This window comes from Litorisediminicola beolgyonensis (assembly GCF_042679605.1).
Taxonomy (GTDB): domain Bacteria; phylum Pseudomonadota; class Alphaproteobacteria; order Rhodobacterales; family Rhodobacteraceae; genus Litorisediminicola; species Litorisediminicola beolgyonensis.
This window is the reverse complement of sequence record NZ_JBHTMU010000029.1, coordinates 1-56942: the sequence shown is the minus strand read 5'-3', so window position 1 is coordinate 56942 and position 56942 is coordinate 1. Positions and strand designations below refer to the sequence as shown.

At 64.8% G+C, this 56942-nt stretch carries 40 protein-coding genes and 3 pseudogenes; 13 read left to right on the top strand and 30 right to left on the bottom strand.

Features of this window, described 5'->3' with window-relative positions:
- Positions 1 to 559 precede the first annotated feature (559 nt).
- Complete coding sequence (locus ACFQ4E_RS14885) at positions 560 to 997, top strand: DUF6484 domain-containing protein (RefSeq protein WP_386804898.1); 438 nt, start codon at positions 560 to 562, stop codon at positions 995 to 997.
- Between the two features lie 3 nt (positions 998 to 1000).
- Complete coding sequence (locus ACFQ4E_RS14880; protein WP_386804896.1) at positions 1001 to 1351, top strand: hypothetical protein; 351 nt, start codon at positions 1001 to 1003, stop codon at positions 1349 to 1351.
- Positions 1352 to 1357: 6 nt separating this feature from the next.
- Here the strand turns inward: ACFQ4E_RS14880 and ACFQ4E_RS14875 are convergent, their stop codons facing one another.
- Genes ACFQ4E_RS14875 through tssH form a run of 5 tightly spaced genes read right to left on the bottom strand, consistent with a single transcriptional unit; the run spans position 1358 to position 8301 of the window.
- Positions 1358 to 2281 (bottom strand): hypothetical protein, encoded by a 924-nt coding sequence (locus ACFQ4E_RS14875; protein ID WP_386804895.1) that lies wholly within the window; start codon positions 2279 to 2281, stop codon positions 1358 to 1360.
- A 16-nt stretch (positions 2282 to 2297) separates the two neighbouring features.
- Positions 2298 to 3413, bottom strand: coding sequence for a DUF4150 domain-containing protein (locus ACFQ4E_RS14870; RefSeq protein WP_386804893.1), 1116 nt, complete (start codon positions 3411 to 3413; stop codon positions 2298 to 2300).
- Entirely contained in the window at positions 3413 to 4459 is a 1047-nt protein-coding gene (locus tag ACFQ4E_RS14865) for a beta-ketoacyl synthase N-terminal-like domain-containing protein (RefSeq protein WP_386804891.1), read from the bottom strand. Before ACFQ4E_RS14865 ends, ACFQ4E_RS14870 begins: the two co-directional genes overlap by 1 nt.
- Entirely contained in the window at positions 4459 to 5553 is a 1095-nt protein-coding gene (locus ACFQ4E_RS14860; RefSeq protein WP_386804889.1) for a DUF2169 family type VI secretion system accessory protein, read from the bottom strand. The genes ACFQ4E_RS14865 and ACFQ4E_RS14860 overlap by 1 nt, the downstream gene beginning before the upstream one ends.
- Before the next feature lie 9 nt (positions 5554 to 5562).
- Positions 5563 to 8301, bottom strand: coding sequence for a type VI secretion system ATPase TssH (gene tssH / locus ACFQ4E_RS14855; RefSeq protein WP_386804887.1), 2739 nt, complete (start codon positions 8299 to 8301; stop codon positions 5563 to 5565).
- A 136-nt stretch (positions 8302 to 8437) separates the two neighbouring features.
- Here tssH and ACFQ4E_RS14850 point away from each other — a divergent pair, with 136 nt between their 5' ends.
- Both ACFQ4E_RS14850 and ACFQ4E_RS14845 read left to right on the top strand, forming a co-directional pair.
- On the top strand, positions 8438 to 10531 hold the full coding sequence (locus ACFQ4E_RS14850; RefSeq protein ID WP_386804885.1) for a serine/threonine-protein kinase: 2094 nt from the start codon (positions 8438 to 8440) through the stop codon (positions 10529 to 10531).
- 286 nt (positions 10532 to 10817) lie between these two features.
- Positions 10818 to 11935, top strand: a pseudogene (locus ACFQ4E_RS14845) (IS3 family transposase); the annotation flags it as partial.
- 78 nt (positions 11936 to 12013) lie between these two features.
- Here ACFQ4E_RS14845 and ACFQ4E_RS14840 read toward each other — a convergent pair.
- The 5 genes from ACFQ4E_RS14840 to ACFQ4E_RS14820 form a co-directional block, all read right to left on the bottom strand.
- Entirely contained in the window at positions 12014 to 16279 is a 4266-nt protein-coding gene (locus ACFQ4E_RS14840) for an Ig-like domain-containing protein (RefSeq protein ID WP_386804884.1), read from the bottom strand.
- Between the two features lie 26 nt (positions 16280 to 16305).
- A complete protein-coding gene (locus ACFQ4E_RS14835; protein WP_386804882.1) occupies positions 16306 to 18621 on the bottom strand; it encodes a caspase family protein in 2316 nt (771 codons plus the stop codon).
- A gap of 68 nt (positions 18622 to 18689) precedes the next feature.
- Positions 18690 to 19202: a peptidoglycan-binding protein gene (locus tag ACFQ4E_RS14830; RefSeq protein WP_386804880.1), complete on the bottom strand. Its 513-nt coding sequence runs from the start codon at positions 19200 to 19202 to the stop codon at positions 18690 to 18692.
- A gap of 176 nt (positions 19203 to 19378) precedes the next feature.
- On the bottom strand, positions 19379 to 19522 hold the full coding sequence (locus ACFQ4E_RS14825; protein WP_386804878.1) for a hypothetical protein: 144 nt from the start codon (positions 19520 to 19522) through the stop codon (positions 19379 to 19381).
- A gap of 493 nt (positions 19523 to 20015) precedes the next feature.
- Positions 20016 to 20225, bottom strand: coding sequence for a hypothetical protein (locus ACFQ4E_RS14820; RefSeq protein WP_386804876.1), 210 nt, complete (start codon positions 20223 to 20225; stop codon positions 20016 to 20018).
- 325 nt (positions 20226 to 20550) lie between these two features.
- On the opposite strand from ACFQ4E_RS14820, the gene ACFQ4E_RS14815 reads away from it, so the two are divergent.
- On the top strand, positions 20551 to 20763 hold the full coding sequence (locus ACFQ4E_RS14815; protein ID WP_386804874.1) for a LysR family transcriptional regulator: 213 nt from the start codon (positions 20551 to 20553) through the stop codon (positions 20761 to 20763).
- 480 nt (positions 20764 to 21243) lie between these two features.
- Here the strand turns inward: ACFQ4E_RS14815 and ACFQ4E_RS14810 are convergent, their stop codons facing one another.
- Positions 21244 to 21384: a DUF2322 family protein gene (locus tag ACFQ4E_RS14810; RefSeq protein WP_386804872.1), complete on the bottom strand. Its 141-nt coding sequence runs from the start codon at positions 21382 to 21384 to the stop codon at positions 21244 to 21246.
- Positions 21384 to 21572: a DUF2322 family protein gene (locus ACFQ4E_RS14805; protein WP_386804870.1), complete on the bottom strand. Its 189-nt coding sequence runs from the start codon at positions 21570 to 21572 to the stop codon at positions 21384 to 21386. Before ACFQ4E_RS14805 ends, ACFQ4E_RS14810 begins: the two co-directional genes overlap by 1 nt.
- A gap of 316 nt (positions 21573 to 21888) precedes the next feature.
- On the opposite strand from ACFQ4E_RS14805, the gene ACFQ4E_RS14800 reads away from it, so the two are divergent.
- From ACFQ4E_RS14800 to ACFQ4E_RS14785, 4 genes and pseudogenes are all read left to right on the top strand, one after another.
- Positions 21889 to 22191 (top strand): multicopper oxidase domain-containing protein, encoded by a 303-nt coding sequence (locus ACFQ4E_RS14800; RefSeq protein ID WP_386804869.1) that lies wholly within the window; start codon positions 21889 to 21891, stop codon positions 22189 to 22191.
- Positions 22121 to 22276 (top strand): annotated as a pseudogene (locus tag ACFQ4E_RS14795) (hypothetical protein); the annotation flags it as partial. The gene ACFQ4E_RS14800 and the pseudogene ACFQ4E_RS14795, both read left to right, overlap by 71 nt.
- A gap of 15 nt (positions 22277 to 22291) precedes the next feature.
- Positions 22292 to 22729: a hypothetical protein gene (locus tag ACFQ4E_RS14790; RefSeq protein ID WP_386804901.1), complete on the top strand. Its 438-nt coding sequence runs from the start codon at positions 22292 to 22294 to the stop codon at positions 22727 to 22729.
- Between the two features lie 7 nt (positions 22730 to 22736).
- Positions 22737 to 23198: pseudogene (locus ACFQ4E_RS14785) on the top strand (multicopper oxidase domain-containing protein); the annotation flags it as partial.
- A 99-nt stretch (positions 23199 to 23297) separates the two neighbouring features.
- On the opposite strand, the gene ACFQ4E_RS14780 reads toward ACFQ4E_RS14785, so the two are convergent.
- From ACFQ4E_RS14780 to ACFQ4E_RS14765, 4 genes are all read right to left on the bottom strand, one after another.
- Positions 23298 to 25226, bottom strand: coding sequence for a caspase family protein (locus ACFQ4E_RS14780; RefSeq protein ID WP_386804868.1), 1929 nt, complete (start codon positions 25224 to 25226; stop codon positions 23298 to 23300).
- A gap of 3 nt (positions 25227 to 25229) precedes the next feature.
- Positions 25230 to 30677 (bottom strand): MBG domain-containing protein, encoded by a 5448-nt coding sequence (locus ACFQ4E_RS14775; protein ID WP_386804900.1) that lies wholly within the window; start codon positions 30675 to 30677, stop codon positions 25230 to 25232.
- 52 nt (positions 30678 to 30729) lie between these two features.
- Entirely contained in the window at positions 30730 to 32463 is a 1734-nt protein-coding gene (locus ACFQ4E_RS14770; protein ID WP_386804866.1) for a ShlB/FhaC/HecB family hemolysin secretion/activation protein, read from the bottom strand.
- Positions 32464 to 32591: 128 nt separating this feature from the next.
- Positions 32592 to 33254 (bottom strand): OmpA family protein, encoded by a 663-nt coding sequence (locus ACFQ4E_RS14765; protein ID WP_386804864.1) that lies wholly within the window; start codon positions 33252 to 33254, stop codon positions 32592 to 32594.
- A gap of 231 nt (positions 33255 to 33485) precedes the next feature.
- Between ACFQ4E_RS14765 and ACFQ4E_RS14760 the strand changes: the two genes are divergently transcribed.
- The 4 genes from ACFQ4E_RS14760 to ACFQ4E_RS14745 all read left to right on the top strand — a co-directional run bounded on the left by ACFQ4E_RS14760 (position 33486) and on the right by ACFQ4E_RS14745 (position 39957).
- Positions 33486 to 34163: a PP2C family protein-serine/threonine phosphatase gene (locus ACFQ4E_RS14760; protein WP_386804862.1), complete on the top strand. Its 678-nt coding sequence runs from the start codon at positions 33486 to 33488 to the stop codon at positions 34161 to 34163.
- Positions 34160 to 35044 (top strand): M15 family metallopeptidase, encoded by an 885-nt coding sequence (locus tag ACFQ4E_RS14755; RefSeq protein WP_386804860.1) that lies wholly within the window; start codon positions 34160 to 34162, stop codon positions 35042 to 35044. The genes ACFQ4E_RS14760 and ACFQ4E_RS14755 overlap by 4 nt, the downstream gene beginning before the upstream one ends.
- A 3-nt stretch (positions 35045 to 35047) precedes the next feature.
- On the top strand, positions 35048 to 37489 hold the full coding sequence (locus tag ACFQ4E_RS14750; protein WP_386804858.1) for an ImcF-related family protein: 2442 nt from the start codon (positions 35048 to 35050) through the stop codon (positions 37487 to 37489).
- A gap of 95 nt (positions 37490 to 37584) precedes the next feature.
- Positions 37585 to 39957 (top strand): type VI secretion system Vgr family protein, encoded by a 2373-nt coding sequence (locus tag ACFQ4E_RS14745; RefSeq protein WP_386804857.1) that lies wholly within the window; start codon positions 37585 to 37587, stop codon positions 39955 to 39957.
- A gap of 115 nt (positions 39958 to 40072) precedes the next feature.
- Here the strand turns inward: ACFQ4E_RS14745 and tagF are convergent, their stop codons facing one another.
- From tagF to ACFQ4E_RS14675, 14 genes are all read right to left on the bottom strand, one after another.
- On the bottom strand, positions 40073 to 40549 hold the full coding sequence (tagF, locus tag ACFQ4E_RS14740) for a type VI secretion system-associated protein TagF (RefSeq protein WP_386804855.1): 477 nt from the start codon (positions 40547 to 40549) through the stop codon (positions 40073 to 40075).
- 4 nt (positions 40550 to 40553) lie between these two features.
- Positions 40554 to 44096, bottom strand: coding sequence for a type VI secretion system membrane subunit TssM (gene tssM / locus ACFQ4E_RS14735; RefSeq protein ID WP_386804853.1), 3543 nt, complete (start codon positions 44094 to 44096; stop codon positions 40554 to 40556).
- 3 nt (positions 44097 to 44099) lie between these two features.
- Positions 44100 to 45443, bottom strand: coding sequence for a type IVB secretion system protein IcmH/DotU (gene icmH / locus ACFQ4E_RS14730; protein WP_386804851.1), 1344 nt, complete (start codon positions 45441 to 45443; stop codon positions 44100 to 44102).
- A gap of 7 nt (positions 45444 to 45450) precedes the next feature.
- Positions 45451 to 46785: a type VI secretion system baseplate subunit TssK gene (gene tssK, locus ACFQ4E_RS14725; RefSeq protein WP_386804849.1), complete on the bottom strand. Its 1335-nt coding sequence runs from the start codon at positions 46783 to 46785 to the stop codon at positions 45451 to 45453.
- Positions 46786 to 46807: 22 nt separating this feature from the next.
- Positions 46808 to 47263 carry a type VI secretion system lipoprotein TssJ gene (gene tssJ, locus ACFQ4E_RS14720; RefSeq protein WP_386804847.1) on the bottom strand — a complete coding sequence of 152 codons (456 nt, stop codon included), beginning with the start codon at positions 47261 to 47263 and terminating at the stop codon, positions 46808 to 46810.
- Positions 47264 to 47270: 7 nt separating this feature from the next.
- Positions 47271 to 48707, bottom strand: coding sequence for a type VI secretion system-associated FHA domain protein TagH (gene tagH, locus ACFQ4E_RS14715; protein ID WP_386804845.1), 1437 nt, complete (start codon positions 48705 to 48707; stop codon positions 47271 to 47273).
- Positions 48704 to 49753, bottom strand: coding sequence for a type VI secretion system baseplate subunit TssG (gene tssG / locus ACFQ4E_RS14710; protein ID WP_386804844.1), 1050 nt, complete (start codon positions 49751 to 49753; stop codon positions 48704 to 48706). Before tssG ends, tagH begins: the two co-directional genes overlap by 4 nt.
- A complete protein-coding gene (gene tssF / locus ACFQ4E_RS14705) occupies positions 49717 to 51600 on the bottom strand; it encodes a type VI secretion system baseplate subunit TssF (protein ID WP_386804842.1) in 1884 nt (627 codons plus the stop codon). The genes tssG and tssF overlap by 37 nt, the downstream gene beginning before the upstream one ends.
- Positions 51600 to 52322, bottom strand: coding sequence for a type VI secretion system baseplate subunit TssE (tssE, locus tag ACFQ4E_RS14700; protein WP_386804840.1), 723 nt, complete (start codon positions 52320 to 52322; stop codon positions 51600 to 51602). Before tssE ends, tssF begins: the two co-directional genes overlap by 1 nt.
- Positions 52323 to 52343: 21 nt before the next feature.
- Complete coding sequence (locus tag ACFQ4E_RS14695; RefSeq protein ID WP_386804838.1) at positions 52344 to 52832, bottom strand: Hcp family type VI secretion system effector; 489 nt, start codon at positions 52830 to 52832, stop codon at positions 52344 to 52346.
- Between the two features lie 28 nt (positions 52833 to 52860).
- Positions 52861 to 54366, bottom strand: coding sequence for a type VI secretion system contractile sheath large subunit (tssC, locus tag ACFQ4E_RS14690; protein ID WP_386804836.1), 1506 nt, complete (start codon positions 54364 to 54366; stop codon positions 52861 to 52863).
- Between the two features lie 2 nt (positions 54367 to 54368).
- Positions 54369 to 54908: a type VI secretion system contractile sheath small subunit gene (gene tssB, locus ACFQ4E_RS14685; RefSeq protein WP_386804834.1), complete on the bottom strand. Its 540-nt coding sequence runs from the start codon at positions 54906 to 54908 to the stop codon at positions 54369 to 54371.
- Between the two features lie 21 nt (positions 54909 to 54929).
- Positions 54930 to 56069 (bottom strand): type VI secretion system protein TssA, encoded by a 1140-nt coding sequence (gene tssA, locus ACFQ4E_RS14680; RefSeq protein WP_386804832.1) that lies wholly within the window; start codon positions 56067 to 56069, stop codon positions 54930 to 54932.
- 390 nt (positions 56070 to 56459) lie between these two features.
- On the bottom strand, positions 56460 to 56900 hold the full coding sequence (locus ACFQ4E_RS14675; RefSeq protein ID WP_386804830.1) for a hypothetical protein: 441 nt from the start codon (positions 56898 to 56900) through the stop codon (positions 56460 to 56462).
- Between the last annotated feature and the right edge of the window lie 42 nt (positions 56901 to 56942).

The window sequence follows — 56942 nt, the reverse complement described above, 5'->3', positions numbered from 1 at the left end:
ATTCGTTACCATCCCGGCGTACTGTCGCCTCCAGCGGCCTTACGTCTGCTCCGTTATGCGCACCTCGCGGATCGCATCCACTCGCGCAATGCCTTTCCCGACAAGCACGTCAACTTGCCGTAGCTTCCTGCCAATCTCCTCGAGCTGGTGTCGCTTGTTCGCAATTCCTGATCCTACGTTTGCTAACCAGAGCGCTGGACCAATTCAGTTGGGGAGGCTCATTCAAGTCCGGCATAGGCGATGACGTTGCGTTCAGGAGTGAATGTTGAGCCATCTTGCGAGGTCATTTCAGGAATTGATGAGCAACCTGCCAACAGCACCGCAGCCATTCCCATTCAAAGCATTTTGAACCTTAGCATCACATAACGCTAGCACATATGCAGACCCGAAGGTTCACGAAATAAGGGACAGCTTCGTCCCGCACACGCGACTTTCCCGACCGCTATCAGACGCCCTAGCGGCCGGCAGCCCCGAACCCCTCCCTATCACGGGCCTTGGTCTATCCGGCGCCGCGTGGAATACTGTACGCATTGAGATCAAACCGATTGCGAGGCAGGTCATGCAAGTGAAGGATCACGTGGACGGCGTGGCTATCGGGCTGCTAATCGGGTTCCGCGATAGGGCGCCTTTGGTGGTTTTTCCCGGCAACCCCTCGGACACCGCCATCCCCGCCCGCAGCCTGACGCAGTTGTCGCCCGACGATACCGGCGGCGAACTCGCGCTTCTGTTCGAGGATGGCGACCCGTCCCGTCCGCTGGTGATCGGCCGCATTGTGGAACCCGTGCGAACCGATCCTCCCAAGGCGCCCGACACGCCCACTGTCATCCGCGACGGCGAAACCGTCCGCATCACCGCCGAGGACCGGATCGAACTGCGCGTCGGCAAGTCGGTCATCATAATGGAGAAGGACGGCCACATCACCATACGCGGCAAGCACCTTGTCAGCCATGCCAGCGGATCGAACCGTATTCGCGGCGGATCCGTGAACCTGAACTGACCCATGTCCGACGCGATCCCCGTCCTGAAAGACATCGTGCGCCAGCACGCCGAACAGGCCGCGTTCCTCTGGACGATCTACGACGACGCGCTGCTGAACCCCGACGAAGAGCGCAACGAGAACATGGACGACACCCGCATCGCCCGCGTCCGCGACCAGCTTGAGGCCCATATCGACGGGCTCCGGATTGCCGGAAAAACCGGCCGCACCATCGCCCAGGAACGCTACAACGAATTCCCCGAGGCCGGAGAGCTCTTCGTGCTGCGCATGCTCCACCCGGGCGCCGAGCGGCTGACCATCGCAACCCTCGATCTCGACGGTGTCAGGCGCTATCTCGACCATCACCTGGCGTGACCGTCTTCAGACCAGCGAAAACACGCCGTCAGCATAATTCAGGCGCAGGGCTTTCCAGTCGTCTCCATCAAACCGCCAGGCCATGTCCGTTCCAACGCTGTAGAGAAAATTCTCGTCGCATCGGAAATCATAGGCCATGCCGCTTTCGTGGAACTCTTCCAGGTCGGTACCTCGCTGGCGATAAACCCCGTGCCAGCTATCGCCCCAATAGACCTCTTCCCGCCATTCCCTGACCGTGAAGAAGTAACTGCCCGGAGCCGTTATCGGCACGATTTCTGTCTGGTTCCTGACCTCGAGGCAAACGCCATTGTCGCCACAGACCCGAAGCAACTCGGGGCGCGTCGCATCGACACCGCGCAATCGCTGGTTCGAATATAAATCGATCCTCTCCCAGCCATCGCCGTCAAGACGAAGCAGGGTTCCGGACGCACCGACGCAATAAATGTGATCCGATCTCAAGCCATGAATATCGAAAAGCAAAGCATCCGCCGCCGGTTTGATCGGCGTGTAAGTCGTTCCGTCAAACCGGCTGGCCTGTCCGTGCGCACCGATCAGGAAGGTGGTCGCCGGATCGAAACACCAGACCTGATTGTTGAACCAGTCCGCCGCCTGCGTGCGCGCCCAGTTATCCGGACCTCCCCGCCAGATGTCGCGCCCGACCTCGAGCGCAGAAAGGTCCTCCATCGACGTTGCGGACAGCGAATACATCCACAGATCGGTCACCATTATCGGACGGGCCTTCGCGGGGTCGAAGCCTTCCACATCGAATATCACGCAGACGCGGATTTCATGATCCGGATCTGATATTTCAAACAGGATTGCGCAGCGATCCGGGCCGGTTATCGCGATCTGAGTGCACTCGAACGAATAGTTCGGATCGGCCTGGATATAGTCCATGGCCTCGACGATCTGATCGCGTTCAAGTATCACCTCTTATCCCTTCGCATCAGCACCGGCCCGCCGCGCGAGCATCCGACATCCGGCCCGACTCGGCCGAGGACATAGCATCACTCGGCGACTTGCCATTCGCCGCGCGCACGTCGCACCCGCCACCGGCATCATGGCATTGCGCCCGTCCCTGGGACTTCTTCTCGAAGTCCTCCTTGTTTTCGTCGTCAAGCTGTTCCTTGATCGCTTCCTTGTTTGCGTTCTTCAAACAAGCCCCCACCTTTTCCCGTTCGGGATCACCCTCTGCAAGATGCTGCGTCTTCTCGTGGCAAGTCAGCGTCGCGTCCACACAGGTGTCCATGAACTGATCCAGAGATTGGCAGGGCGTATGATAAAGTGAATCCGCGCACATCGCCGATTTGATCTTGTGGTCGGATCCTTTTCGGGAACGCACCTGATCGCCCCGCATCCAAGTGCGCTTCGGGGAATCCGCCTGGCTTTTCTTGCCGTTCGGGTAAATCGTGTGCATACAGATACACTTGCCGTTCTCGTCGGCATAGCTTTTCCACTTCTTGCAGGTCGATCCGCCTTTCGTCAGGTGCCGCATCCCCCGGCAGGCAAAGAACTGGTTTTCGACTGTATGCTCTTTCCAGTAACCTTCATCGCATTTCAGCTTGTCATAGTCTTGCGGCAGCATCTCGTATTTCAGAAGCAAAGCCTCACAATCTGCCATTGACATGTTCAGCTTGGCGATATGCGGAAACGGCGGGGCGTTGCCGGGGTCTGACGCGTGGTTGTTGGTGGTCAGGTCGGTCATGCGGACGACCGGCTCGGTTTCGAACTTCACGTTCGGGGACCATGACTTGAAGAAACTCTTGCCGGTGTTCTTCGACGTCACCACGCCCTTCTTGGCCGCCGCCCCGGCCTCGTCGCCCGATGTCTTTGACATGTCGGACTTGTTCTTGAGGTTGGCCTCCTTGCCCTTGACCAGCACCTTGCCAGTGCCCTTTTCGGTGTCGCCCGCCATGGCGAAGTTCGGGTAGGGCACGGGCACGCCCGGGGGGGTGGCGGGGTTTTCGGGCGGGGTCATGCAGACGTCGGGGAATTCCGCGATGGTCTTGGCCCCGACGGCCTTGCCCGACACCTCCAGCCCGTTGGCGAACACGTCTCCCATCAGCCCGCCCTCCCGCGTGGCACTTCGAACACCGCCGCGCCGCAGGCCCCATCATCGCCCGATGCCTCGACCAGCACCGGATGACCCGGCGCATAACCGCGCTCGTAGGCCGTCAGCGCCCAGCCGATCATCAGGGGCGTGACCGCCGCGCCGCAATTGCCCAGGCTTTCGGCCGGGCTCCACAGGTCTTGGAATTCCTTACGCTGCCGGATCAGGCGTTGCTGGGCCAGCGCGGATTGCTTGAAGAAATAGGTCTCGCCCGTCAGATCCGCGATCCGGTACTCGACCTGCGCCAGACTGACCCCGGCGCCGTCGAGCGCCACGCGGTAGGCTTCGGTCATGCCGTCGGCGCGCAGCGGAAGGTCCAGCCCGTCCTCATCGAGGCCGTTGTAGATATACGACGCCTCACGCGCTATCCCGAGGCCCGCCAGCGCGAAATGGCGCAACTCGCCCGGCGCGACAACGATCGCCGCCGCCGCTTCTCCGGGCAGGAACCCGTTTGGATTGTCCGCCGACAACAAGCGCTGCGCGGCGATGTAATGCGCGACCGACACCGTGGTCAGGTAGCTGTCGACACCCAAGATCACCACGTGATCGGCCTGCCCCTCACGCATGATCTGCTGCGCTCTGTCCAGCGCCACAAAGCCCGAGGGCCGCCCGAATTCAATGACAAAACGCCGGGTTGAAGCCGCCAGCCCGGCATAGGTCAAAACCTGCGCGGCAAAGCCGTCGGGGTCGCGCACGGGGCGCCCCGGGCGGTCCCTTTCGGCCAGGCACAGCACCACCGCTAGCCGGCCAGGCCCGCCCTTCAGCCCCTTCAACGCGTCCACCACCGCGCCGGCGGCCAGATGCGCCAGCCGCTTTTCGCCAATCCAGTTGCGCGGCAAGGGCACCGGCGCGCCAACCTGCCACGCGCCCCCCGCCCCCACGAACCGGGTTTCGTGAAAACCGTCGATCTTCGCTCGCAGCGCCGCGCAGCTGGACAGCCGGTCGAGGCCCACCGCCGTGACCATCCCCGCCGACAGGATGCTGACCCGTGCAGCCATCAGCTGTCCAGCCGTTCAAGCTGGCGCATCGGCACATAGCGACGCCCCGAGGCCATCGCTCGCGTCATCGCCCGGCTGGGGTGCCCCACCCAGGCCAAGCGGAATTCCGAAAGGTGCCGCCGCACCGGGGCGCTGGCCCGCCAGACCGCCGACACCCGGCGCGTCTCGGTATCAAAGAGCAGCGTATCGGGGCGCATCACTCGATCCAGTACGGTGTCGCCCCGCGCGTCAAAGATCACGACCGGCAGGTCGAGGTTCGGCAGGCGGAACGCCTCGTTCCCGGCGGGCGTCAGGTTCCGCAACACAACCTCGGTACCCGGCGCAGGCGGGTCGATCTGCTGATCCTCGCCCACCTGCTGGAGATACCGTTCGTCGAAATCCGGCGGCAGGAAGGGGAAGATGTTCTTCTCCCAGTTCTCGTCATAGGTCCCGGCAAAGCGCAGCCTCTGCGGCGCGGCCCGCGACACCGGACCCAGCGCCATCGGGCGATATTCCTCGTAGGGCGAGGTCACCTCGCGCCCCAGTTCTTCAGTGTTGGGCAGGGGCGCACCGTTAAGCAACGCCTGATTGCGGAAACTGGCAAAGCCGCGGCCATGCGGGTTGGGCAGATAGGCGGGCGGTGTCTTGTCGTCGGGGTCCAGCCGGTCCACCCCGCCAAAGGCCGTGTCATAGCTAAACTGCGCGCGGGTGAACGGATGCGGGCGCGTCGCCGCGACCGACGGCCCGAACACCCGCCATTCTCGGTAGCCGACCACGTTGAGCCCCTTGCTCCAGCCGCCCACGCGCAGGCCCACGGGCACGCGTTCCGCCGCGCGCCCGCCCGGCGCATAGGCCGCACCCTGCACCACCACGTCACAGCGCGCCTTGCGAAAGGCGAAATCGGTCTCCCACAGGGTCGCCGAAAACCCCGGCGCGCCGGTGAATGTGTCAGCATAGACCAGCGGCGTCTGTTCGGCCGCGGCCCGCGCCACGCCGCCCGGCACGTCCGGGAAGGCCAGCGTGGATCGCACAACCAGCACCATGTATTCGCGGCCGCGCACGTCCATCGCGCCAGCCATCTGGTGCGCGCCGGGAATGCGGCAGATCACATCCATGACAGCGCCTTACGTGAAGATGTAGTCGAACCCGGCGTCGCCACCCGTGACGGTCACCTTGTTCAGCTCCTTGCCCTCCAGTCGGTAGGTCAGAATGCGGCGGCTCAGTTCCGGCATCAGCGTGTTCGTCAGGATCGCGTCGATCATCCGGCCGCCGCTTTCGATTTCGGTGCAGCGGTCCTTGATGACCTGCATCGCCCCGTCCCCGATCACCAGTTCCGCGCAATAGCCTTCGCCGAGCCGCTTGGCGATGCCGCGCAGCTTGTGACCCGCGATCGCCTCGATCATCACGTCCGACAGCGGATAGTAGGGGATCGTCACCACCCGGCCCAACAACGCCGCCGGAAACACCTTCAGAAGCGGCGCGCGCAAGGCTTTGTTCATCTCTTCCGCGTCGGCCTTGACAGTGCCGTCCTCGGTCATCGTCATGATTTCCTCGGACCCCACGTTCGAGGTCAGAAGGATCAGCGTGTTCTTGAAGTCGATCCGCCGACCTTCGCCGTCGTCCATCATTCCCTTGTCGAAGACCTGGAAAAAGATCTCGTGCACGTCAGGGTGCGCCTTTTCCACCTCGTCCAGCAAGACCACGGAATAGGGCCTGCGCCGCACGGCTTCGGTCAGGATGCCGCCCTTTCCATAACCCACATATCCCGGCGGCGCGCCCTTAAGCGTGCTGACGGTATGCGCCTCCTGGAATTCGGACATATTGATGGAAATCAGGTTGTCCTCGCCGCCATACATCAGCTCGGCCAGCGCCAGCGCGGTTTCCGTCTTGCCCACGCCTGAGGGACCACAGAGCATGAACACGCCCACTGGCTTTTCCGGCGCCTTCAGCCCGGCGGCCGAGGTCTGGATGCGGTTGGCGATCATTGCCATGGCGTGGTCCTGCCCCACGACGCGCTCGGCCATATTGCTGGCAAGGCTCAGCGCCTTTTCGGTCTGGCTGGCCAGCATTCGGCCCATCGGGATACCGGTCCAGTCCTGCACCACCGACGCCACAGCGGCCTTGTCTACCGCCGGCAGGATCAGCGGGCTTTCCCCCTGCGCATCGGTCAGTTCGGCCATCTTGGCCTTCAGCTGCGCCAGCTTTGCCTCGCGGTCAAAGGGGGCAGCCTCTGCCGTGAGCTCGACCTCGGCGGCGCCTTCGGCCTCGGCCTGTTCGGCCAGCACCTCTTCGGCATCGCCCACCTCGCCAGTGTCGTCCACCTTGGCCCCTGCCCCGCGCAATTGCGCCCGCAGGTCGAGTATCTCTTCCACGATTTCCTTTTCGGCCTCCCAGCGGGCCTTGGCGGCTTCCAACGCATTCTGGGCCAAGACAAGTTGCGTCTCGACCGCCGCCTTGCGGTCTGCCACCTCAATGCCGATCGCCTCTTCCCGCTCGATGATGCCCTGTTCGATCTCCAGCGCCGCCTGCCGACGCTCCAGATCCTCGACTTCGGCGGGGGTGGCGTGTTGCGAGACGGCAACGCGTGCACACGCTGTATCCAGCAGGCTGATCGCCTTGTCGGGCAATTGCCGCGCCGGGATAAAGCGGTGCGACAGCTTCACGGCGGCCTCGATGCTTTCATCCAGCAGCTCGACCTTGTGGTGCTTCTCGAGCACGCCCGCCACGCCACGGCACATCAGCACCGCCTTGGATTCGTCCGGTTCGTCCACCTTCACGGTCTGAAAGCGCCGGGTCAGTGCGGGGTCCGGTTCGATATGCTGCTTGTATTCGGCCCAGGTGGTGGCGGCAATCGTGCGCAGTTCGCCCCGCGCCAGCGGTGGCTTCAGCAAGTTCGCCGCATCGCCAGTGCCCGCAGCCCCCCCAGCCCCGATCAGCGTATGCGCCTCGTCGATGAACAGGATGATCGGCACGTCGGACGATTGCACCTCCTCGATCACCGCCTTCAGACGCTTCTCGAACTCGCCCTTCACGCTGGCACCCGCCTGCATCAGACCGATGTCCAACATCTGCAATTCCACATTGCGCAGCTGCGGCGGCACATCGCCCTTGGCCAGTCGTTGAGCAAAGCCTTCGACCACCGCTGTCTTGCCCACACCCGCCTCGCCGGTCAAGATCGGGTTGTTCTGTTTGCGACGCAGCAGGATGTCGACGATCTGCCGGATCTCGGCGTCGCGGCCCACCACCGGGTCCATCTTACCATCGCGCGCCCGCGCGGTCAGGTTCGTGGCGAATTGCTCCAGCGCCGACTGCCCACCCGGGCGCGGCTTCTTCGGCGCATCGCCCCCCGCGTCGGGCGTGCTGGTCCGTTCCAGCGACTCCGCCAGCAGGTCATCCAGCTGCCCTGCCATCGCGCCGGGTTCCAGCTTGTCGAACTCGAGGCTGATCTTGAACAGCAGCCCTTCCAGCACCGGCACCTGCAGCGCGCCCAGCAGGATATAGGCCGACCGCACAGTATCGTCGCCAAACTCGAGCGATCCGAAATTCCACGCCTCCTGAATGGCGCGGAAGATATGGTCGGAAAACTCTTCGACCGACCCCGCCCCGTGCGGCAAGGCATCGGTCGCCTTCAGAACGTCGCCGTCGAACCTGTGCCGGTCGACACCTGCGGCGTCCAGCAGGATCGCCACATCCGACAGGTCCGTATCGGCCAGCGCGGTGATGAAATGCACCAGTTCCACATAAGGGTTACCGCGCCGCTTGGCCGCCTGCGCTGCCTCGGAAAAGGCTTTCAGGCAAATAGGGTTGAGCTTGCCCACAAGCTCTTTGCGTTTGATGGTTTCCTGCGACCCGCGTGCGGCCATGGGAAAGAGCCTCCGAAATAAAATTTGTCGTCCTGGTGCACCGATGAAATAATCAAAAAGACATTGTTACAGCATGATAGACCGGTTTCAGATTTGAATCGACCGTTTTGACTCTCCGTCCCAAGAGGCCCGCTAGATGAAAGATCCGCTGCCATCCGACATCTTCAGACCCGGCCAGGTTCTGAATAACACCTACGAAATCATCGGCCTTCTGGGCCGTGGCGGCACGGGCGAGGTCTATCTGGCCCGCAACCAGATCGTCGAACGCGATCTTGCCATCAAGGCCCTGAACGCGCGCTTCTCCGGCAATGCCGACTATGTGGAACTAATGAAGCGCGAAGAGCAGATGCGCAACATCATCCACGACGCGGTGGTGCGCTATTCCGAATGCTCGCGCACCGACGAAGGCCACGTCTTTCTTGTGATGGACTATATCGAAGGCCCGTCGCTGAATGACATCATGTTCGATCGCCGGGTCGAGGACCGCGCGCTGATGATCATCGCCCACCGGGTGCTCGAAGGCCTTGTCGCCACCCACGCGCAGGGGATCGTGCACCGCGATCTGTCGCCCGACAACATCATCCTGCGCGGCGGCAAGCCCGAGCGCGCCACCATCATCGACTTCGGCATCGCCAAGGACACCGCCACCGGGGCCCGTACCATTGTCGGCAACGACTTTGCCGGCAAATACGAATATGCCGCCCCCGAACAGCTGGACGGTCACGCCGACTACCGCACCGATCTCTATGCGCTGGGGGCGTCGCTTCTGGCCGCTGTCCGGCAGGAAATCCCCGTAGTGGGCAGCAGCCCGGGCGAGGTCGTGCGCTTCAAGCGCGAACCGCTCGATACGTCCCACATCAACGCGCCGCTCAAGGACCTGATCGACTGGCTGACAGACCCGGATCCGGCAAAAAGACCGCAATCTGCCAGCGAAGCGCTGGACCGTCTGGGCGGCTGGCTCAAGCCCGATACCCATGTGCCGCGGAAAAAGGGCCACAACCGCGACAGGAAAAAACGCCGCAGCCCGCTGATACCCCTGCTTGGCGCGGGAGCCCTAGCCGCTAGCGGGGCCGGTCTCTGGGCCGCTGGTGTCTTCACCCCTGCCCTGCCCCAGATCACGCCCTATACACTGGCCGCCAGCTTTGACCCCGACACGGGCGGCACGCTGATCGGTCACGCCCCCGACGCCGATACCGCCGCTGCCCTGCGCGCGGTGTTTCGTGATACAACGGGCTCCACTCCGTCCGAAACCGCCCTCACGCTGGCCCGCGGCATGCCGGATGAGGACTGGCCCGCCCATGTCTCGGACCTGCTGTCCGTTGTGCAGCCGCTGGACAGCTGGACGCTCGACATCACAGGCAACAGCGCCACCCTCACCGGGCTCGCCCCATCGTCAACCGTGCGCGACGGCCTGCGCAACACCCTGTCCGAATGGCGCGAACTTGCCGCAATGGACGTGACCAGCGATCTAGTCGCAGGTCCCGAAACACTCAGTTGGGCCATGTTAGAGCCTGAATTGAACCGCCTCGCCACTTGCGGCCCTCTTTCGGCACCGTCCGATCAGCCTGCCGCATTCGCGCTCTTTGACACGATCACCGTCTTGGGCGACGTGGCCAGTGCCGCGGATGCGCCCGCGATCGAAGCCGCGCTTAGCCCCCTTGTCGGCGACCGCGACCTGCGCGTCGAAACCACAACCCTTAACGAAGACCTTTGTGCGATCCGCGCCGTCATGCCGCGCTATCAACCGGGCGCCGTGTCGGTCTGGCTTGGGCGCGGGACCACGGGCGAGGCCGCGCTGACCGGCGTTTTCAATACCGGCGACAACCCGGTGGTCGACATCCAGATGCCGGCAACGCTGTCGGGTGCTTCACTTTGGGTCATGATCGTGGACAACACTGGCAAGGTCTTTCACGTCCTGCCCAATATCAACCAGACGGAACATATGGTCGACAATCTGGGAACGGTCGAAAACGGCGTGCGCCGGGTCCGGGTGCTATGGTCGCTCGACGATCTCAAGGAAGACCCCAAACGCCTTGCCGTGCAGGTGACCGAGGGCGATTACGGCAAGTCCGAAGTCATCGCCATCCTCTCCAAAACTCCGCTGTTCGACCTGCGCCGCCCCCGCGATGAAAGCGTGTCGTCGGTGGCCGAAGCGCTGGAACAGACGTTGCCGGGGCGCGAGGACCAGATCATCGGCGTTGCCTCGCGGATCATCGACGCAAGACCTTGAAGCGCCGATTAGGGTCGAATATCGCGCTTATTGGTTTGCGCGATGGTCCCGGTATTCCGCGAGATCCTTCATGTTCCGAAACGCACGCGCGAGGGTATACAGTCGCTGTTGGCTTGGAAGCCAAGCAGCGGAGCAAGAAGAAAGCAGAATTTGTCGCGTTCGAGGAACGTGGAACGCCGGGCTGAACACCTTGCGCACCAGAGCCCGCGCGGTCACCCGCCCCGCCGGGCTGAGCCTCCGCAACTGAATTGGTCTACCGCTCTGGTTGGCAAACGGAGGACCAGGAATGGCGAACAAGCGACCGCAGCCCGAGGAGATTGTCACGAAGCTTCGACAAGTTGACGTGCTTGTCGGGCAAGGCATGGCGCGAGTGGATGCGATCCGCGAGCTCCGCATAACGGAGCAGACGTTTTACCGCTGGAGGCGACAGTACGGCGGGATGGAAACGGATCAACTGAGAGAGCTGAAGCGGCTGCAGAAAGAGAATGAGCGGCTGAGGAAGGCGGTGTCCGACCTGACGCTGGATAAGCTCATTCTGACCGAGGCTGCCCGGGGAAACGTCTGAGCCCCGCCCGTCGGCGTGCGTGCATCGATGACCCATGGTCAGCTGTCGGTATCGGAACGGCGCATCTGCCGCGTCCTCGGCCAGCATCGCTCGACACAGCGGCGTCGGCCGCAAGGGCGCGCGGACGAAGACCGCCTGGTGGCGGAAATGATCGAACTGGCCCGGCAATATGACCACTACGGCTATCGGCGGATCGCGGCGCTGCTGCGGGATGCAGGCTGGCAGCTCAACGATGGCCGTGTCGAGCGGCTGTGGCGACGGGAGGGGCGAAAGCGCCATCGAAGCAACCGAAGAAGAGCCGACTCTGGCTCAACGACGGATCATGCGCTCGGATCAGGCCCGAGCACCCCGATCATGTCTGGAGCTACGACGTCGTTCATTGCCGGACCGATGACGGAACGGCCTTCCGGCTGCTCATCATCCTCGACGAGTTCAGCCGGGACTGCCTCGCGATCAAGGTCGCGCGGACGCTGAACGCGACGAGCGTCATCGACGCCTTGAGCGACCTGTTCATCCTGCGTGGAGTGCCGGGCTTCATCAGGTCCGACACCGGACCCGAGTTCGTCGCAGAGGCGGTAGGAAATGGATCGCCGCTGTCGGCGCCAGAACGGCCTAAATCGAACCGGGGTCAGCTTGGGAGACTGGACATGCAGAGAGCTTCAATGCCCGGCTCCGCGATGAACTGCTGAACGGAGACATCTTCTCCTCGCTCCGTGAAGCCCAAATCATCATCGAGAACTGGCTGCGACACGACAACACCAGGAGGTCACACAACGTCCTAGGCTATCGGCCCACCGGCACCCAAAACCGTCATCCCGATGGATCAGAGGCCGGTCATACACGAACACTCAGCACGGACCAGTCAGTTCAGGCTGCTCAAGGTCAGGGCTGCTAACCTTATCCGCGGGGAAGCCAGGTCAGAAGTTCACCGTATAGTTCGCCTCGGCATCCAGCGATCCGTCCTGGCCCTCGGCGAAGTTCCGGCGCAGGCCAAGGTCCAGGTTGCCGCGTTGCCCGAAGGTTTGCGAATAGCCCAGCGAAATGCCGTGGGTGCGCAGGCCGCCGCTGTTGAAGTCATAGCTGTAATCGACCGCCAGTTCGCCCGGGTTCAGCCCCAGCGTGATGCCGAAATCGACCGTACCGCCCAGGCCATTGGCGCCGTCCTCGGCCACGGTGAAGGTGGGCGCGCCGTCGCCTGCGGCGGCAAAGGACGACGTGACGCTGCGGGTCTCGTCCAGCAGTTCGGACCGCAGGGTCAGGCCGCCGCGCAGTTCGGACGCCACGCGCGGCGACAGCCAGATCGGGCGCCGGGCGTCGACGCCCAAGAACAGAAGAAGGGATTCGTACGTTTCGGACTGCGTTGTCAGGCCCAGCCCGGCGCCGCCCTTTTCGGTGTAGCCGTCGACGTTCAGGCGCAGGTAGTCGAGGCCCGCTTTCCAGCGCAGTTCCGTCCCGGTCCGGATATCGCCCAGCGGGTCGCCGTAGCGGCCCAGCTGTTCCGAGAAGGACAGGGTCGGGACGATGTTGATATAGGTGCCTTCGAATTCCGCCTCGGCACTTTCGTCGACCGTCACACCGTTGGCGGTGAACAAGATCCGCCGGTCGCTGTCGAATTTCAGCCGTCCAAGGGACAGGTAGCCGTCAAAGTCGATCCCGTCCGCCAGCGCGTCATCCACCCGGCCATAGATCGAGGCCTGCACCGCTTGGGTGTCGAGCGACCCGCCGCCCGAGAAGTCGGTCTCGGCGGTGGTATAGCCAAGCGCGACGCCGATGGCGCGGCCGGGGTCGGGGGCGTGGTCCATGCCGATCAGGATGTTGCCGACGGTGGTTTCGAACCCGTCATCGTTGTCGCCGCCGTCCTTTTCGCTGACCGAAATGTCACCGGCAACGAAGAAGCCCCAGGCGGTGTCGTCCAGCCGGTCCTGCGTGGAGAGCCCCAGCACCCCTTTGAAGAGGTCGGACAGGAACTGCGTCGGCACGCTTTCGCCGTCGATGGTCAGGTTGATGCCCGACATGTCGAAGCCGCGCACGCCGCCGTTCCGGGTCAGGCCGATCCGCTTTTGAAGGCCCCGGCCCAGGGTGCGGGCGATGCTGCGGGCGGTGTCGACGGTGGCCAGGTGTTCCTCGTTGCGCAGCGCGCGCATGGCGGGGGCGAGGTTCTCGCCATTACTAGCGGCGGTCGTCAGGTTGACGCAGGCCGCGAGGTAGTCCGCGTCGGAACTGAGTGCGCAGCTTTGTTCAAAGCTGCGGGCGACCTTGCGCAGTTCCGGATCGGCCAGGGTATCCGAGATCAGGCTGGTGCCGCTTTCCAGCACGGTGATGGTCACGTCGGCCTCGGTGGTGGCGCCGCCGGGGTTGGTGGCGCTGTAGCGGGCCGTCACGGCGCCCGCGAAGCCCGCAACCGAGGTGAAGGTGAGCGACTGCCCGGAAACGGCCAGACGGCCTTCTGTGGCGCTGTCAGGGGCGCTAACGATGGCAACGGTAGTCACTCCTGTGCCGGATGTCACCGCGCCCAGGTCGTTGGCCAGCACGTCGATGGTCACCGGCGCGCCGGAAATCGTGGTGGCCGCGTCATCGCGCGCCACCACGTTGCCCGACCCAAGAACGGTGACGGTCACGGTGGCCGCCGCTGACGTGCCAAGCGCGTTCGAGGCGGTGTAGGTGAAGCTGTCGGTCCCGACAAAGCCGCTGGCGGGCGTGTAGCTGACCGTCAGGTCGTCATTGACCACGGCGGTGCCGTTGCCCGGACCCGAGGCGATGGCCACGCCTGTCGCATTGCCGGCCAGGTCGTTGGCGGTCACGTCGATGGTGACGGGCGTGTCGATCAGCGTGGAGGCGGTGTCGGCCACGGTCTGCGGCAGCACCGCGTTGACCTCGACCGTGAAGGCGGTCTGGTTGGCGGTGTCGAAGGGGAAGAAGCCGGGGATGCCGTCGCGCAGGTTGCCAGAATTGTCCTTCTGCCCGGCATCGTTCACCGGGATCACGGTAAAGCTGTAGACCCCCGGAGTCAGCGTCGCGCCCGAGGCCACGCGGATCTGGCCGCCGTCATCGACGGTGAACTGACCCGTCTCGTCGGTCTGGGACAAAGCTCCGCCCGCAATCACTAGATAGTCCACGATGTCGGCGGTCAGTCCGTCGACCGTCTTGCCGGTGCTGGCGACGGACAGGGGTCCGCCGACCGCGTCACCCGCCGGGATAGTTTCGTCGATCACAAAGCGCGGGGCAGCGGCGAGGCGGGGCGCGAATTCAGGCTCGGCCTCGGACATGCGGCGTTCCAGATCGGCCAGCGCCGGCGTGGAGGCGTCGCGGTTCAGACACAGACCCAGCCCGTAGCTGTTGAACACCGGCGGCGACTGGATGCATTCGTCGACCGTATCCACATCGGCATCGACCTGCCCAGGCACGTGGCAGGTGTGGCAGCTGGCATTGGCCTGGTTGATGCCGCCGAAGTGGCCGTTGTAGCGCGAACTGATTTGGTCGGCGTAGAGCCCCGCTAGCCGTCCCAGCCCGTTATCCAGCCCGACGATTTCCAGCGTCAACGTGTTGCCTATGGTTGGGGCCGTGCCGTCAGATATGTTGTAAGTAACCGTTATTTCTGCGCTTTCATCGTTGTCCAGATCGGTCAGCGCGGTGGGCGAGAGGATGATCGTCGACCCGGCAATGGTGTAGACATCGGTCTCGACATAGTCGACCGGGTTGCTGTCGGTTTCGTTCAGTTGGATCAGCACGGCCACGTCCGACACGACCAGCGTATCGCCGTCGACATCGGACACGAAGGCGCTGTCAAGCAGGTCGGCGGTCAGATCGGCCTCGGCCTCGGTCCGTTGACCCAGCGCGATCAGCGCGGCGGTGGGCGCATCGTTGACAGGCGTGAGGGTCAGAGTCACGGTGGCCGTGTCGGTCGCGGTGCCGTCGTCGGCCAGATAGTCGAAGGTCAGCGTGCCGGTGTCATCGGCCAGTGGCGTATAGGTGAAGCTGCCGTCGGTCTGCAGGTCGAGCGTGCCCCGGTTGGGCGCGTTCAGGACGCTGAAGCTAACGGTTCCGATGCCTTCGGGATCGGTGTCCGGCCCGTTGCCATTGTCATTGGCGACGTTGCCGGTCAGCACGTTGTCTTCGGCAAAGGTGAAGGCGTCGTCCTGCGCCACGGGCGGATTGGCGGGCGGCGTGCCTGCGGGACGGTTGATGGTGACGGTCACGGTGTTGCCTTGCAGGCCCTCGCCATCGACCGGGGCGTACTGGAAGGTCGTGCTGGAGGCGGTCAGCGGCAGCGTCGCGGGCAGGCTGTAGAGAAATCCATTGCCATCGGGGTTCAGGCTGAGCGTGCCGGGATCGGTGCCGGTCAGGCCCGAGACCAGCGTCACGGTCATGTCGGCCTCTGGCCCGTCGCTGTCGGTGTCGTTGCCGAGAACGGGCAGGGCAAGCGGGTTACGGTCGTCATTGCCGACGGTCGCCACGTAGTTGTCGGCGGTGGCCGTGGGCGCGATGTTTAGAAAGCTGATGGCGATCTGGTTGCGCTCGACATTGGCGGCCGAGGTATTCTGGAACCCGGTGGTGTTCTTGGGCGAAAAGTTTAGCGTGTAGGGCGTGCCCGCCCGCCGCCGCGCGCCGCGCGTTTCCAGAGCCAGACTGCCCAGAGGCACAGTGATCGCCGTGCTGACACCGGCGGGCACCAGCGACGCCAGGTCTCCGGTCTGGTTCAGCGCGGACAGCGTGCCGCCGTCGCCAAAGAAGGTCAGGCCGCTGTCAAAGGTGATCGCCAGGCTTGACTGGCTGCCGGGCAGGGTGACTGCGCCACCGGAAAAGCCGTTTCCGTTGACCGTTGCCACATGCGGCGCGTAGGTCGTTTCGACCGTGTTGAAGCCGTTGCTTTGGATTGTGCTGTTGGGAATGCTGTTGCCTGAACCGTCGAGGCTGAAGCTCATGTTCGCGTCGAGCGCCCGGCCATACAGGGTGGACCCGCCCGACGCCTGGCTGAGCGCCGTGTTTTCACCGGGGCGCACGGACGAGTTGTTGCCGTGGCAGTTCGTACAGCTTGGTGTGATCCCGTAGCGCGACAGGAATTCGTCCGGGATCAGGTTCGAGTTCAACGGGTTGGGTCCGGCGGTCGCGGTGGTGACAAGCGCAAGCAACAGGCCACCCGCGAAAGATGTGGTGCGGCGGCGCGCGGCGTGTTTGGTACCCATCAATTCTGTCCCTCCTCCGGTGGCGATCAGTAGAGATCGACTCGGAATTTCGTGTTTTCCCAATAGAGTCTGGCCAGTTTCAGCAGCCGTTCTTGCGGGCTTTCGGGGAACTGGCGTTCAAAACGGTCGGCGATCTGGTCAAGGGCGGCGCGGCTGCCGGGGCCGAAGGCACCATCGACGCTGACATCGGCGCCAAGGTCGCGCATCAGTTGCTGCGCGCCGCCGTCCAGCGCGGATTTTCCGAGCCTTGTCAGCACCTTGCGGGCCTCGGACGCGGCTTCGGCGTTGCGCATGGTGGCGGCCTTGGCGGCGCGGGTGGCGGCATCGAACGGGGTGTAGCCCGCAGGTTTGCGGTTGGCGATGACCCAGGCGGCGTTAGCCCCGCCCCAGGCATCGCCCTGCGCCAGACCCCGGTCGTACCATTCGATCGCGCGGGCATCGTCGCGCCGCCCGCCGATCTGGCCGTTGACATACATCCGCCCGAGGCTCGAGGCCGCGGCGGGGTGGCCTTGCAGCGCGGCCTTGCGGAACAGTTCCTCGGCTTTTGCGTAATCGACCGGCTGGCCACCTGCGCCGGTGAGGGCGACAAAGCCCAGGTTGGCATAGCCATAGATATCGCCGCGCGCCGCACTTTCGCGCAGGTAGCGCAGGCCACGGGCGGGATCGTAGCGATCGCTGTTTTCTTCCAGGAAGTAGAGCCCCAGCGCGTTCATCGAAAAGGTGTGCCCCAGTTCCAGCGACCGCGACAGAAGGTCGAACCCGTTGCGGCGGTCGGCGTCGGTTTGCGGGAACTTCAACAGTTGCAGGCCCAGCGAGTGATAGGCGTAGGGATCGCCGCGCTGCACACCCTTCAGGAAGTAGGCCAGCGCCAGTTGCGGCGCTGCCTCGCGCGATTGGCCGCCCTGTTCGAGCGCGCGGGCAACCTCGACCGTGCCCAGCCCGTGATAGGCGCGGCTGTGGCCCAGATCGGCGGCTTCCTGGAACGCGGCTTGCGCGGCGTCGAGGTTCTTGAGCGCCAGATGCGCGCGGCCAAGCTGGTAGTGGAAGCGGCCCACGCCCGGGTCACGCGCAACGGCGGCCTCGCACGCGGCGAGCGCCGCGGCGGGTTCGATTTCGTTGGGGTAGCGAGCGAATCCCACGCTTTCGGGATCAAGGTGATCGCCCGCCTGGCGGTCGCAGGCATCGACCTCAAGCGCGACCTCGACGGGGCGGGTGGTGGCACCCAGTTGCAGTTCGAACCGGTCGGACAGTTGTGCGATTTCGGTAGTGCCGGGTTGGGTATCGCCGTCAAATTGGGTGGAATAGACGATGTCCTTCACCCGGTCAGAGGGTATTCGGATGTCGCGGGGCAGGGCCTCGAACCCCTTGGGGCCGGCCAGTTCCAGCCTGCCCGACCGGGGCGGAGCGCGCAGTGCAAAGCCCGCGCCCGGTTCGGGTGCGGTCAGCCGTGCGCCGATGGCGACGCGCCGGTCCAGGCGTTCGGCCAGGCTGAGCGGCGGCGCCGCGCCGGTGGGCGGGGCGGGTTCGGATTGCGCGTTGGCCGCCGCGCCCAGCACAATGGGTTCGACCAGCGACGAACTGGACCAGGGCACCTGAAGCTTGTCGGTTTCCAGATAGACCCTGCGGCGGATGTCCTTCATCAGTTCGTCGATGGGCCGGTCCGGGCTGGCGGCGGCAAGATCGACGAAGGCGCGGGTAAAGGGACTGTTGGCGCCCGTGCCATCGAGCGCGACCGCACCCGGCGAGGTTGAGAACAAGACCAGCGAATTGATCGGCGTGTCGAGCGCGGCAAAGCCGGTCTGCAGAGGGCGCGGGGTGTCTTCCAGCGAGACCAAGGCGCTTTGATCGGGGAAGGGGTTGTTGCGGCAGGAATCTAGTACCACCATCACCGAACGCGTGCGGGCGCTGAGCATCCCCATGACCGAGGACAGCGACACGGTGTTCATCGGCACGTCATGCACCGATCCCGGCGCCATGTCGGTGGGGATCAGATAGTTTCCGTCCCCGATCTGGACCCCGTGCCCGGCGTAGTAGAAGGCGAACTCGGCTCCGAATTCGACCTCGTAGAGCGCCTGGCGCAGAGCTGCCTCGAACCCCTGCTTGGTCAGGTCGCGATGCTCGGCCACGGTGAACCCGGCCTTGCGCAGAAGGTCCGCCACCAGCGCCGCGTCGGCGGCGGCGTTGGGCAGGTCTTCGGCATGGGTGTAGTCGGCATTGCCGATCACCAGCGCATAGCGCTGGGTGCTGGCCTGTTCGAGGTCAATCTCAAGCGCGGGTAGACCCCTCGCGTTGGGATTGCGGACCAGCGTGCGCAGTTTCCCCTGATCGTCCTGCGCCGCCACGGCCTGGGGAAGGACGAGCGACAGGCTCAGGGTCAGAAGCGCACCAAGAAGGGGCGCCGCGGGTCGCATCAGTTCCAGGCACCGGCCCCGGAGCCACCGGCCCCTCCGCCGCCACCGCCCGAGCCTCCGGCGTCACCGCCACCGCCCCCAGTGGCGGTCGGAGTGCTGGCGGCCCGGCGCAGCGGCGCCTGACGGGCGGGCCGGTTGCGGGTGGCATCGACGACGACGCCCCGATTGGCGGCGCGCAGTTCGTCGGCGGAAAGAAAGGCGGTGTTGGTTTGCAGCGCATCCAGCAATGGCAGGCTGACAAAGCCATTGGATGGCGCGCCGATGTCGCGCTGGAAGGTGCGGATCGCGGTTCGCGACCCGGCGGTGATGACCCCATCCGCGGGCTCGCGCAGGTAATTCAGCGTTCGCAGGCGGCCTTCGACCTCGACCCGTTGTTCGATGGACAGGGGCTGGTCGGCGGCGGGCCACCGGACGGCGGTAAAGGCGGCGGATTCGTATCCGGGCGGTGCGCAGGCGGCCAGAACGGCAAGCCCAAGGGCGCCAAGGCCGAAACGAAGCAAAGGTGTAGTCATAACGCTGCTGGTTCCCGACAAAATGATGTTGATAAAAAACTCGTACTAACTGTCAGGGTAACGTTGCGGAAGGAATCTGCCTACCCCCTCTTTGAGAGCGGGCACAGGGGCACGGTTATTTCTGACAATACATCGACGGTAAAAAATAATTACAGGGTACATCAGTCACCTTGGCGCTAGTTCTGTCCCGGCATCATCAGGTCGAGCACGTTCACCTCGGCCCGATCGGCGCGGTATTCGTAAATGTAGGTATGGCCTTCGATCGCTAGAAGGCGCACCGGACCGAAGAAGCGTGCGCCGCTTTCGGGATGCTCGGCCACAAGCCGCGCCATCCGCCGGTGAATGGCGTCGAGGAAGTGCAGAACATCCGGGATTTCGACGGGATCGACGTGATCGATCAGGCGCAGGATTGTCGTGTCGACCTCGGGCGCGAGGAGGATCGTGACGGCTATCGTCGGGCGTTACCGGGTTGTGCGGGCCGAAGCGCGGTCCCGAAGCGCGGCCAAATAGCCGTCGTCGGCGACGATCCCGTTGCCGTTGGCGGTGAGGTTTTTTATTCCGGTATGGCTCCTAATGCTGGGTTGCGTGTGGAAAGTGGAGCCAGAATGGCTTGTTTTGCAAGGAACGGTTGCTTGGCCCTCCCCGGATGTCCGTGTGAACTTCGGTTCCTACGAGCTTGTCATGGACGATCGCACTTGCGCCCCATGGGGCTGGGGGGCGTTATTCGGTGTCGTCATGATGTGGCATGCGGCGGGCTGAGTGTAGTGCGGTGGATCGGGGGCGCAGACCGCGCGCGGGTCACCTGTCGCGCGATCATTCGGCTGGTTGCGCGTTGGTGCCGACCTGCGCCGTATCTGTTGTGCCAACACCTTTGCGCAGAACGACGAACGCAAACAGTGCCATCGACAAAACCGTCAGGACCGAGCCAAGCTTGGCCAACCCTTCGCCTTGTCCCGTGATCGCCAGGACGATCCCCGGTGTGAGCACAAGAAACTTCGCCACTGTCAACAGGTAGTGCACCATCGCCAGGCACGCCGCAGCGGCCCGGGGTGTCAGGGCGTGTTAGGTTCCAAAGATAGACATGACCACGAAGCCGATCAGGTTGAGATAGCCATGCGCGGGCAACAGTATGTGGTCGTGGGTTGCGGACACCTGGATGCCTCAGATCATGCCGCAAAGTGCGAAGACCGCGCGGGTTGAATTAAACCTTGTTGCGATGGATGTCATGTATTTCTCCCTGTCTTGAGGCTGACGCAACCGAAGGTGCGGGTGTTCCTGTTCCCAGGGAAACGAATTAACGGAGAAAAATTCATAGGTAAAATCGTTTGATTTCCCTAATCATATAAGCTTGGCTAATTTATCTAGCTTTGATCTGAACCTGCTCCGGGTGCTGGACGCGCTTCTTCACGACCATTCCACGGTGAAAGCGGCGCAGCGCCGAAATCTCACTCAGCCTGCTGTCTCGGCTGCGCTGGCACGGTTGCGCGACGCATTTGGCGAAGAGTTGTTCTTTCGGCGCGGTCAGGGGTTGCAACCCACCTCTTTCGCGTTGTCGCCGTAGGCCGACGTGCGGGACGTGATGGACCGGATCGGACGCCTGATCCTGGGTCCCGGCGCATTTGATCCTTAGGTAGCGCAGAACCGGTTTCGGATTTCGGGCAGCGACTTCTTTGCCGAAATGCTGCTGCTCCGATTGGCGGTCCATCTGCAGACCGTTACACCCTCGATGCGCGTCCATTTGGTAGACCTTTTCCCCAAAAACTACGTGTACACGCTTGATCGGTGCGAGGTCGATATTGCGCTGATCGCAAGTATGGCTTCCCCTGACGGGACCGACAGCGCGCCTGTTTTCCAGTCGTCGTTTTCCGTGATTGCGCGGGACACACATCCGCGCCTTTCACAGGCCGGATTGGAGACAGGAGACAGGATGCCAATAGACCTTTTTTGCGACCTTGGGAATTTGATGTTCTCTCGCGAGGGCAAGGCCGCGCGAAGGGCGCGGACCTTGTTGCCGGTTCCCTCACGCCAGTGGCGGCGTCGGTCACCGCTCCTTGATCCGCATGCTCCAGGGCGCACCGCCGCCTTGGATGTGAAACAGGCGGTCTATGTGCGGGTATGCGCCGGTACGGTTTCGCGCGTCCTCGTTATGTTCGGTAAAGACGGCAGGACCATGCGTCGCCACTACGGTATTAGGACTCCGTGCGTCATCAGCAGATGTTGATAGACCGCGAACGATCCCTGCTTGCCGGGCTGGTTTTCGATGTACGCGACGAAATCGCCTGCGTCATCGGCCGTCTCCAGTCGCGCGCCCCCCTCGATGGACGGCAGGTTCTGAAGGTTCTCCTTGAACGAAGACGAGGGCTGGATCATCGGGCTGCCCTGTCTCTGACTATGGGGGGCGAAGGTTCCGGGTTCGGCATGGAAGATTATGCCGGGGTGGAATACCAGACCGCCTCACTTTAGCGAAGGCCACGCGGCAAGAGAGGTCGGAGAAAGATTCGATCCTGACGTGTTTCTTAGCATAAGGCGGCTTATCCGGAATCGGACCGACCGGAATTGGGGACATGGCCTGCCGCGCCGCCGGTCCGTTGCGGCCCTTCATGCGCACTAGGGACTGACTCGGGGCGGCGGGCACGGCACCGTCTCCTTTGGTCGCAGGGTGGAGGTGCCAATCGGGTCAACGGACATGAGCGGATTTTCCATCACCAGTCGGGGGTTTTGCGCCGGGGTCGTGGCCGCGACGATTGCGCGACCGGCCTTGGCCAGACCCGAAGCGCTGACCGCGCAGCCTGCGCGGGTTCAACTGGCGCACGCGCGATACGGCGCGGCCGAGGTCTGGTCTTATGACGAGACCTTCCCGGGGCCGTCCCTGCGGTTTCGACAGGGCACGCGCCTGACCCGGCAGCTGGTCAACAGGCTTGACTTTGCGACCAGCGTGCACGGCACGGCATCCGCATCGACAATGCCATGGACGGTGTCGCGGGGTTGACACAAGACGACGCGCCGCCGGGGGCACCTTCGACTATGACCGCGCGCTGCCCGATACGGGCACCTATTGGTATCACGCCCACACCAATTCAATTGAACAGGTGGCGCGCGGCCTGTCCGGCGCGCTGATCGTGGACCAACCCGACTCTCCGGACGTGAACCGCGACGAGGTCCTGGTGCTGGACGACTGGTTGCTGGACTTGGAGACTGGTGGGCTTGTGGAACCGTTCACCCTTCCGAAGGCGATGAGCCATGGCGGGCGCACCGGCAACCTGGTTGGCGTAAACGGGCGCTTTGATTTCAGCCTGACGGCGCAAAAGGGCGAACGGCTGCGCCTGCGCCTGAACAATGCGGCGAACGCGCGATTTTTTTCGCTGCGGTTGCAGGCGATGGCTGGCTGGATGGTGGCGCTGGACGGAACGCCGTTGGACGCGCCCGCCGTAGTGGCGGAGGAGATCACTGTTGCCCCTGCGCAGTGCGTCGATCTGATTGTCGACATAACCACGGATAAAGGCGCCCACGCGGAGCAGCTGACGTAGATGCAGTATGACAGTTGGCAGGCGTTGGTCGAGGTTGCCGTTGTGGGGCAATCTGCCCGCACGAAATGGCCCGCCCCTTCCCCGCAACCCGGGCATGGACCTGCCCGACCTGTCGCAGACACGCAGTCTTGAGATGGTGATGGAAGGCGGTGCGATGGCCGACATGGACAGCGCGGTCTTCAATGGCGAACGAATGGGCTTTCGCGCGCTGATCGATCGCGGTCAGTTCTGGGCGCTCTCCGGTCAGGCCGGTCGGTCGGACACGCCGTTTGCCAGCCTGTCGCGAGGCGAGGCGGTGCGGATTAGGTTGGTCAACCGGACGGCCTTTGCGCATGGGATGCATCTGCATGGCAGGCATTTCCGCGAACTGCCGGCCGATGGCAGCCTTGGCCCGATGCGCGACACGATCTTCAGCCTGCCGGATGTTCCGCAAGAGATAGCCTTTACCGCCGACAATCCCGGCAAATGGCTGCTGCACTGTCACATGCTGGCCCATGCCGCCGGCGGGATGACCACCTGGGTCGATGTCGCCTGGGGGCGACACGACGGGACAGCCGGCCCCGAAGCTTCAGCGGCTAAGGACGCCCGCGTCAAAGCCGCCGTTGCGCCAGCGGGTCAGCGCGACGGTGAAGTTCGGCCCCGGCAGTCCGTCCACCGTGCTGGTATAATAGCCTGCGGCGGCCAGCCGTAGCTGGACCTGCGCGATGGTGTCCCGCGACCATTCGCCGGTGCGTTCGGTCAGGTGTGTAAGGATCGCGCCGCTGTCTTCGGCCACGCCCCGCAACAGCTCGATCGCGGCCTCTTCCGGGTTGCGGTCGACGCCCCGGCCTTCGTCAAGAAGGATCGCGGCAGCGCGGTAGCCTTCGTGTTCGCCGTCGCGCGCCGCACGGCGGAAGTAATCCAGTGCCTCGGACGGATCGCCCACCCTGCCCTCTTGCGCCAGAACGCCCAAGTTGAAGGTTGCCTTGGCGGACCCGTCCCGCGCCGCGCGCCGCAACAGCGCGACCGCGCGGTCGGTGTCCTGCGGCAGAAGCGTGCCTTCGAAGAGCGTGATGGCGAGGTTGATCATGGCGTCGTGGCTGCCGGCGTTAGCCGCGGCTTCATAAAGCGCGAGCGCGCCGGGGATGTCCTGCGTCATGCCGGTGCCGTTTTCCATCAGTTGCGCAAGGCTGACCATTGCGCGCAGATCGCCCGCCCCGGCGGCGGTCTGATAGAGCGAGATCGCGCGGGCAAGATCGCCCGAAGACGCCGTCGCCCGCGCCAGAAGCGCCACGTAATGCGGCAGATCGGGTGATTGCGTGACCGCCGCCGAACAGGCACGGATCGCCGACACGGCGTTGTCCTGCAACCGGGCAAAGGGCACGCCCGCATTGCCTGCGGTGGCGTCGCGCGGGTGGGTCGCCAGCCGTTCGCACAGCGCCCCGGGCGAGGCATCGGACAGGGGCGGGATCAGCGCGATCAGTCGCGCGGCCTCGGTCGCATGAGTGCCTTCAGGGTAGCGTTCGACGTAGTATTCCAGCAGGGGCCGCAGGCGGCTGCGCCGGGCCAGTTGCCAGAGCTGTTCTTCCTCTTCGCCGGGATCGGTCGGCGTCAGCGACCGCGTCGCGGTGCCGGTTTCGAGCGAGGCCAGCGCTTCGCCGACATGGGATCCTTGCGGGTAGGTATCGACATAAAGCTTCAAAAGCACCGGGTCCTTCACGCTGGTGGCGACCTGATAGAGCAGGGTTTCCTGCGACACAGTTTCGGCGCTTGTGTCGAACACGAACTGTCGGGTCAGGGACAGGTTTTCGTAAGGAATCTGCTTGCCACCGGTGGCCGCCATCACGTCGCGCCGGACCGAGATCAGGAGGTCCGAGATGTTCTGCCCCGGTGTATAGAGGTGGTGCAGCAGCGCTTCGGTGAAAAAGCTGTTCCGCCCGGTGCCGTCATAGGCAACGTTGTCTGGCTGGGTGGCGTAGGAAAACAGGAAATCGGCCTCGTTTCCGATCCGGGCCAGGCCGCTGCCCACGGCGGGGTCGTCTTGCAGGACGGCGCCGAAGGGATTGTCGCGGCAGGCATCAAGAAAGACCAGCTTGATCCCCTTGGCGGCATTCATCGCCTGCAGGATCGCCTGCACCGGGACGGTCTGATCGGAGACGTCCGCGGCGCGGGCAATGGCGGCATCGGTGGGCAAGAGATAGTTGCGCCCGTCCACCTGGAACCCGTGCCCGGCATAATAGAACAGCGCGACATCGGCACCAGCCACGGCTTCAGTGAACTGGTCGGCGGCCTGTAGCATCCGGGCGCGGCTGAGGTTGCGGCCGAAATAGACCTTGAACCCCAACCCTTCGAGCGCAACCGAGATGTCGAGCGCGTCGTTCTGCGGGTTCTTCAGCGACCCGACCGATGCGTAGTCGGAATTGCCGATGACCAGCGCGACGCGGTCCTGGGCCAGCCCGACCCCGGCCATGCCCAGAAGTATCCCGGCGACGAGGATCAGACGCAGAAAGGCCCGCATGGATCAGAGCCCGACCGCGCGCGACAATTCGATGCCGACGCTGTCGACCGCCGCGGCGACGCGGGTGATGGTCTGGGTCTGGACGCTGGCCAGTTCCGGATCGTCGGCCCGCACAAAGCTGATCGCCTTACGGATCTCGGTCGAAGCAGTTTCCATCGCGCCGCGGGCTTCGTTGATCGCGTCGCGGCGTATCGCCGCCCGTTCGGCCGCGGTGGTGGCACCCGCCAGCCGCTGCGTGGCCCGCGCGCGCGAGGCGTCGATGCTACGCCGCGCGTCCTGAACGATCCGGGCCACGTTCTCCATCCCAGGCGGCAGGTCGGTGGCGATCTCGTCCAGCTTGTTGGCGAAATCATTGAGCGCGTCCGAGAGGCAGGCAAGGTAGCGCGTCACGTCGGCATCGCTTTGCGAACAGGCGGTGGCGGCGATTTCCAGCGTGCCGGCGATGTCGTTGACCGTGCCGAGCGTGCGTTCGGCATCTCGCAGGGCGGGCGATACGGCGACAAGGGTTGTGCCCCCCGCCGCTCCCGCGCCGATCCCCGACGGTGGAACCGTGCCCGGCTGGCCCAGCGTCAGCTGGATCGTGTCGGTCGGGTTGGGCAGGTCGAAGCCGATGCTGATCGGCGGGCGCGGGATGAAATCCTGTGCCCCTTCGCCAACGGTCATGAGCCCCGGCTGATAGGTGATGTCATAGTTTTCCAATCCCGTGCCGACCGCATCAGCGATGTCGATCGGATAGGGGCTGTTTGCCACCAGCGCAGACCGTGGCGCGCCAAGCGAGGACAGCGTTGCGCTGTCAACCGCATCGCCGGGCACGGCCAGGTCCGAGGTCGTGAACTCGGTCCCGTCGAAGGTGAAGAGGTCGCCGAAGGGTTTGGTCTGGTCATTGGCGCGGATGGTCAGGGGCGCGCGGTCGACAAACAGCGTTCCGGCGTCGTAGCTGATGTCGTAGTTCGACAGGCCCGTTCCCGAGGCCGCATCTGGCGTGATGAGGTAAGTCCCATCACCCACCGGCGACGAGCCCGCGGCGCCACTGCTGGTCAGAACGACGCTGTCGACGCTGTCGTCTAACAGAAGCCCGTTAGTCGTGAATTCCGTCCCCGCGAAGGTGAGGGTATCGCCGTAGGTCTTGGTCCGGTCGTTGGCGGTAATGGTCAGGGTGGATGGCAGGACCGTCAGTTCAGCCGGGTTGTAGGTGATGGTGTAGTTTTCCAGCCCGGTCCCATCGGCAAAATCGCCGGTGATCGCGTAAGGATTGCCTGCCACCGGGGCGGACCCTGCAGCACCGTCGCTGTCGACGCGCACATCGGTCACGGTGTCGTCAAAAAGCAGGCCGGTGACGGTATAGTCAACGAACTCCCCGCCCACGAAGAGCAGGGTATCGCCATAGACCTTACTGCGGTCGGACATGTCGATGGACAGGGGCGCAGGATCGACCGTCAGGGTGCCGTCGATCAGGGTCAGTTCGTAGTTGTCGAGGCCAAAGCCCACAGGCGCGGAGGGTGTGATCGCGTAGGGGCTGTCGCCCACGTTGGCGATGGCGAATGCGCCGTCGCTGGTCAGCGTGACGGTGTCGACCCCGTCTTCGAAGAGGAAGCCCGAGGTGGTGAAGGCCGTCGCGCCGAGGTCGATTGTGGTGCCGTAGGTCTTGGACTGGTCGAGCGCGGTCAGCGTGGCCGGGGCCGGATCAACGGTCAGGCCACCGGGATCATAGGTGATGGCGTAGTTCGACAGACCGGTGCCGACGGCGGCTGAAGGCTCGATCAGATAGGGACCACCCGGAACCGAGGCATCGACAAACGCGCCGTCGCTGGTCAGGGTGACACTGGTCAGGGTGTCCGCGAAATAAAGGGGCGTGTTCGTGAACTCGGTCCCGGCGAAGGTAACTTCTTCGCCGTAGGTCTTGGTTGCGTCGTTTGCCGTGATGACCAGCGGCGCGGGCGTGATTTCATAACCCGCGGGCAGATCGACCACGCGGTAGCTCAGGCCCAGCGTGCTGTCCAGCGCCGTGGTCGCCAGCGTGAATTGCCCAGTGCCGACATTTTCGTCGGGGAAGACGAGGTTGGTGAAGACCGGGCTGGTGTCGAGCGTATCGCCTGAGGGCGAGAAGACATAGACAGCCGGCCCGCCGGCGATGCTTCCGGTGGTCGCGGCGGTGGGAGTCGTTCCGTATTGCAGGGTCACCGGATCGGGGCGCGCAAAGAGCACCTGGTCGATGGTGTAGATCGCGGGATAGAACCCGGCCTCACCCGGGGCCCAGACAGCAGCGAAATCCCAGTTGGTGGTATCGGCCCGCGCGATGAAGGCGGCGGTGTTTTCGAAATCCGTCGTGTTCAGCGGCGTGCCATAGCCCGCCCGCGTGCCAGGCACCTGCCCCGACGTGTCAAGATCCCAGAAGGACTGTGTGACCGACGTGGTGGGGTCGAAGGTGACGTCGTCCCCGAAACTGTTCAAGCCGATCAGCCCGCCGGTGGCCGCAAAGCCGCCGGTGGCTCTGACCGCGCCGCTGGCGTGGACGTTGGCGATTGTCCCGTCGACGGTAAATCCCGCGAACCCGCCGACCCGCTGGTTCTGGTCGCTTGCCGAGGTCACCAGACCAAGTGCGTAGCTGTCTAAAATATCGCCGGCTTCGTTTGCGCCGGTATGGCCACCGACATTGACCGGTACGCCCGGCGCGTTCACCGTCACAGTGGCATAAGACGCGGTCCGGCCGATGGTCGCGGGGCTTTCGACAAAATCGTTGACCCCTGCAAAGCCGCCGATTCCAGCGGCGGGAGATCCGGTAACTATCGGGTCGGCGGTTTGGAAAACCACGTTTCCACCGCTGACGGAATCGGTGACCGCGCCGCCGTTTTCGCCGATGAAGCCACCGACATTGGCGTTCTGCGTCGATGTGACCTGAACCTGTCCGGTCGCGTTCGAGGCGGTCGCGACCCCGGTATCCCAGTTGACGCCAATCACGCCGCCGATGCCGGACACCGTCTGCTGGGTCGAGGCTTGGATCGACGCCGTGACGCTGGAAGCTGTCTCGCTGTCGCTGATCGTGCCGCCGTTGGTGCCGACAAGACCGCCCGTGGCGGTCCGGTCGTTGGTCAAGACATCGACCGTCCCAAGCGCTCCCGAATCGGAGACCGTCCCCAGGTTCAAGCCGACCACCCCCCCGGCAGAAAGCCCCCGGTCAAGCGCGAAGCCCGAAAGATCGCCACCGAAGGCGCTGCCGGTCACGGTCCCCTCGTTGCGCCCGATCAGGCCACCAGCCACGCCGCCCCAGATGATCGGAGTATCCCCCAGCAGAAGCTGACCCGCCTGCCCCTGCACCGACCCGATCAGTTCGACGGTTGACACGGTGCCCGCGTTCGACGCGGCCAGACCGCCGACATTCCCGCCCGAGACATCGGTGTTCGACAGGTTGAGATTGGACACCGACCCGCCCGCATCGATGGCCAGGAACAGGCCGGCATCATCCGTGTCCTGATCCGTGTAGAGACCGTCGATCGTGTTGCCCCGCCCGTCGAGCGAGCCGGAGAACCCGGCGATGGCCTCCTCGCCGATCGGGTTGAAGCCGCCGAAACCTTCGCCGAAATCGTCCCAGAATTCGGTTCCGGTCGCGTCGATACGTCCGCCGAGGGCGAAATGGTTGGACAGAAGGTTTCGGGAATCGACGCCCTGCAACCCGTACACATCGGCAAGGATATGGGGATCGGCGAGCGTCCCGGTGCCGCCGGACACACGCAGGAAGCTCGCCTGGTCCGAACGTAAGGCGAAATCGGTGGCCGAAAAGACCGGAAGTGTGGTCAGGAAGGCCTGCGTTTGCGGGTTCTGCACCCAGTCGCCACGGTTCAGGCGGAATCGGTCCACGGCAACCGTGCCGGTGTCGAGAGTGGTGATCGTGCCACCGGCGTCCAGCGTCAGCCCGCCGATCGGCGCCGTGATCGCGGCCTGAATGTCGATGTCGTTGAAGGCCTGCAGCGTCAGGCTGCTGGTCGACGACCAACTGACCGGGTCGACGACGATGATGTCCCCGGCCTCGGTCCCGGCCACGCTGTCATTTTCGGTGCGCACCGTGATGCTGGTGGTGGCGAGGTTGGTCTCGAGCGTTGCGACGTTCAGGTTCGAGGGGGAACTGAACGGATCGAAGCTGGTGCCGATCAGGAACACGTTGCTGTCTGCGGCGTTGCTGATCGTCACGTCATAAGGGTCGAGCAGCAGCGACCCGTTGGTGCCCAGGGGCGCAGAGGTGTCGACGATCCCGGAAAAAGCGAGACGCGCCTTGCTCGACACTTCGACAAAGCCGCCATCGCCGCCCTCGGTGCCGCCCTGCGCTTCGATCTGGCCACCATAGGCGTTGCCCAGATCGGACCACAACACCACGCGACCGCCATCGCCGAAGTTGAGCGCATTGGCGGTGATGAGCGTGCCGCTGTCGCCGGTGACGAATTCGGCATGCGGCAGCGTCCCTTGGCCATGGAAATCGCCGCCAATACGGATCAGGCCGCCGCCGCCGTCGCCGCTGGCGTCGATCTGCGCGCCTTCAAGGGCGATGCGCGCGCCGGTGATGTCGATTGCTCCACCGGTTGGCCGTGTCTGCGGGCGGAGCGAGCTTTCGACTGTGACGCTGGGCGCGACGATGCGCGGCTTGACGGAGCGGGTTCTGACCTTGCCAGTCACCTTGACGGTGCCACCGCCGCCGCCCAGCACGATCGCGCCGTTCCGGACCGAAACCGACCGCGCCTCGGCCACGCCGGACAGGTTGATCGCGTTGCGCGCGGCGTTGCGGGCGGTGGCGGCCTTGATCTCGATCCGGCCCCCATTGGCGCTGAGCTTGCCCGAGTTCTTGATCAGTGCGCTGTCGTCCCCGTCATCGTCGGACGGCAGGGCCACCTGCAGGAACCCGTCGCCGGACAGATCGAGCGTCACGCGTTCGCCCGCCGCCAGCCCGATCCGGCCCAGCGGCACGGTGATGGTGCCGGCGTTATCCACGCGCCCGCCCAGAAGCGCGGCATAGCCGCCCTGCCCTACGGTGACGGTGCCCCGGTTGGTCACGCTCGCCGAAGCGCCGTTGCCGCCAAAGGTCAGGCGGCCTTCGTTGAAATCCTGGTCCGAGATGTCGAGCGTCGAGGCAACAAAGCCACCCCCAGTTTCGACCACGCCGTCGCGGCCTATGAGGATGCCGTTGGGGTTGACCACATGCACCTGCCCGACGGCGGTCAGGCGGCCATGGATGCGGCTGTCGGTGTCTCCGGTCACGCGGTTCAGGATCGCGCTGTCCCGCGACGGCTGGCGGATGTCGACGGACGCGCCCGCGCCGATGTTGAAGCTTTGCCAGTTGACCACCGCCCGGTCGGACCCCTGGGTGATGGTCATGGTTGATGCATCGGGCGTGGCGATGGCCACGTTGCCCGAGGCAACGCTACCGCCGGTGGGCAGCGGATCGGCCCAAGCGAGGCAGGGCACCGCAACGATGACGGTGCTGGCGTAAAGCGCGGCTCTCAGGCGTCGGGTGCGCTCAGAACCGGAAATTGCCCGAAATGCTGAAGCGTGTGTCGTCCGGGCCATCGTCCCGTTCCCCCTTGCCAAATTCTATTCTCAATGCATTGGACCGGTAACGTGAGCCGGTCTGTGAAATCAGGTCGACCCCCAGGCCATAGGCGCGGGCGGATTCGTGCGAGGCCTCGACAGCCGTGGGTTCTTCGATGCTGACCGCCCCGGCTCCGGCAAAGAGGTAGGGGCTGACCACCATCGGCAGGCCTTGCAGCTCGACGCGCGTCGGATGCGACAGCTCGGTCCTAAGGACCCAGCCGCTGTCGCCGCGCAGGCTGCCGCCATCGAATGCCGACAATTCGCCGGGACCGGCGATGCTGAACTGTTCCGAGGTCAGAAGCGGATCGCCGAAGGATGTCTGGAAGCGGCCCGTGACGCTGAGCGCGAACCGCTCGCCCAATGCGCGCTGATGGGACACCGACCCGGCGAGCTTGGTAAAGACCGCATCCGCCCCGTCGCGCGACAGGGGCGTGTCGCCCGCCGCGTCGGCGGCGGTGCGCGCGCCAAAGGCGTCGATCCCGCGCGACAGGATCACACCGGCCTCGGACACCCCGCCATCGGCATAGGTGTGGCTAAGGTTCACGCCCGCGCGCAGGACGGTCAGCCTGTCTTCGAAGACGGTGATGTCGCCCGTGGTCAATTTCTGCCGGTCGAGTGACCGGTCCAGTACGAACTGGGTCGTCAGGTTGGTCTGGCGTGACCGGATCCACGGGTAGATCGCGCGCAGCGACTGGCGGTCGAAATCGGATCGCGTGGGCGCCTCGTCGGTGTCGAGCGTCGTGTCGCTGGCGGTGAGTTCGAGGTTCAGCGCAAAGCCAGAGGGACCGATGGGCACAACCGCGCCCGCGGCCAGAATCCGGTAGTTTGGATCGCCCGACAGGATTTCGCCCGGCGAAGCGGCCAGACGGCCATAGATGGTTTCGCCAAACTTGAAGGGGCTGTTCAGTTCGACCCCGGCGTTCAGCACGAAGGCGCCTAGATCGTCGGGGGCGAAGTTGTCGAAGCCGACAAAGCCCGTCACCTTGCGGAATTGGGGATCAAGTGCGATGACCGTGCCGCCCGGGCGCTGGCCTGCGGCAAGCGCCGATCCCAGCGCTACGCCGGACACGTCGCCTGCCAGCAGCAGCTGGCGTTCCAGTTCGGACAGGCTCACGCCCCTGCGGTTCACCAGCGGTCCGGTCAGCGCTTTGATCCGCGCGCGGATCTCGGGCGGAGTGTTGGTGATGTCGACCGCTTCAACAAAGCCGTCGACGACGGTGACCCTCAGCCGTCCGCCATCGCGCAGGGTCTGCTGCGGCAGCACCACCCGCGCCAGCACGAACCCGGCCTCGGCATAGGCGGCTTCCAGAGCGGCGGTGGCCTCGAACAGGTCCGACACTGGGACGCGCCCGCGCGTCAGCCGTGCCTCGAGCGCGGCGTTGGCGTCGGCCATCTGGGGGAATCCGCCCTCCAGCGTGACGCCCGACAGGGTGATGCCGATCTGTTCCGATCCCGGGGGCGCCTGCGTTCCGGCCTGCCCGGTGAACACGACCGAGCCCGAGAGGTTGCGCAAGGGCGGCTGGAATGTTTCGGGCGTGACCTCGCTGGCCGACTGCGCGAAGGCGGCGCCCGGTCCCAGCGCGAGGATCGTCGCCAAAACGGCCAGTGCGCGTTTCCAGAATGTCGCGCGGCCAGACGCCGCGACCGTTGTGTCGGTCATGCCGAAGTCACCCCAAATCAATTCTGAAAAATAAGAACCCGAGACCAGATTAACCATCACCGGGATAGAGTCTAAGACTTTCTTGCAAATACGCTTTGCGCCGCTCAGGGGGCGGGGCGGCGCGGTTTTCAGCTGAGCGCCTGGAACTCTACCCTGCGGTTTTCATCGGCGCGCGGATCAGCGGTGTTGTAGGGGAACCGTTCGCCCATGCCGATGGTCTGCAACCGGCTGGCGGCGACGCCGCAGTCCTCGACCAGATAGCGCGCGACCTCCTTGGCCCTGAGCACTGAGAGACGTTCGTTGTATTCGGCAGACCCGGACGTGTCGGTGTGGCCGACGATGCGGAAGAGGTTGATGTCGCTTTGCTTGAGAACGGCGCACATCTTGTCGAGCTTGGGCTTTTCGCTGTCGGCGAGCGCCGCGCTGTCAAAGCCGAACGTGATCTGCAGGTTGACCTGCAATTCCGGCGCCAGCTGGCCGAAGACCAGCGGCTGGTTGGGATCGGCGGCGGCCTGAATGGGCTCGTCCGGATCGGTCGCGGTCCCGTTGCCCTGCGCTGATACGGCAACGCTGTCGGACGGTGCGGCCGATTCAGCATCGACGTCTTCGACCGTGACCAGCTTCAGGCCACGGGTCTCGCCCAGGCCGCTGGTCTCGGCCTCGTTGAAGACCTGTTTCTGCTTTTCCAGCCGTTCGAGGATTTCCTCAACTGACAGGTCGTTCTGCGCAACGGCAGGGGCGGCCGCCACCAGAGCGGCACAGACAAGAGAGAGATTTGTTCTGAAACGCATTGGATCACCTGAGGAAAAAATGGTTTTGTCAGTAACTGACGCTAGGCTATCCTCCTTCTAGTTTCAATTCAGCCCTTTTTCAGAGCCCTGTAAAATGCTCATTCCGCCCCGATTAGGCATATGGAGGCCCGAACGGCTCTGATGACGGCCCCATCGACTCGAATTCCTCCGATCTGGCCCGCTGCCCTGCCGCCGGTGTTTCATGGCTCCGGGCTGACACATGCGGGAAGGGTGCGCGAACGCAACGAGGATTCGATTCTGACCGATCCCGAGGGTGTGCTGTGGGCCGTGGCCGATGGCATGGGCGGCTACGGGCATGGCGACGTGGCGTCCGACATCGTGATCGAACGGCTGTCCACGCTGGCCGACAACGCGCTGGCAGCACCCGGCCTGCGGACGCGTCTGCTGGAGGCCAATCAGGCGATCATCGCCAAGTCCGCCGAGCCGGGCATGAACCAGATGGGGTCCACTGTTGTCGCCGTGATGATCCAGAACTCGACCGCGACCATCGCCTGGGTGGGCGACTGCCGGGCGTATTTGTGGCGCCGCGGCGCGCTGCGGCTGCTGACCCGCGATCACACCGTGGTGCAGGAAATGGTCGACGAGGGGCTGCTGCGTGACGACGCGCGCGAAAGCCATCCGGAAAGTCATGTGGTCACCCGCGCCGTGGGGTTCGAGCTAGATCTGGAAGTTGACGTGGTGTCGGCTCCGCTTGTGGCCGGCGACCGGATGGTACTGTGTTCCGACGGGCTGACCGCCTGCCTAGGCGATCAGGACATCGCGCGACAGGTCGGGACGGCGCCGGACACCGACGCCTTGTGCAAATCGCTGGTGACCAAGGCGCTGGAACGGGGCGCGCCGGACAATGTGTCGGTCGTCTGCATCTTCGCCACTGAGGCGCCGGCATGAGACAGGGCACGCTGATCGGTCCCATCATCATTACCATCGGGCTGGTCGTGGCGGCGATTTCCTTTGCCGTGGTCGGCGCGCTGCTGGAAACCGCCGATGGCAGCGCCGAATTGCGCCTGATCCGGACCGAGGACCAGATGACTGCCCTGCGGTCCGAGATCGAGACCCTGCGCACCGAATTGCGCGATGCGCAGGTCGAGATCGACCGCCTGTCCGAGGGTCTGGCCCTGCAAGCGTCGCAGCCGCGCTTTGCGCCACCCAGCCAGCCGGTTCCCGATGTCACCATCACCGCGCCCGAGGTCACCGGCAGTGACGATGCCGAGGAACATGGCGGCGTCGAGGCGATGACCGAAGTTATGCAACTGGCAAAGGCGCGTTTCAACAAGGGTGTTACCCAGCCGCGCAACCGCATCATGCTTGAGGTGCTGGGGCATCCGCGCGACAGCTATTCCACCAACTGCCAAGCGGTCACCCAGCCCCGGCTGAAGGCGTTGATGGAGACCCGGCAGGTCGGCCCGATCCGGGTGACGATGGTCAAGCCCGCTCTGGAAAGCCTGGAACGGATCGTGGCCAAGCTGAAGGTGACCGAGCCCGACATCCACGACGCGCTTGGCACCGCGGGCGCGCTGTGTGCGCGGCTGATCCGGGGATCGCGCAGTTCGGTTTCCAACCATTCCTGGGGCACGGCGATCGACGTCAAGCTGCAGGGCAAGCTGGACGGTTTCGGCGATGGCGGCACGCAGTTCGGGCTGCTGTTGCTGGCGGAATTGTTCAACGAGGAAGGCTGGTACTGGGGCGCGACCTACAATCGCGAAGATTCGATGCATTTCGAGGTGGGAGTCGAGACCCTGCGGAAATGGCAGGCCGAAGGCAAGCTCTGAGCGATGGCCCGACCCTCTGCCACTCCGTTCGATCTGGCCGCGGCCCCCCTGCTTGCGCTGATCGACGACCTTGACCTGCGCGCCCGCGACGGCGAACGCCGCATTCTGTCCGAGGCCGAAACCCTGTTGGGCCGGTTCGAGGCCGACCTGACCCGCGCCCGCGTGGCCAAGCCCGCAATCAAACCCGCACGCTACGGTCTGGCGGTGCTGCTGGACCAGCGCGCGCGGCAGACGACCGGCATCGCGCTGTCGACATGGTCGGTTCTGGCGCGGCGGCAATTGTTCGAGGGGCGCGACATGTCCCTGCCCCGCATCCGCGACTTTCGCGACACCGCCGCCGGACAGGGCGAATCCTTTGCCGATCTTGCGGCCTTTCTGACCGATCTGATCGAACGAGCCGAGGCAGGCCGTCATGCGCACCGGCGGAGCGCCAGCGGGGGCTGGGGCTGGAAGATTGCCGGGTTCTTCATAGCCCTGATCGTTGCGCTGGCCGGGTATGCCGGTTTTCTGGAATACCGGTTTCACCAGCGCCTGACCGCGACGTTCGAGGCCGAGGCGCTGACCATAGGGCTGGACCGCCCGCAGCGCGGGGCGGACCTTGTGCGCAGGCTCGATGCCATGTCCGCCGCCGTTGGCCGGGTGTCCGACACCGCCGCCCGCGCGCCGTTAAAACGCAGCCTACGTCTGCCGGTTTATGACAGCGAAACCCGCGCCCGCGCCACCTATGCCGAGGCCGTTCAGCGTCTGGTGCCGGGGGCCATCGCCGAAGGTATCGAAACGGTGCTGGCAACCGAAGGCGAAGGACTGGTGCTGTATGACGCCTTGCGTGCCTGGTCGGTTCTGACCGGCGACGCGGAATGGTCACCGGGGTATCTGGCGGGCTGGCTGGAAGACAACGGCGCGCGCGTCAACCTTGCTGGGCTAAGCGCGCGCGTGGAGCCGCTGACCGGTCCGGCCAGCGATATCACGGCAAAGGATGCGGAACTGATGAAGCAGGCCCGCGCCTTTGCCGCTGAAGTGCCGGAACCCGCGCGGGCGTGGCTGGAGCTATTGCGCGCCGACGACATGCGCGCCCTGCCCGCCTGGCGCCCCGCCAGTGCTGTGCCGGGTGTGGAACGCGTGCTCTTGCGGCGCTCGGGGGCGCCGGTCGAGGACCCACTGCCGGGGCTGTTCACGCAAGAGGGCTGGACCTTCGCGCGTAACTACGGCGTCGGCATCGCCGTGCAGAAGGCACGCGACATCGCGCCGGTGGTGGTGGGCCAGCCGTTGCCGTCCGAGAACCGGTCGCCCGACCTTCTGATGGACCGGCTGCATGCGGAAACCATCGCCACCTGGAAGGAATGGTTGGCCGATCTGCGGGTCCGGCCCTTTGCGCAGCGCGAAACTGCGATCGTGGTCTCGGGTCTTCTGGCACAGCCGGAAAACCCGCTGACCGACCTGTTGCGCGCCGTCTGGGAGCAGGTCGGCGGTCGCGACCGGCAGCGCAGCCACGAACAGCAGTTGCGGCTGGCGCGCGAATTCGGCGCAATGATCCAGTATGTCGAACAGGGCCGCATGGCCGAGATCGCTCGGCTATTTTCGTCTCTCAACGTGGCGCTTGGGGCGATCGACATCAACCAGCGCCGGGGCACCGAACGGCTGATGAGCATTCAGGACAAGGCCCGTTCCATCGCGGCGCTGAAAAGCGCGCCCCGGATCGTGGTCCAAATTGCCGAGGACACGCTGGCCCAGTCAGGCACGCCGCAGGCCAGCGTCGTCGAGGGCGGCAACCCGCTGACGCGGCAATGGCAGCAGGAAATTTTCCCCACCTGCCAGCAGGCCGTGCAAGGCAACTACCCCTTCGCCGACGGCCCCGATGCCGCATTCGCCGAGGTCGCGGCGCTGTTTGGTCCGCAGGGGCGGTTGAGCATCTTCCTGCGTCAAAGCGCGCTGCCTTTCCTGGAAACCGATGAAAGCCCCTGGCGCTGGAAACCCGAGGCCCGGTTCGAAGGCCTGAACCCGGAAAGCGCGCTGTTCTTTGAACGCGCGGCGCAGATTTCCGAGGGACTTTTCGGCGCGTCGGGCACGCTGGATCATCACCTGCAGCTGGCTGCGCTGGCCGAACGTGGGCAGACCCTGTTCGCCATTGGCGGCGCGGCCCAGCCGGTGCGCGCCACCGGTGCGCCTGCCGCCCTGTCCTGGCCGGGACCGCAACCCGATGCCGGGATCGAGGTCAGTTTCCGCGATGGTTCAGACGCGGGCCGCATCCTGCAGCCGGGTCCGTGGGGGTTGCTGCGGTTGATGGACACGCTGCGTCTGCGTCTGCGCGACGATGGCGCGCGCGTGCTGCTGGATCTGCGCAGCGACACCGGCCGCGTGTTTCTGGAAATGGCCTTCGACGGCACGCTGAACCCGGTCTCAGTCCTGGCCGCGATGAAGGGGCTTGATTGTCCACCAAACCTGTGACGCACCGCGCTTCCCCCACCGGGAAATTTGACCCTATACTGAGGTGCGTATTGTTTCTCTGATTTTCTATTCCGCTCTGAAAAAGGAGCTTTGACATGTCTGAAGGCCGTCTTGCCGAGCTGACCACCCCCCTGACCACCTCCAAGGGCGATCAAACGCTCTTTTTCATCGCGCTGGAAGGCTTTGACCAGATCAGCCGCTGTTTTCAATACGAGGTCGACGCCAGCAGCGAAGACCCCGAAATCGACCCGCTCGACCTTCTGGGTCAGGAGGTCACGGTCAAGGTCTGGAGCGACCAAGACAACCTCGACCAGACCCGGTATTTCCACGGCGTGGTCGATCAGTTCCGCTTCCTCGGATATGACGATGACGAGCTTTACCGCTACCGCCTGACCCTGCGCCCTCGGCTTTGGCAGCTGAGCAAGACCACCGACAACCGGATCTTTCAGGAAATGTCGGCCCGTGAGATCGTCACGGAAGTTCTGAACCAGCATGGCGTGACCGACCACGAATGGCGGGGGAGAAGCACTCTGCCACCCCGCGACTATTGCGTGCAATACGGGGAAACCGATCTGGATTTTGTACAACGTCTGCTCGAACACGAGGGGGTGTTCTACTACTTCGCCTTCGAGGACGGCAAACACACGCTGGTTCTGACCGACAATTTCGCCACCCTGCCGACAGCGGAATACTGCGAGGACATGCGGTACTCAGCCGGTGCGAAGTTTGTCCGGTCCGGACCCGGTATGGTGGGCAGCTTTCGGCGGCTCGACACGATCACATCCGGCGCGCACACCCTGACGGATTACGATTTTACCAAACCGTCGGCCGATCTGATGACCCGTGGCAACAAACCGCGGGCGCATGGCAAAAAACGGCGGGCGCATCGCGATGACAAAGCCAAACGCTATTCCTATCCCGGAAACTATGTCGACCACGGCCGCGGTCAGGATCTGGCCAATATCCGCATTGATGAAAACATCAGTTACGGGGCGCAGATCGAGGCGCACGCGACGTCCAGCATGGTGGCCTCGGGGTACCGTTTTCATTTGAGCGGCTACTACCGCGATGCCGACAACACACTCTATGCGGTCGAACGCACCGATTACGTCATCTGGGACGGGTTCTATCGCGCGCGGCACTTCGCCCGCCTGGAGAATGACGGGCCCTATGATGACGGGCCGGGCGTCGAGGATGCCGGCTGCCGGGTGCATTTCAACCTGATCCCCAAAACGGTGCCGTTCCGGCCCGCGCGGATCACGCCCAAGCCGGTGATGAAAGGGCCCCAGACCGCCGTCGTCTGCGGCCCCGCCGGCGAAGAGATCTTTACCGACGAATACAGCCGCGTGAAGGTCCAGTTCCACTGGGACCGGCAGGGCGACCGTGACGAGCACACGTCCTGCTTCGTCCGTGTCAGTTCCGTCTGGGCCGGGTCCGGTTGGGGGTTCATCCAGATCCCGCGCATCGGGCAGGAGGTGATCGTCGATTTCCTCGAAGGCGATCCCGACCAGCCGATCATCACCGGACGGGTCTACAACGCCGAACAGATGCCCCCCTACGGCCTGCCGGGGAATGCCACGCAATCGGGGTGGAAGTCGAATTCGTCCCCCGGTGGCGGCGGATGGAACGAACTGATGTTCGAGGACAAGACGGGCGAGGAACTGGTCTATTTCCAGGCCCAGAAAGACCATGACGAGCTAATCAAGAACAACGAGACCCGCAATATCGGCAACGACTGGATCGAGGATGTGGGCCACGACGCCACCCAATCGGTCGGCAACAACCGGACCGAAAGCGTGGGCAACGACAAATCCACCCGTGTCACCCGGAACCGCACTGTGGCCATCGGCAATAACGACACCGAAAGCGTGGGCAACAACCGGTCTCTGACGGTCGGGTCGGACGAGACGATCAACATCGGGTCGAACTCGACCGAAACCATCGGCGAGAACCACAAGCAGCATGTGGGCCTGACGCAGACCATCGTCGTCGGCGCGGCCCGGTCCGACAAGGTCGGCCTGGCCGAAAGCCGCGCCATCGGCGGCGCGCAGACCATGACCGTCGGCCGGGAGCGGACGGTGCGCGTGGGCGGATCGCAAAGCCGTTACGTGCAGTCCGACGACACGTTCGAGGTCAAGGGCAAGCAGACCACAACCATCCACAAGGAACAAGAGGTCAAGGTCACCAAGGAACAGGATTTCTGGGTCGACGGCATGCAGACCTTCATGGTGAAGGACAACATGTTCCACCACACCGAAAAGGACGGGACCTTCAAGGCCGACAAGAACATCCTGGTCGAGGCCGGAGACCAGCTGGTGCTGAAATGCGGCAAGGCGTCGATCGTGCTGAAGAAGGATGGCACCATCACCATCGACGGCAAGGACATCACGATCAACGGGTCGGGCAAGATCATCGTGAAGGCGTCAGGCGAGATCACCATGAAGGGCAGCAAGATCAACCAGAACTGATCAGCGCCCGGGATTCATCGCTCCAGCGGGGCAACTCTGCCGATTTCTTTTAAAGAAATCGGCAGAGTTGCCCGTTCGTCCGGGACGTCCACGGCGGCGTAGGTGTCGCATGGGCTCAGGCGCCGAACCGTGTGGCCGTCACCTCGTTCGGCGCGGCGGGGTCCCGGCCCGCATGCCACAAGGTGGGCACAGCCAATCCGCCGTCCCCCGCGCCCGGGCCCTGGGCCGCGACCCCCGCCGCCAGCGCGTCCGTTGTCAGGTCGCCCTCGACCGCACGGTCGAGCCAGGGCAGGACCGCGTCCGCCCAGGCATCCACCGATGCGCGGTCACAGGCCTCCGCCACTGCCACGGCCAATAAGGGAAAGACCCGCCCGGCGCCGTCTTCGCTTGGCACGGCCACCAGCGCAAGCGGGCCCACCGGGCTGTCCACGACACCGCGCAGTCCCGCTTCGGGCCAGGCCCGCAGGTTGGCCGCATGGGGCGTCAGCGCCTGCGTCACCCAGCGGTCCAGCGCGCCCCGGACACCGGGCGGCAGTCCGCGCGCGACGAAGTCGCCGGCGGCGGGAAGCTTGCCGAATATCCCTGTCGCCACCTGCTCAGAAACCGCGCGGGCAGGTGAACCCCGAGAACATGCTCAGGTCGAACGGGTTTTCCACCGAATTCGCCCGCAGGTCGAACGCGGCCGAAAACCCCCTGGCCGACAGGCGCAGTCCAAACACCTCGGGCAGCGCCGTCTTGGACAGCCGCCCGCCCCGGATCAGGCGCAGGAACGCCCAGCTTCCGGTCTCGGACGTGATCAGTTCCGCCGTGCCATCTACCGGCGCGAAGCTGAGCGTGATCATGTTGGTGCCATCGGGCCCCGGCCAGGTCATCGGCATCGGCCGGGTAGCCGAGTTGAAGTAGGTCAGCGCCTGCCCGTCCACGTTCAGGGTCACGCGGCTGGCATTGGCGGACAGGTCCTTCGGTTCCAGGCTGAAGGCCATGATCGGACCGGCGCCGCCGGGGAACAGCGCATCGCGCATCGACCGGGCGTTCTCGAACGGGGCCAGCAGCGCCGCGTCCAGACCGAAGTCCGCCCGCCAGCGCCATGGCCGCACGGTCGTATCGATATAGGCGCCCAGATTGTCGGTGGTGAACGCGTCGATCAGCCCGCCCGGCCCAAAGAGCCGCGCGAAATCCAGCGTGTTAACGTCGATGGCCGAGGACTGGTCGAACGGATAGCGCCCGGCAGTCGAGGATTGGCAGAAGGGCAGCACATCGGCCCGCCAGCGCGCGTTGAGCTGCGCGATGACGGCGTCCCGCGTGACGCTGATCGTGTCGCCCGCGATGCCCGCGACCCACTTGTCGATCGGATCGGGCAGCAGCGCCGCTTCGTTGGCGATGGCCCCGGTCAGTTGCGGCAGGCCCCCGCGCGCCAGGAGCGCCGATTGCGGGTCGGGGCTGGCGGCGACGGTCTGCAATTCGTTCGACAGCGCAGTCAGCGCCGCGATCGCATCGCCCAAAAGGGGCGCCTGACCGTCGACCTCTTCGACCGTGGCGCGGATGGGCTTGAAGTGATCCGACACCGGCGTGCCTGGCGGCGGCGCGTTTTCGCCCTGCCCCAGCCCGGACTTCTGGGCGATCTTCGCGCCTGTCTTGACCAGCTTTCCCAGTTTGCCCAGCTTGGACGCGGCCTTGAGCGCGCCTTTTTGCGCGGCGTCGCTATCGGCGTCTTCATCCTTGGGCCGGGCCAGATTGGTTTCGGTCACCACTGAATCGAGCAGCCGCTTCAGCGCGCTGTCGGCGGACGCGAGATCCTTGAGGTTGCGCTGCGCCTGACCCAGGTCCGAGATCGGCGACAGGCGGACATCGCGCAGGAACCCGTCCCATTGCGCGATGAAATCGTCGTAATAAAGCTTGAGGATATCGGCCTCAAGCGTATCGACCGACGCTTCGGCGCTTTCGTTGCAGCCGCCCGCGAACACCGCGCGGTCCAGCGTCGCCTGGGCCGCGACCTCGGGCACCAGCGGCAGGACCGTAGTGTGGAAGCCATCATAGCTGAACGCCCCCGGCAATCCCACGCGCAGGGTCTTTTCAGACAGCCGGGTCAGCACGCTGGGTCCGTTTGGTCCGGTTTTTTCAGCCGGCACCCATTCGGGCAGCGCCGCCACGGACGGCTCCGAGCGCAGGTTGCGATAGGCGCGCACCGCCAACGGAATGGTGCAGATGCTTTCCAGCGCGGTCGAGATAAGCGCCGGATCGGGCGCGATCTTGGTTTCTTCCGAGGCCATCCGTTCTAGCGCGGCCAGCTGGTGATCGACGCTTTCCTCGGTCGGGAACGGGTCGATGGGCGCAAAATCTGGCAGAACGGTCTGCCACCACACGCCCAGGAATTCAGCGTCATAGGGCGCCTGCCCGGTCAGCATCTGGTAGGATTTCAGCGCCCCCAGCAGAAATTCCGGGTCGCGGCTGTGGCGCCACATGGTGGCCTCGAGCATCGCCACCATACGCGGTTCCAGGATATTGCGCAGGGACCGGTCATAGGCAATCGCTTTGACCTGTACGATTTCGGGTTCCGCCGACGGGCCAAGGATCGTCAGCGCGCTGGCGGGCACGGCGGTCACCGCCGTGGCGGTTTCGTTTACCGCCTCGAGCGCGAGGTTCAGGTCCAGCGGATCGGTCGGGGCCTGCCGCGCGGCGACGTTGGCCAGCCGCCCGGACAAGTTGGCCAGCTGGCGTTCCTGATCTGCCAGCGCGCCGCCCCAGCGCAGGTAGGAAAACAGAAACAGCGTGCCCAGCACCACCACGGCCAAAGCGGCCGTGGCAAGCGAACCGCGCCAAATCCACCGCCGACGTTCCTCAGCGCGCGGGTCGAAACGGCCAAGACCGGCCTCGGGGAAGACGAGGTCGGTCAGAAGGCCACGCAGGAAGAAGCTGCGCTTTTCGCCATGGGTGCGCCGCTCTGGCGGAGGCGCGGCAAGGCCCAGAGATCCGGCGATCCCCGCGACCATCCGGTCGATGGGCGATCCTTCCTGCGTGGCGGAGGTAAAGTAGAAGCCGCGCAGCCAGGGGGCTTCCTCGTAGCGGCTTTCGCCAAAGACAGCCTCGATCAGCACCTTCAAGGGACCGGTCAGCTGGTCCAGTTGCGACGGGAAGCGGAACACCTCGGCCCGCTGGCCCAGCGGCAGATCATCGGCGATCCGGCCCACCAGCCGGCCTTCCAGAACCTCTTGCAGGGCCTTTATCTCGCGTTCGACGGTCACGCTGTCGACCCGTTCGCCGGTGCCCAACGTCGCGCCCCAGACCTGTTCGCGCTCGCGCGAGTTCAGATCGCCGAAAGAGGACTCGAACCCGGGCACAAGATCGGTCTTGGTGATCATAAGGTAGACCGGCAGCTTCAGCCCGGTCTGTTCGCGCAGCTCGGCCAGACGCTTGCGGATCTCGCGCCCGTGTTCGCGGATCGAGGCATCGTCGCCCGCCAATTCCTGCACCGACAGCGTCAGGATCACCCCGTTCAGCGCGCGCCTTCCGCGGTGTTTCACCAGAAGTTCCATGAAACCGCGCCATTCGGCGGCGTCAACCTCGGGGTCGGATTGTTGCTGCACATACCGGCCGGCGGTGTCGATCAGCACCGCGTCCTCGGTGAAGAACCAGTCGCAGTTGCGGGTGCCGCCGATGCCTTTCAGATCGTCGGACAGGTCAATCGGAAAGTGCAGCCCGGACTGGCGCAGCGCGGTGGTCTTGCCGGTGCCCGGCGGGCCGATGATCACATACCATGGCATGTCGCGCAGGAACTTGCGCCCACCCAGCTTGGACCGCTTCATCTGTTCGAGAATGTTCTGGAACTTGGCCTGCACCTCGGCCAGATTTTCCTGACCGACCCCCGGCGTCATGTCGGGCGGCGGCGCCGCCAGTTCCGCCACGAAGGCGCGGTTAGCGGTCGCCGCGCGCATCTGGCGCAGCAGCATCGACACCAGCCACAGGATCACGATCACCCCGATCACGATGATCCTGGTCAGGTCCGACGCAAGCGGCTGCGCTTCGCCAAATGACAGAAGCGGGCCATAGAACCAGATCAGCACGCAGAGCACGGTGATTCCGATCAGCGTCCACAGGAAACGCGAAAATAGGAATCCGAGGATTTTCTTCAGAACGGCCATGGCTCAGACCTTTTTCTGCAGGATGATCTCGACCCGGCGGTTGCGCGCCCGGCCGGCCTTGGTGCCGTTGTCGGCAATCGGTTCGGTCGCAGCCCGGCCTTCGGAACTGACCAGCCCTGCGGGCACGCCCGCGCGCACCAGCAGGTCGGCAATCGTCTTGGCGCGTGCTTCGCTCAGCCCCTGGTTCGACCGGAAAGGGTTCGAAGTCTGGACCGGGATGCTGTCGGTATGGCCCACCACGCGGACCGATCCGATCAGTTCGGCATTCTCGACGATGACCTTGGCAATCGAGTCGATCAGCGCGCCGTAGGTCGTATTCAGATCCGCCTTGGCCGACCGGAACACCTCGGGGTTGGTGGATTGCACCACCACTACGGCGATCGACACGTCCTCGCGGCCGGTCAATGCCGTGGCCGTCGCCTCGGGCGCGGCGGCGCCGAAGAGCGGCAACAGCTCGAACACCAGCGGTTCGGCGGTCAGGGTCGGGGTTTCGACGGTTTCGATGATGGGGCGGAAAATGTCGGCCCGCTCGGGCGGCGGCAGGACGCTGGCCAGCGTAAAAAGCTGCTCGCCCCGGTTCGACAGGCGGATGCCCAGACCGACATATATCGCGGTGATGAGCGCCACGGCGATCAGCGCGATGGACCAGATCGGCACGACAAAGCCGCGATCCTCGTCCTCCGCCTCGACCCCCTGCCAATGGGGGGCGAGCGGCGCATCCTCGGCGTCGCGATCATGCAGTAGCCGCGCCATCTGGCCGCGTAGTCGGGCGATTTCCGCCTCGCCCGAGGCCCCGCTGACCCGGTGCTTCCCGCGAAAGCCCAGCGACAGGCAAAGAAACACAAGCTCCAGCAATTGCGGATCGCGCTCGGGGTAGCGCATCAGGTCCTCGGCCAGATCAAAGAACCGCTCGCCCGCGTCCACGTTGCCATACATCGCCGCCACCAGCGGCAGGCGCGGCCAGCCGCTGTGCCCGCCCCAGGGCGTGTTGATCGCCACATCGTCCAGCAACGCGCCTACGAACCACGCACCCTGGTCGGCACGGGTCAGGGGCACGCCCATCGACACGGCGCTGTCGCGGGCATAGGTCAGGTTTTCCTGCAAACGGGTGCGCAGGACGTCGGGGTTGTCGGGCGCGGTCGCGCGTTCGAGTTCCGGCGCCATCCCCAGAAGCGCGGCAAAGGCCCGGACCAGCGGGTTTTCGCTGGCCCGCGCATCACGCAGCGGCGCCCCCGTGGCCACCAGCGCGGGCCGGGCCGCCGCCGGTCCGCCGCCCGTGCTGCGCCGGGGCCGGATACGCGTGCGCCCGGCGTCGTTTTCCAGGCCAAAGGGATCATCGCTTGTCATCTTGGCCCTATCGGTTGACCGCGTAGCAGTCGATTTGCGGTTCCCGCTCAAGATTGCCCGCCACGCCCAGCACAAAGCCCGGCGCATCGGCCAGCGCGGCATAATGCGAGGACGACCGGTCCAGTTCCAGGCACAGCCGGTCTCCGTCATAGGGGATCTCGCGCGGCTGCGAGTTGAGCGCCTTCAGCGGGATGCCCGGCAGCCTGGATTTCCACAGCTTGTCGAAATCGTCCGCCGCGCCCACCGTCGCCTGATCGACGAAAATCTTGCGCAGCATCGCCTCGGACATGTCGCCTCCGATGCGCAGCACGATCCGGCTGGATTTGATCAGTTCGGCGTTGTCGATGCGCACCGTCCAGATGTTGTCCGAGTGGCGCGACACCTTCAGTGCCCGCGACTTCGGCTCCACATGCCGCAGCGACAGGACGAGCGACCGCAGCGTATCGGTCAGAACGCCGAATGCCTCTTGCGGGTCGGCGTGGATGTAGACCGGCAGTTCGGTCATGCGCCGGTCCGACGCGCCATAGGTCGCCATGCGGCCCGCCAGCCCCGCCAGTTCGCCGAACAGGTCAGACGGGTGGCAGTCGCCTTGCGCCATCAGATGCGCCAGCCGGGGCCGCGCGCTGTTGGCCAGTTCCAGGATCAGCAGGTTCTCCATCGAGGCCCCCGCGCCTCCCAGCACCATCGACCCATGCGCCTCAGCGACGCGGTCGATGCCGGTGACCAGTTCCTTGAGGAACCCGGCATACCAGGCCACCGCCCCGATATTGAGCGCAGGCGCGAGGAACCTTTCGTCCAGCGCCACCGCGCCTTCGGCCCCCAGACCGGTGATCCGGGCAATGTGCAGCGTGGCGTAACCGCGCGTTTCTTCGCCGGGCAGCAGGATCTTGGGCGCCAGCCTCGCGACCTCGATCTCGGTCGGGTCGGCGCCGCCGCGAATGGCGTCGCGGATCGTGATCATTTCACCGCGCAGCCGCATCCCGGACGGGTCGGCATGGGCGGCGTCGATCTCGGCCACGCCCGCCGCCTGCGCGGGCAGGGCAAGGCAGACCAGGCCCGCGTCGGTCTTGGCCGTTACCGGCACCGGATCGACCGGCGCGGTGCCGTCGGGCAGCCAGAACACCGTGCCGTCGGGCAGCACGCCCTCGGCCTCGGTAATCGCAATCTGACCTGCGTCCAGAGCCGCCTTGTCCAGCTTCAGCTTCGAGAACCCGAAGCTTTGCAGCGGGGTGAACTGCAACGCCTGACGGATCAGCCATTCCGTATGCCGGTCCTGCTGCTGAAAGTGCTGCGTCCGAAGGAAAAGCCCCTCGGACCAGACCACCTTGTTCCTGTCTGTCATGCCTTACCCATCTTCATCGGTGTCAAGCGGTATTGACGCTGATACCGTCAGGGCCCACCGAAATGATCAACCCGGTCGAAGGCGGCGGCACCGCGATCCGCCGCCGCACCGTGCGTCCAGCCGGGTCGCGGAAGCCCGCAGTCACGCCGATGGCCGTGGTGCCCGGCTGCACCGCAATGGCGCGCGACGCCGTGCCGCCCGGCGCCAGCACCAGCTGATCCGCCTTGATCAGTTCGCCCCCCAGCGCTGCCGACGGGTTTTGCAGGGCAAAGTAATCCGCCGCATCAAACGCGCCGGTGCCCGATATCTGCAACACGGTCAGCGTGACCGGCCGGTCGGACCCGTCCGGGCCGGGGTTCATTCCCGCGCGACCCTGCGCACTGACCGAAAGTACCGTGGGCGGGGTTTCCCCCATGCAACCCGCCAGCAGCAGCCCGGCCGATCCCATCAGAAAGAAAGTCCGTCTTTGCAAAATCATCTCAACCTCACCTTTCGTTTTCGTAGGCGTCGCGGAAATCTGCGCCCACCTCGCCCAGAAATTCCTGTTCCGCCGCTTCCGCGATCTCGCGGTAACGGCCTTCGTAAAGCTGCCACAGCTTTGCGCTGCGTCCTCCGGCAATCAAGCTTTCCAGAAGACCGATATCCTCCATCTCTTTCTCGACCTCTTGGGGGTCGAACTTGTCGATCATCCGCCGTAGCGCGGTCTGAAGCGCGGCCCAGGTGCGGACCTGGTGGTCGGTCAGGTCGCGGAACGCCTCGTTTACGGCGGCGTCGGCATCCAGGTAGCTCTTGCCGCTGAGGGCGATCATGGCGGCCAGCGCATCTTCGGGCGTGGCCAGGAATTTGAGCGGATTGACGTCGGCGCTGGCGATGATGGTCTGGGCCACCCGCGCCTTCTGCTTGGCCTGCGCGCGAGTTCTGAGAAGCAGCATAACACCTTCCACGAGCGCGCGCATGGACTTGCCGATCTGTTCCATCTGCTGGGTGGAATCGCCGGTGATCCGGTCGGGGTCCAGCCCCATGCTGCGCAAAAGCGCCGTCCGCAGATCGGCATCCGCCGCCGACACCGGCGAGGGCGGTGTGACCTGCGCAGGCGCAGGTTCTGGCACGTGCACCTCCGGCGGTGGCGGCGCGGGCACGGGGACCGGCTCAGGGATCGTATCGGGCTCTGGGTCCGGGTCCGGTGCGGGCTCGGGCGCGGGGGTCGCGACGGGCGCGTCCCAACTGGCGAACAGGTCCTTCCTGGGGGCGGGCGGTTCCGGCAGCCGGGTGTCGTCCGACCTGTCGCCAGACGGTGCCCCACCGCCACCGAAATACCCCCCGGCGCCGCCACGGCGCGGTTCGGAATCGGCAGGCGCAACAACCGGTGTTCGGTCCTCGAACGGGCTGCGCAGGTCCAGCCCGAACGGGTCTTCCTGATCCAGCGGACGGGGCGGTTCGGGGGTGCGGCGCCGTTCATGGCTGCGGCTGTCGGTCGACAGGCCGAAGGGATCCGGCAGACTGGCCGGGCGCTCGACGGGCTCGGGCGCGGGGTCCGGCGCGCCGAAGTTGAAATCGAAACTCATCCCGCCCTTTTGCGGGGCAGGCTCGGGTGCGCGCGCGGGCACCGTCACGGCCTCGATCCGCAGCACGAAATCCCCCAGACGCAGTCGCATGCCCGGCTCGACCGGCACCGAATTGCCCGACCCTACCGGGTTGGCGGCGTTGTCGATGAACAGCCCGCCGCTGGAGGCATCGGTCGCCATCACGCGCCCGGCCTCTTCGGTCAGGATGCAGTGCTGACGCGACACGAACATGTCGGGGTCGTTCAACTGCCAGTCCGCGTCGTCGCTGCGCCCGATCACCAGACGGCCACCTTCGAACACGCGCTCAGACACGGCTTGCGCGTGGGGGGCGGATTCGATGACCAGACGCACGTTCATGCGGCACTCCTGTTGCTGGCGGGGTCGGTGATCCGGTGAAAACACAGATCGTCCGGGTCACGCCCCGGTTCGGGGTTCAGCCACGTGGTGCGGCCCAGTCGGACCTGGCCCAGCCGCGCCGCGGGCACGTCATTGGCCTTGAGGAACAGCCGCAGGCCAAAGTCGATATCCTTGCCCACCGCATAGATCACCGCATGGCGCAACCGCTCCCACGCTTTGGCGTCGTCGATGAAGGTCGCGAACTGGTCATAGCTGAGCGGACCCAGCCGGATCTCGGCCCGCGACTGGCGGTTGAAGGTCCGCGCGCCCAGCACCGCGCCGGTGCCCAGTCCGGCATGCTGCTGGCCCAGCCGGGTCTGCAGATGGTCGGGGATGTCGATCCAAACACCGACGAATTCCGCCAGATCGACCGGCACGCCCAGCACGGTCTCAAGGAAGGCCGTCAACCGTTCCGGGCTGCGCGCCTCTTGCGCCAGCGAGGTCGCATGCCGCAGCTTGGCCCCGTCGATGCGGATATCCCCGGTCACGCTGCCCGGCAGACCGATCCCCGCCAGCGCGCGGATCATCGCCGTCACCCGGCCGCCATCGCCGTGGGCGATATGCTCCTCGGGCCGGGCATCGGCCCACGACCGCCAGTACAGCGCGATCATGCGGTGCTGCAGCATGTTGAGGAAGTCGAGAAACGACGTATCCGCAAGCGTGCCGCTGTCATCGCCGGAAAACCACCGGTTCGACTGCCGCGCGATGATCCAGCGGGTCATGTGCAGCGGCATCGGGCCTTCCGGGCCGATCAGCCCCAGCACGTTCACCGCCACATGTGGTTTGCCGCCAACCTGGCTTAGCCCCGCCACGTCGCTGGCCGCGAATGTCTGGCGCGCGGACTGGCCCAGCCGGGCCGGTTCGCGTTCCGCCGTGCCTGCGCGGCCAAAGCGCCGCCCGCCGGTTTCCAGCCGCCGCAGCAGTTCGAAAAAATCCATCCCGGCAACGTCGACCGGGTCATCGGCGGGCGTCAGATCATCGCCCGGATGCCGGTCTTTATCGGCCATGTCACCTCCGTCTGGTCCTGGGTCAGCCGGGTCTTGGTCCGGACAAACGAGTTGATTGACGTGTGCCGCGTGAATAGCTGCGCCAGTAGCGCCGACATCAGCAAGGTGCTGCCCCCCGACATCAGCGCCGTGTTCACTTCTACGGTGATCTCGGTGCCATGCGCGAAACAGAGCGGCCCGGCGATGTCCAGCCGGTCCACCACCGGTTTCGACTGCACCCGCACCACCGCCTCCGCATGGCGGGCAAGGCCGGGGTCGCCCCGGTCCGCGTATAGCTTGATCAGCGCGCGCAGGGGTTCGGCATCCTTGTCGTCAACGGCGAGCGAAATGTGATTTAGGCTCAGCTGCGAAATCCAACGCCAGGTCAGGTCGTCGACCTGCGCCTCGTCCGAGGCCCCCGACGGCAGACTGGCGCGCAGAGACGGGCGCGGACGACGCATCGGACCCAGCAGGTTGACCTGTTGCACCGGATCGCCGGTTTCCAGGGTTAGCTTCGGACGGTCATCGAAGATTGGCAGGTCGCGATTGGTGCAGAGCGCCCGAATGTCCAGTCGCCGGATCGGACGCGCCCGGCGTCCGGTCGCGGGCTGCGCCACCGAAATGTAATAATCGTCGCCAGTATAGCTCGACCGTGTCTGGCCCCGGCGCACCTCGTCCGTGTCCGGGCGGCGCGGGCGGCGGTCGGTCGAATAGACGTGGCCGCTTTCGGCCTGCGCCTCGACCGAAAACAACGGCGTCACCCGCGATTGTGGGCCCTCCACATCGGCATCCTCGACCCTCAACAGCCGGTAGATCTCAAAATCCTTGGGGCGGGTCCTGTCGACGCTGATCAGGTGCTGCGACCGGCCCCGGCGCAATTCGACGATGTTGCATTCATGTTCGAAGAGGTTGACCACTGGCGTGGCATTCAACCGGAAATCGTCCGCTGTGACACCGGACAGATCAGGCCGCTGGGCCGCGAACAGAAGGATGATCTCGGCCTCGGTCCCCGGACCGTCGCAGGCACGGATTACAGGCTGCAACCCGTCCAGCCGAACAAAGTAGAACCGTTCGGGCATCAGGAAGTATTCGCGCAGCAAACGGTAGCCTTCGAAGGATGGGCGCAGGCGCGGCAACAGCGCCTCGGCCTCGCCCGTGCCGACCATCTGCGGCGCGCCTGTATGGGTGAAGACCGACTTGCCGTCCCCGCGCCGCGCCACCGCCCCCGCCCCAAAGCCGAAGATCGCGTCGAACAGCGCTCCGCCGCGCGTGCCCGCCCCGAAATAGAGCATCAGCCGGTCCAGCGACAATTCTGACAGTGTGCCCGCACCCTTGCGTTTCAGCTTGATCCGCAATCCGGCCCTGGCCGTGCGCGTCACCTGTTCAGACAAGCCCGCCTGCGCCAGCGCACCCTTGTCCTGCAGATAGCTGACCTCGCCCAACTTGACCGGCCAGAAATCCACATCCTGCGCCGTGGTATAGGTGCAGCGCGTCCGCGCCCCTTCCTTGAGCGAGGAAATCAGCCGCGTGCCGCGCTTCATCACGTGACCGTTGACCATCCTATCCACCTGCAGACCCGGCGCCATTTCGGCCATGGTCATGGCGGGCGACGGGCCGCCCAGATCGGGGTATAGCGTGTCAATGAGGTTGCGCACGTAGCGGCTCGATTCGGAATCGACCTTCAGCCGCGTGCGCGCCGCCAGATAGGCGACGCCTTCCAGCAACCGCTCGACGTACGGATCCGCGCAGGGCACGGTTTCCAGGGACAGATTGCGCGCCACGTTCGGGTGCAGCGCGGCAAACTCGGACGCGAGCGACCGGACATGCGACAGCTCTTCCTCGTAATAGTCCAGGAACACCTGATCCATCAGCGCTCCTCCAGCCGGGTGGCGGCACGGCCACTGTCGAGGTCGATGGTCGTCGACAGGCGCAGCCGTTCCGGCACCGGCGACAGCATCAGCACGCCATCGATTTCGATCCGCATGCCGGTCTTTTCGCGGGTGATGATGCGTACCCGGATCGAATCGCGCTTCAGGCGCGGTTCGAAGACGGCCAGCACCTCTTTCAGTTCACGCGACAGGGCGTCCTTGTCGAAATCGGCGCTGTTGCGGCCCGAAAAGGACGGCACGCCATAGTTCAGCACCGATCGCCGCACCTCGGGATAATCCGCAAGCAGCGCCTCGGGGCTTTCCACGTCCAGCCGTTCACGATCGGTCAGCAAGTATTCCGCCTCCATCCGTTCGACATTGAACAACATTTCTATGTCCCGGCGCACCGCCTCGCGCAGGACGTCCGGAGTCACGACAACGCCGCCCTCCGCCAGACGCCGTTCGCGCTGCGAAATGCGCACCAGCCTGTGAGCCCGCTGACGCAGGTCGTCATCGGCGTCCTCCAGCGCCTCGACCGCGCGCGCGCCACCGGCGACAAGCGCCTCGACCGCGGCCGCATCGCCCAGGTCTGCGGCCAGTTCGCGCGACAGCGCATCCGCTTCGCCGCGCAGGCCCGGCAGGTCGTCGACCAGCCGGTCCCAAAGCGACGGCTGGACCGCCTCCTGTCTGGAGACGGTCCCGGCATCGTCACGATCAACCACGGCAATAACGCCGCACGCGCCTTACACGCCCGCCGCGATGTCGTAGGTGATCTCGTGCTCGTCACCGGCCGAGTGGTCGTCTTCCTGCACGATGTATTTGTAGATGACGTTCTCGAACACCAGGCCCAGACATTCCTCGATCATCTGGCCGCCTTCCTCCTCGCCGACGCCGATCACCTCGTACTTGGAGATCGTGACGTTCTCCATCGTGATGGTGAGGTAGTCGAGATGCGCCTCGCCGCTGTCCTTGCGCACCGACAGGACCATGTCCGGGAAGCTCTTGCCCTGCATACAGGCCAGCGCGAGATAGACCGACGCCGCATCCGCGAACTTCTTCAGGTAGATCGCATCGACCTGCGCACGGGCGCGTGCCCGGCCCCGGCCCACCTGGGCCGCGGACCCCTGTTCGATATTCCACTGGATGTCGTGGATGTCGATTTCTTCCTCGTGATCCACGCGTTGGGATTCACCGGGAATGTCACCAATCTTCAAATACGCTGTCAAAGGCATGTCATGTCTCCAATTTCGTTCAATCTAGTCAGGACTTCACTGAGGGCAGTTCCGATACGAGGCGCAAAGAGGCGTTGACCCCCTCAAGCTGGTAATGCGGACGCAAGAAGAACCGGGCGTTGTAGTAACCCGGCCGACCCTCGACACTATCCACCTGCACTTCGGCTGCCGCGAGAGGCCGTTTGGCCTTGGCCTTGTCATCAGCCATGGCCGGATTGGCCAGCACGTAGCGGTTGATCCACTCGCCGAGCCAAATCTGCATGTCTGCGCGTTCCTTGAACGTGCCCACCTTGTCGCGCGCGATGGCCTTCAGGTAGTGGGCGAACCGGCTTACCGGGAACAGGTAAGGAAGGTTGGCCGACAGCCGTTCGTTGGCCTGCGCATCCGGGTCAACCAGCTTGCCCGCGCGCGTTTCATCGTCCTGCAACGAATGCGCCCCGATGAAGGCGGCCAGATCGGTGTTCTTGCGGTGCAGGATCGGCATCATCCCCAGCTTGGCCAGTTCGGACTCGCGGCGGTCGTCGATGGCGATCTCAGTCGGGCACTTCATCGCCACGCTGCCATCGTCGGTGGGGAAGGTGTGCACCGGCAGGTTGGTGACCGTGCCACCCGACTCGACACCCCGGATCTGGGTGCCCCAGCCGGTCAGCTTGTGGCTACGATTGATGTTCACGCCCATCGCGAAGGCCGCGTTCATCCAAACGTAGTGGTCATGTTTGCCGTCGATCTCTTCCTCGAAGTCGAAGCCCTTGACCGGCACCGTATCCGCCCCGTAGGGCAGACGCCCCAGTACGCGCGGCATGGTCAGGCCGATATAGCGCGCGTCCTCGCTTTCGCGCAGCGACTGCCAGGATGCATAGTCGGGGCTCGATACGATCTGCTCCAGATCCTGCGGGTTGGGCAGTTCCTGCCAGCTTTCCATGCGGAACAGCTGCGGCGCGGCGGCCGCGATGAACGGCGCATGGGCCGAGGCGCAGATGCCGCTGAGGTTGCGCAGCATGCCCACGTCCTTGGGCTTGTGGCTGAATTCGTAGGCGCCGATGATCGCCCCGAAAGGTTCCCCGCCAAACATCGAATATTCGTCGGTGTAGATCTTCTTGAAGACGTCCGACTGGTCCCACATCTGGCCTTCGTAATCTTCCAAATGGTCGGCCAGTTCGTCCTTCTTCATGTTCATCACGCGGATCTTCAGCTTCTGATCCGTCTCGGTGTTGTTCACCAGATAATGCAGACCGCGCCAGGTGCCCTCGATTTGGCGCACCTTCTCGTCATGCAGGATCTCGTTCATCTGCTTGGTCAGCAACTGGTCGATGCCCGCGATCAGTGACTTGATGGACTTCACCGCGTTGCCGGAAATCGTCGCCGTGCCCGAACGTTCCTGCGCCGCCAAAGCCAGGTTCGACACCAGCGACTTTAGCTTTTCGCCCTCGCTATCCTTGACCCGGAAATCCTTTTCCAGAAGTTCGCTGAATTCGCCCAGATCAAGCGCTTCGGCTTCGGCGACACCGGCTTCCTGCTTCTGTTCCTCAGCCATTGTTATCCCTCCTCACCGTCTTTGCCCGCGGCGATCGCCTGCTCGGCGGCCTGCTGTAGCAGAGGTTCGTTGTTCAGAAGCTGGGCGATGCGCTTTTCGGCATCCACCTTGCCGTCCATGTAGGACAGCAGCTCTTCCAGCTGGTTGCGCATTTTCAGAAGCTCGTTCAGCGCGGGCACCTGCCGGGCAATCTTGTCGGGCGCGAAGTCGCTCATGTTCTTGAACGACAGATCGACGAAAAGCTCCTCGTCGGCCTCTTCGCCCTCGGCGGCGGGCAGCGTGTTCTTGACCCGAGTCTTCACGCGCGGCGACAGCGCTTCCATGAACTTGTTGAAACGGCCCGCGTCGGTCTCCACAAAGCTGCGCTCGCCGACGGGCTTCATCGCTTCGCGGGTCTCGGATTCACCCGCCAGATCGGCCATCACCCCCATAACGAAGGGCAATTCAATCGTGGTCGGGCTGCCGTAATGTTCGACGTCATAGGCGATCTGGACCCGGGGCGCCCGGTTCCTTTCGATCACCTTCTGCTTACTGTCACTCATCTGCCATGCCTTTCTGTTGATCTATCGTTTTTTGGGTTCTTCGACGCCTGCAACACTTCGGAACTCTTTCAGTCCCGAGGGCGCCACCTCTTCCATCAATTCGAGGAAATCCATCGACACCATCCGCCGCACGCGGCGGGCCAGATGCGGTATCGGACTGGAGGGTTCGGTGCGTTCGTAAAACGCCACGATCCGGTCCAGCGCGTCCTCTACATCCTTGCGCGAATTGATCGTGCCGTTGCCACCGCCACCGCCCGCCGGCGCTGCCGCCGCGGCGGGTGCTGCCCCCGCCGGAGCTGCGGCAGACGGCGCGGCCGTGTCGGATCGCGCCGCGGCGTCGTCCGAGGCTGCAACCGCCGCCGCCAGCGTCTTACGGCAATCGGTCAGGAAGGCGGTCAATTCGGGCAGGGACAGGCCCGGCTCGTTGCCGAAACCCGCCACCTCGCCATAAGTCGCGATCAGCGCCGAAATCCCGTCAATACAGGCACCGATTCCGGTCATCATCGCCGCCGCGCGTTCCGGTTCCTCGGCTGCCAGCGCGCGCGTCGCCGCCGTGACCCGGTTCACCCGCTGCGCGTGTTCGGCGACGATAGCGTCCTTTTCGGACTGGTTCAGCCCCGAGGCCGCGTTGTTCAACACTTCGAAATCCGACCACGTTCCCATCGAGAAGTCGTCGCCAAAGATCGTGCCCAGCCCGCGCTGTTGCAGCAACGCGCCGAAGCGCAGATCGCCCAGCAGGCCGTTGTCGTCGCTTTCAAGCTGTCGCAGCGCGTTGGTGCGCGGCATCGCGACCATCTTGGGATCGTCGCGGTCGCGCAGCGCCGGATGGATGCTGTCCCAGAACTCGGCCACGCTGCGCCGAAGCAGTTCCAGCCCCTGCGCAAGCCCGTCAAAACCATCCGCGGCATACGTCGCGCGCACAAGCTTGGTCAGCAGCCGCAGGTCGCGGCCTTCCTCGGCCAGAGCGAGGCATTCCGCCTCGACCGCCGACCAGTCGACAGGGGGCGCACTTTCGTTGATTGTTCCGTCACTGTTTAAGCGCACATCGCGGCCAGCGGGCTCGAGCAATCGTTCAATCGAATGAAACCGCGCGTCGTTCCTCAGTTCCACACCCGATGCTTGATCCTCACCAATTGGAGCGAGGAGGCTTTCAATCTCCATGCCTCAGGGCCTTCCGCGAAGAAAAAATATTTTAACTATTTCAGAAATCTTACAGAAGAATTTGATTCTTGCAACGCTTGGTCCGGGATCAATTTTCCCTTGCGTCAGGCCCCGTCGCAACGAACAGGTAAACCCACTCGCCTTGGAAGGTGGGGTCAGCCACGCGCGCCACATCCACCCGGGCGCGCAGCCAGTCCAGATAGGCATCCGCGGGCTCGGTGACCGGGCGCAACCCTTCTTAAAGCGGCGCGCTGGCCGCACAGTCAACGGCGATGTCCTGTCCGAAAGGCGGCGCGATCCGCAGGTTCAGCGGCCCCTCTCGGCCAATTGCGAAAGCGGTTTCCGCGTCGTGTCGTTCCAGCGGCAGAAATGGGTTCGGCGTCAGGTGGGTCAGTGGGTCACCTGCCCGTCTGCATCGAAGTAATCGAAATAGACAAAGGCCGGATAGTCCGGTGCGACAAGGTCGATCACCATCCGGTCCCTCTCGGCAGAGGCATATTCGCGCACGTGGGCATTCTCGCCGATCAGCTGCTTGTAGGTCAGTTGCTCCTCGGATTGCGGCAGGCCAAGCCGGTCGATCCCGTCGAGCACCCCGCATTGCGGGCGCGGCAGGATGCGCAGGGTTTCCTGCAAAGGTAGCCCGGTCCCCATCTCGGACCTGAGCGTCGTCACCAAAGGGGCGGCGGCGTCGGGGTTCGGGATATGCCCGCGCAACTCCAACGGGCCGGTGCGTTCGTCGAAACCCGTTTGTATACGCGCGTACTCCGGCGCTACCAGAAACGCCGCGACGCTGTTGCGAAACGCCTGCGCTTCCGGCGCACCGGGCCGCAACAGCGCCTGCTGTCATTTCGCACTTAATTCTGAGATTGCGCC

Coding starts and splice junctions, on each gene's coding strand:
- tssC (WP_386804836.1), bottom strand. CDS start 54,366: ATGGCTGAGGAACAGAAGCAGGAAGCCGGTGTCGCCGAAGCCGAAGCG.
- tssA (WP_386804832.1), bottom strand. CDS start 56,069: ATGGAGATTGAAAGCCTCCTCGCTCCAATTGGTGAGGATCAAGCATCG.
- tssH (WP_386804887.1), bottom strand. CDS start 8,301: ATGGCCGCACGCGGGTCGCAGGAAACCATCAAACGCAAAGAGCTTGTG.
- ACFQ4E_RS14870 (WP_386804893.1), bottom strand. CDS start 3,413: ATGGGAGACGTGTTCGCCAACGGGCTGGAGGTGTCGGGCAAGGCCGTC.
- tssJ (WP_386804847.1), bottom strand. CDS start 47,263: ATGATTTTGCAAAGACGGACTTTCTTTCTGATGGGATCGGCCGGGCTG.
- tssM (WP_386804853.1), bottom strand. CDS start 44,096: ATGGCCGTTCTGAAGAAAATCCTCGGATTCCTATTTTCGCGTTTCCTG.
- ACFQ4E_RS14750 (WP_386804858.1), top strand. CDS start 35,048: ATGGCCCGACCCTCTGCCACTCCGTTCGATCTGGCCGCGGCCCCCCTG.
- ACFQ4E_RS14765 (WP_386804864.1), bottom strand. CDS start 33,254: ATGCGTTTCAGAACAAATCTCTCTCTTGTCTGTGCCGCTCTGGTGGCG.
- ACFQ4E_RS14850 (WP_386804885.1), top strand. CDS start 8,438: ATGAAAGATCCGCTGCCATCCGACATCTTCAGACCCGGCCAGGTTCTG.
- icmH (WP_386804851.1), bottom strand. CDS start 45,443: ATGACAAGCGATGATCCCTTTGGCCTGGAAAACGACGCCGGGCGCACG.
- ACFQ4E_RS14885 (WP_386804898.1), top strand. CDS start 560: ATGCAAGTGAAGGATCACGTGGACGGCGTGGCTATCGGGCTGCTAATC.
- ACFQ4E_RS14865 (WP_386804891.1), bottom strand. CDS start 4,459: ATGGCTGCACGGGTCAGCATCCTGTCGGCGGGGATGGTCACGGCGGTG.
- ACFQ4E_RS14780 (WP_386804868.1), bottom strand. CDS start 25,226: ATGCGGGCCTTTCTGCGTCTGATCCTCGTCGCCGGGATACTTCTGGGC.
- ACFQ4E_RS14840 (WP_386804884.1), bottom strand. CDS start 16,279: ATGGGTACCAAACACGCCGCGCGCCGCCGCACCACATCTTTCGCGGGT.
- tssK (WP_386804849.1), bottom strand. CDS start 46,785: ATGACAGACAGGAACAAGGTGGTCTGGTCCGAGGGGCTTTTCCTTCGG.
- ACFQ4E_RS14695 (WP_386804838.1), bottom strand. CDS start 52,832: ATGCCTTTGACAGCGTATTTGAAGATTGGTGACATTCCCGGTGAATCC.
- ACFQ4E_RS14820 (WP_386804876.1), bottom strand. CDS start 20,225: ATGGTGCACTACCTGTTGACAGTGGCGAAGTTTCTTGTGCTCACACCG.
- ACFQ4E_RS14770 (WP_386804866.1), bottom strand. CDS start 32,463: ATGACCGACACAACGGTCGCGGCGTCTGGCCGCGCGACATTCTGGAAA.
- tssG (WP_386804844.1), bottom strand. CDS start 49,753: ATGGCCGATAAAGACCGGCATCCGGGCGATGATCTGACGCCCGCCGAT.
- ACFQ4E_RS14805 (WP_386804870.1), bottom strand. CDS start 21,572: ATGATCCAGCCCTCGTCTTCGTTCAAGGAGAACCTTCAGAACCTGCCG.
- tagH (WP_386804845.1), bottom strand. CDS start 48,707: ATGAACGTGCGTCTGGTCATCGAATCCGCCCCCCACGCGCAAGCCGTG.
- ACFQ4E_RS14800 (WP_386804869.1), top strand. CDS start 21,889: ATGAGCGGATTTTCCATCACCAGTCGGGGGTTTTGCGCCGGGGTCGTG.
- ACFQ4E_RS14860 (WP_386804889.1), bottom strand. CDS start 5,553: ATGGATGTGATCTGCCGCATTCCCGGCGCGCACCAGATGGCTGGCGCG.
- ACFQ4E_RS14880 (WP_386804896.1), top strand. CDS start 1,001: ATGTCCGACGCGATCCCCGTCCTGAAAGACATCGTGCGCCAGCACGCC.
- ACFQ4E_RS14745 (WP_386804857.1), top strand. CDS start 37,585: ATGTCTGAAGGCCGTCTTGCCGAGCTGACCACCCCCCTGACCACCTCC.
- tssB (WP_386804834.1), bottom strand. CDS start 54,908: ATGAGTGACAGTAAGCAGAAGGTGATCGAAAGGAACCGGGCGCCCCGG.
- tssF (WP_386804842.1), bottom strand. CDS start 51,600: ATGGATCAGGTGTTCCTGGACTATTACGAGGAAGAGCTGTCGCATGTC.
- ACFQ4E_RS14755 (WP_386804860.1), top strand. CDS start 34,160: ATGAGACAGGGCACGCTGATCGGTCCCATCATCATTACCATCGGGCTG.
- ACFQ4E_RS14830 (WP_386804880.1), bottom strand. CDS start 19,202: ATGACTACACCTTTGCTTCGTTTCGGCCTTGGCGCCCTTGGGCTTGCC.